50 protein-coding genes (2 of these 50 cut by a window edge) are annotated in these 57,671 nt (G+C 65.0%); 29 read left to right on the top strand and 21 right to left on the bottom strand.

The window, feature by feature from the left end:
* Together EOD43_RS12140 and lon are read left to right on the top strand one after the other, a co-directional pair.
* Positions 1–1,528 carry the 3' portion of an N-acyl-D-amino-acid deacylase family protein gene (locus EOD43_RS12140; protein WP_127744118.1) on the top strand. 197 nt of this gene lie to the left of the window's left edge, so only the last 1,528 of its 1,725 coding nucleotides appear in the window; the start codon falls outside the window, past its left edge; it ends in the stop codon at positions 1,526–1,528.
* A 275-nt stretch (positions 1,529–1,803) separates the two neighbouring features.
* Entirely contained in the window at positions 1,804–4,245 is a 2,442-nt protein-coding gene (lon, locus tag EOD43_RS12135; RefSeq protein ID WP_127744117.1) for an endopeptidase La, read from the top strand.
* Positions 4,246–5,169: 924 nt separating this feature from the next.
* Here lon and EOD43_RS12130 read toward each other — a convergent pair.
* Entirely contained in the window at positions 5,170–5,436 is a 267-nt protein-coding gene (locus EOD43_RS12130; RefSeq protein ID WP_127744116.1) for a hypothetical protein, read from the bottom strand.
* 183 nt (positions 5,437–5,619) lie between these two features.
* Between EOD43_RS12130 and EOD43_RS12125 the strand changes: the two genes are divergently transcribed.
* Complete coding sequence (locus EOD43_RS12125) at positions 5,620–6,363, top strand: phosphocholine cytidylyltransferase family protein (protein WP_127744115.1); 744 nt, start codon at positions 5,620–5,622, stop codon at positions 6,361–6,363.
* 93 nt (positions 6,364–6,456) lie between these two features.
* Here the strand turns inward: EOD43_RS12125 and EOD43_RS12120 are convergent, their stop codons facing one another.
* Positions 6,457–6,888 (bottom strand): HIT family protein, encoded by a 432-nt coding sequence (locus tag EOD43_RS12120; RefSeq protein ID WP_127744114.1) that lies wholly within the window; start codon positions 6,886–6,888, stop codon positions 6,457–6,459.
* Positions 6,885–8,015 carry a CDP-alcohol phosphatidyltransferase family protein gene (locus tag EOD43_RS12115; protein WP_127744113.1) on the bottom strand — a complete coding sequence of 377 codons (1,131 nt, stop codon included), beginning with the start codon at positions 8,013–8,015 and terminating at the stop codon, positions 6,885–6,887. The genes EOD43_RS12120 and EOD43_RS12115 overlap by 4 nt, the downstream gene beginning before the upstream one ends.
* A gap of 67 nt (positions 8,016–8,082) precedes the next feature.
* Between EOD43_RS12115 and EOD43_RS12110 the strand changes: the two genes are divergently transcribed.
* Complete coding sequence (locus EOD43_RS12110; RefSeq protein ID WP_127744112.1) at positions 8,083–8,886, top strand: NTP transferase domain-containing protein; 804 nt, start codon at positions 8,083–8,085, stop codon at positions 8,884–8,886.
* Between the two features lie 108 nt (positions 8,887–8,994).
* On the opposite strand, the gene EOD43_RS12105 is transcribed toward EOD43_RS12110, so the two are convergent.
* Positions 8,995–10,512 carry a lipopolysaccharide biosynthesis protein gene (locus tag EOD43_RS12105; protein ID WP_127744111.1) on the bottom strand — a complete coding sequence of 506 codons (1,518 nt, stop codon included), beginning with the start codon at positions 10,510–10,512 and terminating at the stop codon, positions 8,995–8,997.
* 182 nt (positions 10,513–10,694) lie between these two features.
* Between EOD43_RS12105 and EOD43_RS12100 the strand changes: the two genes are divergently transcribed.
* The 11 genes from EOD43_RS12100 to EOD43_RS12050 all read left to right on the top strand — a co-directional run bounded on the left by EOD43_RS12100 (position 10,695) and on the right by EOD43_RS12050 (position 23,255).
* Complete coding sequence (locus EOD43_RS12100) at positions 10,695–11,474, top strand: succinate dehydrogenase iron-sulfur subunit (RefSeq protein ID WP_127744110.1); 780 nt, start codon at positions 10,695–10,697, stop codon at positions 11,472–11,474.
* Positions 11,475–11,476: 2 nt separating this feature from the next.
* Positions 11,477–11,884 carry a PaaI family thioesterase gene (locus tag EOD43_RS12095; protein ID WP_127744109.1) on the top strand — a complete coding sequence of 136 codons (408 nt, stop codon included), beginning with the start codon at positions 11,477–11,479 and terminating at the stop codon, positions 11,882–11,884.
* Complete coding sequence (locus EOD43_RS12090) at positions 11,884–12,378, top strand: PaaI family thioesterase (protein WP_127744108.1); 495 nt, start codon at positions 11,884–11,886, stop codon at positions 12,376–12,378. The genes EOD43_RS12095 and EOD43_RS12090 overlap by 1 nt, the downstream gene beginning before the upstream one ends.
* On the top strand, positions 12,375–13,484 hold the full coding sequence (gene zapE / locus EOD43_RS12085) for a cell division protein ZapE (protein WP_127744107.1): 1,110 nt from the start codon (positions 12,375–12,377) through the stop codon (positions 13,482–13,484). Before EOD43_RS12090 ends, zapE begins: the two co-directional genes overlap by 4 nt.
* A 304-nt stretch (positions 13,485–13,788) precedes the next feature.
* Positions 13,789–14,751 carry a malate dehydrogenase gene (mdh, locus tag EOD43_RS12080; protein ID WP_127744106.1) on the top strand — a complete coding sequence of 321 codons (963 nt, stop codon included), beginning with the start codon at positions 13,789–13,791 and terminating at the stop codon, positions 14,749–14,751.
* Between the two features lie 33 nt (positions 14,752–14,784).
* Positions 14,785–15,669, top strand: a complete 885-nt coding sequence (sucD, locus tag EOD43_RS12075) for a succinate--CoA ligase subunit alpha (protein WP_127744105.1) — start codon at positions 14,785–14,787, stop codon at positions 15,667–15,669.
* 355 nt (positions 15,670–16,024) lie between these two features.
* On the top strand, positions 16,025–18,937 hold the full coding sequence (locus EOD43_RS12070; RefSeq protein WP_127744104.1) for a 2-oxoglutarate dehydrogenase E1 component: 2,913 nt from the start codon (positions 16,025–16,027) through the stop codon (positions 18,935–18,937).
* Position 18,938: 1 nt separating this feature from the next.
* Positions 18,939–20,183, top strand: a complete 1,245-nt coding sequence (gene odhB / locus EOD43_RS12065) for a 2-oxoglutarate dehydrogenase complex dihydrolipoyllysine-residue succinyltransferase (RefSeq protein WP_127744103.1) — start codon at positions 18,939–18,941, stop codon at positions 20,181–20,183.
* A 77-nt stretch (positions 20,184–20,260) separates the two neighbouring features.
* A complete protein-coding gene (gene lpdA / locus EOD43_RS12060) occupies positions 20,261–21,652 on the top strand; it encodes a dihydrolipoyl dehydrogenase (protein ID WP_127744102.1) in 1,392 nt (463 codons plus the stop codon).
* A gap of 247 nt (positions 21,653–21,899) precedes the next feature.
* Positions 21,900–22,535, top strand: a complete 636-nt coding sequence (locus EOD43_RS12055; RefSeq protein WP_127744101.1) for a trimeric intracellular cation channel family protein — start codon at positions 21,900–21,902, stop codon at positions 22,533–22,535.
* A gap of 66 nt (positions 22,536–22,601) precedes the next feature.
* Complete coding sequence (locus EOD43_RS12050) at positions 22,602–23,255, top strand: hypothetical protein (RefSeq protein ID WP_127744100.1); 654 nt, start codon at positions 22,602–22,604, stop codon at positions 23,253–23,255.
* A gap of 6 nt (positions 23,256–23,261) precedes the next feature.
* Here the strand turns inward: EOD43_RS12050 and EOD43_RS12045 are convergent, their stop codons facing one another.
* From EOD43_RS12045 to sppA, 4 genes are read right to left on the bottom strand one after another with little or no spacing between them, the layout of a single operon-like run.
* Positions 23,262–23,978 (bottom strand): hypothetical protein, encoded by a 717-nt coding sequence (locus tag EOD43_RS12045; RefSeq protein ID WP_127744099.1) that lies wholly within the window; start codon positions 23,976–23,978, stop codon positions 23,262–23,264.
* A complete protein-coding gene (locus tag EOD43_RS12040; protein WP_127744098.1) occupies positions 23,975–24,397 on the bottom strand; it encodes a hypothetical protein in 423 nt (140 codons plus the stop codon). Before EOD43_RS12040 ends, EOD43_RS12045 begins: the two co-directional genes overlap by 4 nt.
* 54 nt (positions 24,398–24,451) lie before the next feature.
* The gene (locus EOD43_RS12035; protein ID WP_127744097.1) at positions 24,452–24,988 is read right to left on the bottom strand and encodes a GNAT family N-acetyltransferase; all 537 of its coding nucleotides are present in this window, start codon (positions 24,986–24,988) and stop codon (positions 24,452–24,454) included.
* Positions 24,973–26,856 (bottom strand): signal peptide peptidase SppA, encoded by a 1,884-nt coding sequence (gene sppA, locus EOD43_RS12030; RefSeq protein WP_127744096.1) that lies wholly within the window; start codon positions 26,854–26,856, stop codon positions 24,973–24,975. The genes EOD43_RS12035 and sppA overlap by 16 nt, the downstream gene beginning before the upstream one ends.
* A gap of 107 nt (positions 26,857–26,963) precedes the next feature.
* On the opposite strand from sppA, the gene EOD43_RS12025 reads away from it, so the two are divergent.
* Positions 26,964–28,619, top strand: coding sequence for a hypothetical protein (locus EOD43_RS12025; protein ID WP_127744095.1), 1,656 nt, complete (start codon positions 26,964–26,966; stop codon positions 28,617–28,619).
* Positions 28,620–28,731: 112 nt separating this feature from the next.
* Here the strand turns inward: EOD43_RS12025 and EOD43_RS12020 are convergent, their stop codons facing one another.
* The 4 genes from EOD43_RS12020 to EOD43_RS12005 form a co-directional block, all read right to left on the bottom strand.
* Positions 28,732–29,751, bottom strand: coding sequence for a FecR family protein (locus EOD43_RS12020; RefSeq protein ID WP_164857214.1), 1,020 nt, complete (start codon positions 29,749–29,751; stop codon positions 28,732–28,734).
* A gap of 163 nt (positions 29,752–29,914) precedes the next feature.
* Entirely contained in the window at positions 29,915–30,751 is an 837-nt protein-coding gene (locus EOD43_RS12015) for a transglutaminase family protein (protein ID WP_127744093.1), read from the bottom strand.
* Position 30,752: 1 nt separating this feature from the next.
* Positions 30,753–31,688: an alpha-E domain-containing protein gene (locus EOD43_RS12010; protein ID WP_127744091.1), complete on the bottom strand. Its 936-nt coding sequence runs from the start codon at positions 31,686–31,688 to the stop codon at positions 30,753–30,755.
* Positions 31,688–33,121: a circularly permuted type 2 ATP-grasp protein gene (locus EOD43_RS12005; RefSeq protein ID WP_127744089.1), complete on the bottom strand. Its 1,434-nt coding sequence runs from the start codon at positions 33,119–33,121 to the stop codon at positions 31,688–31,690. The genes EOD43_RS12010 and EOD43_RS12005 overlap by 1 nt, the downstream gene beginning before the upstream one ends.
* Before the next feature lie 161 nt (positions 33,122–33,282).
* Between EOD43_RS12005 and EOD43_RS12000 the strand changes: the two genes are divergently transcribed.
* Both EOD43_RS12000 and EOD43_RS11995 read left to right on the top strand, forming a co-directional pair.
* Entirely contained in the window at positions 33,283–34,620 is a 1,338-nt protein-coding gene (locus tag EOD43_RS12000) for an alginate export family protein (RefSeq protein WP_240653164.1), read from the top strand.
* A gap of 75 nt (positions 34,621–34,695) precedes the next feature.
* Positions 34,696–35,562: a TauD/TfdA dioxygenase family protein gene (locus EOD43_RS11995; RefSeq protein WP_127744087.1), complete on the top strand. Its 867-nt coding sequence runs from the start codon at positions 34,696–34,698 to the stop codon at positions 35,560–35,562.
* A 205-nt stretch (positions 35,563–35,767) separates the two neighbouring features.
* Here EOD43_RS11995 and ctrA read toward each other — a convergent pair whose 3' ends face one another.
* Together ctrA and EOD43_RS11985 are read right to left on the bottom strand one after the other, a co-directional pair.
* The gene (ctrA, locus tag EOD43_RS11990) at positions 35,768–36,469 is read right to left on the bottom strand and encodes a response regulator transcription factor CtrA (RefSeq protein ID WP_127744085.1); all 702 of its coding nucleotides are present in this window, start codon (positions 36,467–36,469) and stop codon (positions 35,768–35,770) included.
* 276 nt (positions 36,470–36,745) lie between these two features.
* Positions 36,746–37,228 (bottom strand): hypothetical protein, encoded by a 483-nt coding sequence (locus tag EOD43_RS11985; protein ID WP_127744083.1) that lies wholly within the window; start codon positions 37,226–37,228, stop codon positions 36,746–36,748.
* A 156-nt stretch (positions 37,229–37,384) separates the two neighbouring features.
* Between EOD43_RS11985 and dinB the strand changes: the two genes are divergently transcribed.
* Positions 37,385–38,500 (top strand): DNA polymerase IV, encoded by a 1,116-nt coding sequence (gene dinB / locus EOD43_RS11980; RefSeq protein WP_276318189.1) that lies wholly within the window; start codon positions 37,385–37,387, stop codon positions 38,498–38,500.
* A gap of 308 nt (positions 38,501–38,808) precedes the next feature.
* Entirely contained in the window at positions 38,809–39,654 is an 846-nt protein-coding gene (locus EOD43_RS11975; RefSeq protein ID WP_127744079.1) for an OmpA family protein, read from the top strand.
* Between the two features lie 679 nt (positions 39,655–40,333).
* On the opposite strand, the gene EOD43_RS11970 is transcribed toward EOD43_RS11975, so the two are convergent.
* The 3 genes from EOD43_RS11970 to EOD43_RS11960 form a co-directional block, all read right to left on the bottom strand.
* Positions 40,334–42,424: a RelA/SpoT family protein gene (locus EOD43_RS11970; RefSeq protein WP_127744077.1), complete on the bottom strand. Its 2,091-nt coding sequence runs from the start codon at positions 42,422–42,424 to the stop codon at positions 40,334–40,336.
* 186 nt (positions 42,425–42,610) lie between these two features.
* Positions 42,611–42,952: a DNA-directed RNA polymerase subunit omega gene (gene rpoZ / locus EOD43_RS11965; RefSeq protein ID WP_127744075.1), complete on the bottom strand. Its 342-nt coding sequence runs from the start codon at positions 42,950–42,952 to the stop codon at positions 42,611–42,613.
* An 80-nt stretch (positions 42,953–43,032) separates the two neighbouring features.
* Positions 43,033–43,686 (bottom strand): class I SAM-dependent methyltransferase, encoded by a 654-nt coding sequence (locus tag EOD43_RS11960; protein ID WP_127744073.1) that lies wholly within the window; start codon positions 43,684–43,686, stop codon positions 43,033–43,035.
* Positions 43,687–44,081: 395 nt separating this feature from the next.
* On the opposite strand from EOD43_RS11960, the gene EOD43_RS11955 reads away from it, so the two are divergent.
* Positions 44,082–44,969: a LysR substrate-binding domain-containing protein gene (locus tag EOD43_RS11955; protein WP_127744071.1), complete on the top strand. Its 888-nt coding sequence runs from the start codon at positions 44,082–44,084 to the stop codon at positions 44,967–44,969.
* 58 nt (positions 44,970–45,027) lie between these two features.
* On the opposite strand, the gene EOD43_RS11950 is transcribed toward EOD43_RS11955, so the two are convergent.
* Complete coding sequence (locus tag EOD43_RS11950; RefSeq protein ID WP_127744069.1) at positions 45,028–45,486, bottom strand: peptidylprolyl isomerase; 459 nt, start codon at positions 45,484–45,486, stop codon at positions 45,028–45,030.
* Positions 45,487–45,633: 147 nt separating this feature from the next.
* Between EOD43_RS11950 and EOD43_RS11945 the strand changes: the two genes are divergently transcribed.
* From EOD43_RS11945 to EOD43_RS11930, 4 genes are read left to right on the top strand one after another with little or no spacing between them, the layout of a single operon-like run.
* Entirely contained in the window at positions 45,634–47,187 is a 1,554-nt protein-coding gene (locus tag EOD43_RS11945) for a DHA2 family efflux MFS transporter permease subunit (protein ID WP_127744067.1), read from the top strand.
* 36 nt (positions 47,188–47,223) lie between these two features.
* Positions 47,224–48,633, top strand: coding sequence for a magnesium transporter (gene mgtE, locus EOD43_RS11940; RefSeq protein WP_127744065.1), 1,410 nt, complete (start codon positions 47,224–47,226; stop codon positions 48,631–48,633).
* A gap of 34 nt (positions 48,634–48,667) precedes the next feature.
* Positions 48,668–49,081 carry a DUF1489 domain-containing protein gene (locus EOD43_RS11935; protein ID WP_127744063.1) on the top strand — a complete coding sequence of 138 codons (414 nt, stop codon included), beginning with the start codon at positions 48,668–48,670 and terminating at the stop codon, positions 49,079–49,081.
* Between the two features lie 8 nt (positions 49,082–49,089).
* On the top strand, positions 49,090–49,518 hold the full coding sequence (locus EOD43_RS11930) for a DUF5990 family protein (RefSeq protein ID WP_127744061.1): 429 nt from the start codon (positions 49,090–49,092) through the stop codon (positions 49,516–49,518).
* 100 nt (positions 49,519–49,618) lie between these two features.
* Here EOD43_RS11930 and EOD43_RS11925 read toward each other — a convergent pair whose 3' ends face one another.
* Positions 49,619–49,924: a hypothetical protein gene (locus EOD43_RS11925; RefSeq protein ID WP_127744059.1), complete on the bottom strand. Its 306-nt coding sequence runs from the start codon at positions 49,922–49,924 to the stop codon at positions 49,619–49,621.
* Between the two features lie 6 nt (positions 49,925–49,930).
* Complete coding sequence (locus EOD43_RS11920) at positions 49,931–50,926, bottom strand: tetratricopeptide repeat protein (RefSeq protein WP_127744057.1); 996 nt, start codon at positions 50,924–50,926, stop codon at positions 49,931–49,933.
* A gap of 192 nt (positions 50,927–51,118) precedes the next feature.
* On the opposite strand from EOD43_RS11920, the gene EOD43_RS11915 reads away from it, so the two are divergent.
* The 4 genes from EOD43_RS11915 (at position 51,119) to EOD43_RS11900 (ending at position 57,359) form a co-directional block, all read left to right on the top strand.
* Positions 51,119–53,560, top strand: a complete 2,442-nt coding sequence (locus EOD43_RS11915; RefSeq protein ID WP_127744055.1) for a cyclic nucleotide-binding domain-containing protein — start codon at positions 51,119–51,121, stop codon at positions 53,558–53,560.
* A 3-nt stretch (positions 53,561–53,563) separates the two neighbouring features.
* Positions 53,564–54,445, top strand: coding sequence for a hypothetical protein (locus EOD43_RS11910; protein WP_127744053.1), 882 nt, complete (start codon positions 53,564–53,566; stop codon positions 54,443–54,445).
* A gap of 10 nt (positions 54,446–54,455) precedes the next feature.
* The gene (locus EOD43_RS11905; protein ID WP_127744051.1) at positions 54,456–56,291 is read left to right on the top strand and encodes a cytochrome c3 family protein; all 1,836 of its coding nucleotides are present in this window, start codon (positions 54,456–54,458) and stop codon (positions 56,289–56,291) included.
* 171 nt (positions 56,292–56,462) lie between these two features.
* Positions 56,463–57,359: a phosphodiesterase gene (locus EOD43_RS11900; protein WP_127744049.1), complete on the top strand. Its 897-nt coding sequence runs from the start codon at positions 56,463–56,465 to the stop codon at positions 57,357–57,359.
* A gap of 64 nt (positions 57,360–57,423) precedes the next feature.
* Here the strand turns inward: EOD43_RS11900 and EOD43_RS11895 are convergent, their stop codons facing one another.
* Positions 57,424–57,671: the 3' end of a class I SAM-dependent methyltransferase gene (locus tag EOD43_RS11895; protein ID WP_164857213.1), read on the bottom strand. Its footprint extends 523 nt past the window's final position; the window shows 248 of its 771 coding nt (coding positions 524–771); the start codon falls outside the window, past its right edge; its stop codon occupies positions 57,424–57,426.

Below are 57,671 nucleotides of genomic sequence, written 5' to 3'. Positions count from 1 at the left end.
TGGGCAGGCGATCTGGTCCGACCGGATGGAGCCTTCGTCCAACCACGGCGTGACGACGGTGGTGATGGGCAATTGCGGCGTCGGCTTCGCGCCGTGCCGTGCCGAGGATCACGACCTGCTGATCACCGTGATGGAGGGGGTCGAGGACATTCCCGGCGTGGTGATGAATGCGGGCCTTTCGTGGAACTGGGAAACCTTCCCCGAATATCTGAACGAGGTCGACAAGCGGCCGCGCGATATCGATGTAGCCGCCTATCTGCCGCACAGCCCGTTGCGCGTCTATGTGATGGGCAAGCGCGGGGCCGAGCGCGAGGAGGCGACCGCGGAGGATCTGGCGAAGATGCGCGCGATCGCCAAGGAAGCGATCGAGGCCGGGGCGCTGGGTTGCGCGACGTCGCGCGTGTTCATCCACCGCACGTCCGACGGCAAATATATCCCGACCTATCGTTCGTCCGAGGCGGAGCTGCAGAACCTGGCCGACGGCATGACCGACGCGGGCGGGGGGATCATGCAGATGGTCGGCAACACGCCCGAGGACGGGTGGGAGCATGACGTGCGCATGATGGAGCGGATCACGACGGCGTCGGGCCGCCCCTTCACCTTCACGATGGGCGCGCACACCGACAGCCACGACGTGATGAAGGTGCTGCGCGAGGCGAATGATGGCGGTGCGAAGCTGACCGGCCAGATCTTCCCGCGCCCGGTGGGGATGATCCTGGCGCACAATCTGTCGTGGAACCCGTTCACCTTCTGCCCGAGCTTCGCGCCGCTGGCGGCGCTTTCGGACGAGGACCGGCTGGTCGAATTGCGCAAGCCCGAAGTGCGCGCGCGGCTGGTGTCTGAGGAAGCCGACCTGCAGATTCCGCTGGCCAAGAGCACGCGCGACTTCACCCGCATGTTCCCGCTGGGCGATCCGCCGAACTACGAGCCGACCCCGGAGGACAGCGTCGCCGCACGCGCCGCGCGCGAGGGCGTGGACCCGTTCGAATGGGCTTATGACTATCTGCTCCAGAATGACGGCAAGGCGCAGTTGCTGCTGTCGCTGGGCAATTTCGTGAACGGATCGCTCGATCTGCTGCGCGAGATGATGGACCATCCCAACCTGATCTTCGGGCTGGGCGACGGTGGCGCGCATTACGGGCTGATCTGCGACGCGAGCTTCCCGACGCATATCCTGACGCATTGGGTGCGCGATCGCGGGCGCGGGCTGCTGCCGCTGAGCCAGGCGGTCGCGACGCTGACCCGGCGGCCGGCGGAGACGGTGGGGCTGTACGATCGCGGCGTGCTGGCGCCCGGATACAAGGCCGACGTCAACGTGATCGACACCGCGAAGCTGGCGCTCCACGCGCCGACGGCGGTGCGCGACCTGCCCGGCGGCGGACGGCGGCTGATGCAGAAGGCGAGCGGCTATCGCGCGTCGATCGTGTCGGGCCGGACGATCTCCCGCGATGGCGTGCCGACCGGCGACCTGCCCGGCCGGCTGGTGCGCGGCGCGCAGGCCGCGCCGGTGGCGATGGCGGCGGAGTAGGGCAATTCTCATCCTCCCCCGCCAGGGGGAGGTGTCAGCGCAGCTGACGGAGGGGGAGGGCGGCGGCCAACTGAAGGCTTCGTGTCCTCCCCCTCCGTCGCCTTCGGCGCCACCTCCCCCTGGCGGGGGAGGATGAATTGGGCGCACAAACCTCATCTGTTGGCGCGAAAAGACAAAGGTGCGGCGGGGAGGCGGCAGGTTCATTGATAGTGAACCAGTGCCCGCCCATATAGGTTGTCGAAACGGCGGACCCCGAGTCCGCCCCTGGAGACTAGATGACCGAAACACTGCCCCTGCTGCCGCTGCGCGACATCGTCGTGTTCCCGCACATGATCGTGCCCCTGTTCGTCGGCCGCGAAAAATCGGTGGCCGCTCTGGAAGCCGCGATGGCGGCGGACAAGTCGATCTTCCTGGTGGCGCAGCTCGATCCGGCTGAGGACGATCCCGATCGCGATGCGCTCTACGATCTGGGCGTTGTCGCCACGGTATTGCAGCTTCTGAAACTGCCCGACGGCACGGTCCGCGTGCTGGTCGAGGGCAAGCAGCGTGCGCGCCTGACCGAACTGGTCGCGGGCGAGACGCATCTGAACGCCGCGATCGAAACGCTGGAGCCCGCCACGTCGGATGACGAGGAAGCGGCCGAACCCGCCGAGCCGATGAGCCATGAGCTTTCGGCGCTGATGCGATCGGTGATCGACCAGTTCGAAAATTATGCGCGATTGAACAAGAAGCTGCCGGCCGAAACATCGGTCCAGCTGAGCCAGATCGAGGATCCGTCGAAGCTGGCCGACTCGGTCGCCGCCAACATCTCGATCAAGGTTGCCGAGAAGCAGGCGCTGCTGGTCGAACTCGACGCCGCCAAGCGGCTCGAAATGGCGTTTGCGCTGATGGAAGGCGAGCTGGGCGTCCTGCAGGTCGAAAAGAAGATCCGCAGCCGCGTGAAGCGGCAGATGGAGAAGACCCAGCGCGAATATTACCTCAACGAACAGTTGAAGGCGATCCAGCGCGAGCTGGGCAATGGCGGTGACGAAGGCGATGGCGGCGACGAGCTGGCCGAGCTGACGCAGAAGATCGCAGAACTCAAGCTGTCCAAGGAAGCGCGCGCCAAGGCCAATGCGGAGCTGAAGAAGCTGCGCACGATGGCGCCGATGTCGGCCGAAGCGACGGTGGTGCGCAACTATCTGGACGTGCTGCTGGGCCTGCCGTGGGGCAAGAAGTCCAAGCTGAAGAAGGATATTGCGGCGGCGCAGGCCGTGCTCGATGCCGATCATCACGGGCTGGAGAAGGTGAAGGACCGGATCGTCGAATATCTGGCGGTCCAGGCGCGCACCAACAAGCTGAAGGGTCCGATCCTGTGCCTCGTCGGCCCGCCGGGCGTGGGCAAGACCTCGCTCGGCCGTTCGATCGCCAAGGCGACCGGACGTCAGTTCGTGCGCCAGTCGCTGGGCGGCGTGCGCGACGAGGCCGAGATCCGTGGCCACCGCCGCACCTATATCGGTTCGCTGCCGGGCAAGATCGTGACGAACCTGAAGAAGGCCGGCACGTCCAACCCGCTGTTCCTGCTCGACGAGATCGACAAGCTGGGCCAGGATTTCCGCGGCGATCCGGCGTCGGCGCTGCTCGAGGTGCTCGATCCGGAACAGAACAACAAGTTCCAGGATCATTATCTGGAGATCGACGTCGATCTTTCGGACATCATGTTCGTGTGCACCGCGAACAGCCTGAACCTGCCGCAGCCGTTGCTCGATCGCATGGAGATCATCCGTCTGGAGGGTTATACCGAGGACGAGAAGGTCGCGATCGCGCAGGAGCATCTGCTCGACAAGCAGGTCGAGGCGCATGGCCTCAAGAAGGGCGAGTTCGAGCTGACCGAGGCCGCGCTGCGCGACCTGATCCGCTATTACACCCGCGAGGCGGGCGTCCGCACGCTGGAGCGCGAGATCGCCAAGGTCGCGCGCAAGGCGCTGCGCCGCATTCTGGAGGGCAAGGCCGAGAGCGTCGTCGTGACGCCCGAAAACCTGCACGAATTCTCCGGCGTCCGTAAGTTCCGGTACGGGATCGGCGAGGAAGAGGATCAGATCGGCGCGGTGACGGGGCTGGCGTGGACCGAGGTGGGCGGCGAATTGCTGTCGATCGAGGCGGTGACGGTGCCCGGCAAGGGCGGCGTCCACACGACCGGCAAGCTGGGCGACGTGATGAAGGAATCGGTCCAGGCAGCCTTCAGCTTCGTGCGCGCCCGCGCGCCGGGCTATGGCATCAAGCCCAGCCTGTTCGGCCGCAAGGACGTCCACATCCACCTGCCCGAAGGTGCTGTGCCCAAGGACGGGCCGTCGGCGGGCATCGGCATCGTCACCTGCATCGTCTCCGCGCTGACCGGCATTCCGGTGCGCCGCGAAGTCGCGATGACGGGTGAGGTTACGCTGCGCGGCCGCGTGCTGCCGATCGGTGGCCTCAAGGAGAAGCTGCTGGCGGCGCTGCGTGGCGGGATCACGACCGTTCTCATCCCCAAGGAGAATGAGAAGGATCTGGCCGAAATCCCGGCGAACGTGCGCGAGGGGCTGAAGATCATCCCCGTGTCGCATGTCGACGAGGTGCTCGAACTGGCGCTGTCGGCGCAGACGACCCCGATCGAATGGACCGAGGCCGACGACCTCGCCAGCCAGCCGGTCCCGCCCCCGGGCGCTCCCGGGCCGGCGACGGGGACGGTCCACCACTGATGACGAAGAGGCCGGGCGGAAACGTCCGGCCTTTTTGGTTTTGTGGTGTGTCGATCCTACACGCGACGTCACCCCGGACTTGATCCGGGGTCCCGCTTCTTCCTTCTGCTTCGGTGGGGAGGTGAGGCTGTAAATCCTCCCCGGTACGGGGAGGGGACCGCGAAGCGGTGGAGGGGGCTGGCCACAGGCGATGCGTCTGGCCTCCCGCCCCCTCCGTCAGCTGCGCTGACACCTCCCCGGATCGGGGAGGATCTTTGGTGGACGGATTCGTGGCGTAGAATCAGGACAGGTGAAGGTCGGCGCGTCCTGCCAAAAGGGCACCCGGACGTTGGGTAGTGCGAAGTAGTCGTGCGGGCATGGCTGGGGCCGACCGAACCGACATGCTTTACCTGCTGCGACAGGTCAGGGGATGCGGTCCTGCGATTGGCTGCTGCCATCCTTGCAGGGGATGGCCCCGGCGATTGGAAACGAGAAGTGGTCTGTCCGGTCGGGGCTACCCGCGATGCGGTTTCCCGCAGTGGATCGGCCCTGTCTTTCCTTCGAAACCGCAAATCGCCTCCGCCCACCGGCGGGTTCGTCCAGCACATGCCGGCGAGAAGCGATGCGCATCCGCTTCTTAAACCGGATGACTTCGCGCCGACCTGTCACGGCCCGGTTCGGAGCGAGCTCTGCTCCGGGCCGGTCCTGCATCCTCACGCTGATCATGCGAGAGGATGGTGGGGTGGTTAACCCAAATGGTTCGTTTTGTCAAGATGAGATTCGTGGTTTGTTCTCCATCTCGTCATTGCGAGCAGAGCGAAGCAATCCAGGCCCGCACTGGAGTAGGTCGTGAGCCTCTCAAGTGCGGGCCTGGATTGCTTCGTCGCCTGCGGCTCCTCGCAATGACGAGAAGGGGGACGAGTGGGGAGGAAAGGGCGGGGGCGCCTATTCCAGATCGAGCGCGGAGATCGAGAGCGCGTGGCCCGGATGGTCGTTGGCGGGGCGCAGGCTCATCAGGCGGGCGGCGGCGCGTTCGATCGAGTCGATCTGGTCGGGCGACAAAGCGAGCGCGCCTTCATAGGTGGTGTCGCCGCCGAAGCGCATGACCGCGCTGCTATCGAGGCTGATCGTGATGGGCACGTCGTTGCAATGGCCCGCGAAGGTCGGGGGCGCATGGCCGGTGCGTTGGGCGATGACGACTTTGGGCAACATATCGGCTGTCCTGCTTAACAAGCGGCAGCCTTAGCGTGACTGTCATTCGGCGCCGTGCCTGCGGGTCGGGGGCGCCAATGACGAATCCATACCACGGTTCGACCCGCCAACCTAATTGCACGGACGGCGGCGTAACGATTTGCTCCATCATCCTGCCGCATTTCCGGCCTAGCGGGCGACCCCATGAAGAAAGCCATCATCCTCGCGGCCGGACAGGGATCGCGCCTGTTGCCGCTTACGGCCGATCGGCCGAAATGCCTGATCGATTTTTCGGGCAAGACCCTGATCGCGTGGCAGGTCGCCTCGCTCGTCGCCAACGGGATCGAAGAGATCGCGGTCGTCACCGGATTTCAGGACGCCAAGCTGAATGCGGCGCTGGCGGAGATTGCGGCCGCGCATCCCGGCCTGACGATCCGTCCGCGCTTCAACCCGTTCTACAAGGTCGCTGACAATCTGGGCTCGTGCTGGATCGTGCGCGAGGAGATGGATCAGGACTTCATCATCCTGAACGGCGATACGCTGGTTTCGCCGGGGATCGTCGGCACGCTGATCGCGGGCGCGAAGGCGCCGATCAATGTGACGATCGACGTGAAGGACGATTACGACCTCGACGATATGAAGGTGCAGCGCGAGGGCGATCGGCTGTTGCAGATCGGCAAGACGCTGAAGCCGCATGAGACCAATGCGGAATCGATCGGCATGCTGGGCTTCAAGGGCGATGGCCCGCGCATCTTCCGCGATCAGGTGGAAGCGATGATGCGGACGCCCGAGGGGACTCTGAACTGGTATCTGAAGGCGATCCACGCGCTCGCGCCGACGGGCGTGGTGGGGACCGTTTCGATCGAGGGGCAGAACTGGGCCGAGGTCGACTTTCCCGAGGATCTGGCGATCGCCAAGGCGCTGACCGACGGGTGGGTTGCTGGCTGAAGCGTCATCCCGGCGGAGGCCGGGATCTCAGCAGAGTCGCGACAAGGTTGAGGCAAGAGCCTCCTGAGATCCCGGCCTCCGCCGGGATGACGACTATCTTGGCCAGTGGCCCTGGAGCCATTCGACCAGCGCGGCCTTTTGGGCATCGTCGAGCGTCACCGCTTCGCCCAAGGCGGGCACCTTCGGCCAGCCGGCGTCCGTCACCGAGGCGCCCGCCTGCTCGCGTGACCCCTCGTAGCGGGGGAGGACGTGGAAGTGGACGTGGGGGTCCACCATCATCAGCATCAGATAGTTGATCTTGGCATAGCCGACCGCCGCGGTGAGCGCGGCTTCGATATCGGCGGTGACGACCTTCAGTTCGGCATGCGCCTCTGCGGGGAGATCGCCGAAGGCCAGCGCATCGTCCTTCGCCGCCAGCACCAGCGCGCCCAAAGTCGGCTGCGCAGGGCGGAGCAGGACGACCCAGTGGGCATATTCATGCACCAGGGTCGCCGGATGCCCGAAGGCGCGGATCGTGTCGTTCATGCTGCCAGCCATGATGTGATCGCGTCTCCCTTCGCACGCCGCACCTCGGCCTGGATCAGGCGGACGAGGTGGAACAGGCACGAAAGGCCGGTCCAAACCGCGACCGCGATCAGGCCGATGTCGGGACGCTGAAACGCGGTGGCGACGAAAAGGATCACCATGTTCGGGTTGCGCCGTGCGGTTATCAGGCGGAAATCGCTGTCGATCTTTTGCCAGACATGGATGTGCATGCCGGCATTGCGATGCATGAAGATGCCCTCGATCGCGCGCTGCACCCAATAGCCGATCTGAATCACACCCTGCACCCACCAGAAGGTCGTGCTGTCGAGCGCGAGGCCCCAATGGACAAGGCCGGTCGCCCAGAACCACCACCAAAAGGGCGGATGGACCAGATCCATGCCGTGATCGAACACATTGCCCCAGGCGGACGAGGTGATCGTGCAGCGGGCGAGCTTTCCGTCGACGGTGTCGAGCACCATGAAGAACAGGCCCGCCGCCATGCCCAGCCAATAATGGCCGTAGGCGAACAGCACCGTGGCGACGACGCAGAAGATCGCGCCGATCGTGGTGATCATGTTGGGCGTGAGGCCGATGCGCGCCGCGATGCGGGTCAGCACCAAAGCCCATTCGGGCCACAGATATTTGGTGAGGATGTCGGTGACGCCCTTATAGGCGCCGAAATAGCTCATCCGTTCGATCGCGCGGACATTGCCGGGGGTCAGCGGCTCGAGCATCGGCTCCTCGCGCTTGCGCAGGGCCTCGTTATAGAAAACGCGATGATCCTCGGCGCGGACGATCTCGACCGGCAGGCCTTCGGGGAGCGGATGCCCCTCCGCCATCGCCTTGCGGATCAGATCGGCGGAGCGATTGCCGGTGAGGTGGGCGAGGACGGGCACGTCGCCGCTGGTCAGCACGCTGCCGGGCCGCGCGAGCATGAAGCCGATCCATTGATGATCGAACACATGGCTGGCCGCCGCGATCAGGACGGGGCCGTCGGGCTCGCCACGCGTGGTCGGCAGGCCGCGCGCGCGGGCGATGCGGTGCAGCCGTTCCTCGCTCGACATGCCCCAGATCGGGGTCGGATTGGTGCCGGCGATCAGGACGGCGGGGGCGGGGAGTTTGCTCATCGTCTTCTATATAGGTGTGGGCCGGCTTCCTTGCCGATACGAACTTCGTGACGCAAGAGTTTCGCCGATGAACGACACGCGACTCACCATCATCCTGCTGGCCGGGCAAAGGCCGGGGGTGGACCCGCTGGCCAGCCATTTCGGGATCGAGCGCAAGGCGCTGGTCCCCGTCGCGGGGCGGCCGATGCTCGATCGGGTGGCGCAGACTTTGCTGAAGCGCGACGATGTCGGCCGGCTGGTGATCGTGGGGCAGGCGCCGGAAGGGTTCTTCGAGCATCCGCAGACCCGCTGGTTGCGCGGCGATCCGCGCGTTGAAACGCATGACGGGCCGGGATCGATCGTCGAGGCGATATTGGGCGCGATTGCGGCGCGCGGGCTGCAATGGCCGATCCTCGTCACCACGGCCGACAATGTGCTGCTGAGCAATGCGATGGTCGACGCGTTCGTGGCGGGCGCGGCGGGCGCGGATATCGGCGTGGCGCTGGTCGAGCGGCGGACGCTGGAGGCCGCCTATCCGGGGAACAAGCGGACCTGGTTGCGCTTTCGCGGCGGGGCCTATTCGGGGGCGAACCTGTTCTGGCTGGGCGGGTCGGGCGCAGAAAAGGCGCTGGGCGTGTGGCGCGGGATCGAGCAGCAGCGCAAGAAGGCGCGCGCGGTGCTGGGGGCGTTCGGCTATGGTCTGGCGCTGCTGATTGGTCTCAGGATCGCTTCGCTCGATCAGGCGATCGCGATTGCGGGGCGGCGGCTGGGGATCCGGGCGAAGGCCGTGGTGCTGCCGCAGGCCGAAGCCTGTATCGACGTCGACAAATTGTCCGATCACGAACTGGTCGAGGCGATCTTCGCCGCGCGGACCTTGCTTCCTCCAAACTGATATCCGTCATCCCGGCGGAGGCCGGGATCTCAGCGAGCATCTAGGCGCAAGCTGGTCGCAAAAACCTCCTGAGATCCCGGCCTCCGCCGGGATGACGGCTTTTGGGCGTTAGATGAGGCGGAGCTTCCGCGCGGTCTTGCCCAGGGCCAGCTTGTCGCCTTCGGGGAGGCCGAAGCGGCCCGAGGCCCAGATGCCGGCGAGGATCAGGATGACGCCGCCGATCAGGCGCGGCGCATCGGGCAGCGGGGTGGCGGCGAAGGTGAGGCCGAGGATGACGAGGCTGATCAGGGTAGAGATCGTCGCGACGCGCAGGTAGGGCGCCTCGAACGGCTGGATATGATCGTGCCGCCACAGCATCCACACCGGCACGATATCCGACACGACAATCCCCGCCGCGACGGCGATGCCCATGCCGACGATCCCTTCTTCGGGCAGCAGGAAGGCGATCAGGATCAGCGAGGTTATGAGGCCCAGCGCCGCGCCGTAGAGCGGGTGGTGATAGCGGCTGATGACGTTCTGGATCGCGCCCGCCGCGCCCGTAATCGCCTCGATCAGCCGCGCGATCGTCAGCAAGGCGAGCGGCCACCATGCGGCCTGACCCGCCGGCCCGAACAGCCCCAGCACCGCGCTGCCCGTGCCGATCAGCCCGCACACGATCGGCAAGGCGACGATCGTGGTGAGGCGGGTGGCGAAGGCGTAGATTTCGGTGACGGCGCGCTTGTCATGCCGCACGGCTTCGGAGGCGAGCGGGGCCATGACGTAGGAGAAGGCCTGACGGATCAGCTGCACCGCGCTGGCGATCTTGCGCGCGATGGCGAACAGGCCCGATGCGCTGGCGCCCGCGGCGCCGGGAATCATCACGTTCAGGATCAGCGGCGGCGCATCGGCGAACAGGCGGCCGATGATGTTGCTGGGCAGCACCGAAATGCCCGCCACCAACGTCCTGTTGAACATATCCTGCCCGGCGGGAAGCAACGCGAGATCGAGCCGGTAATAGCGTTTGAGCAGCCGGGTCGAGAGGATGCAGGTGATCGCGAGCGAGGTGATGTGCGCGATCAGCAGGCCGAGCGCGCCGGCGCCCAGCGCCCAGAGCGCGGTCGCCGCGATCATCCGCATCACCTGTTCCCACAGGATGCGCAGGCGGATTTCGGGGCCGAACGCCTTGCGGGAACGCAGCGCCGAGGTCGCGATCTCGACATAGGCCCAGAAGGGGAGCGCCCAGGCGAAGATGTGGATGCCGGTGACGACGGCGTCCGCATCCTTGGCGGCGACATTGACGATCGGGGCGATCCACGGCGCCGCGAGCGACGCAAGCAGCGCGATGAGCAAACAGGGGCCGACCCCCGCGATCATGGCCGATCGAAGTGCTGCGGCGCGTTCGGCATCGTTCTTCGCCTGCGGCACGACGCGCTGCAGCGCGTTGGTCATGCCCATGTCGAAGATATTCTCGGTCAGGTTCACCGCCGCCCACAGCACGGTGTAGAGACCGTAGGTCGGCAGGCCGAACAGCAGGACGTACAGCGGCTGCGATATGATCTCGATCGCACCGCCCGCCCGCGCGAGCAATGCGGTGCCCGCGCCCTTGGCCACGTGGCGTGATGTCGGGGGCGTATCCGGTGCGTCCATTTCGAGCCCGCTTCTAGATTGTCCCTGCGCGTGCGCAAGCGAGCCGGTGTTCGTCATCATGTGCCCCATTACCCCACACGCAATGACGATACCGCGAAAGGAAACCCGTAAGCCGCATTGCACCATTGAGCCTTCGGGAAACACGCGCTATCGCGACCGCGAGAACAAAGGGGTTTCGATTCATGGCCGAATTCGCGCTTCCCAAGAACAGCGTCATCAAGAAGGGCAAGACGGTCCGGGCCGAAGGCGCGAAGAAGCCGCGCAACTTCAAGGTCTATCGCTACGATCCCGACAGCGGCGAGAATCCGCGCTACGACACGTTCCAGATCGATCTGGAAGAGTGCGGCCCGATGGTCCTCGACGCGCTGATCAAGATCAAGAGCGAGCAGGATCCGTCGCTGACCTTCCGCCGTTCGTGCCGCGAGGGCATTTGCGGTTCGTGCTCGATGAACATCGACGGCAAGAACGGTCTCGCCTGCACCACCGCGATCGAGGACGTGAAGGGCGAGGTGCGCATCACCCCGCTGCCGCACATGGACGTGATCAAGGATCTCGTCCCCGACTTCACCCACTTCTACGCGCAGTACGCGTCGATCCAGCCCTGGCTGAAGACGGTCACACCGACCCCGTCGGGCAAGGAGCGCCTGCAGTCGCCGGAAGACCGCGCGAAGCTGGACGGCCTGTACGAGTGCATCCTGTGCGCCTGCTGCTCGACCTCGTGCCCGAGCTATTGGTGGAACAGCGACAAGTTCCTGGGGCCGGCGATCCTGCTGCAGGCCTATCGCTGGCTCGCCGACAGCCGCGACGAGTTCACCGGTGAGCGCCTCGACGAGCTGGAAGATCCGTTCCGTCTCTATCGCTGCCACACCATCATGAACTGCGCGAACGTCTGCCCGAAGGGTCTGAGCCCGGCGAAGGCGATCGCGGAGATCAAGAAGATGGAAGTCGAGCGCCAGATCTGATCGTGCCGGATCCGATCGATAGCGACGGCTGGCATATCTGGGACATGAGCGAGGCGGGCACCTGGCCCGCCACCTGGGCGCCGATCCGCTATCGGCGCGAGGGCGCTCATATGGCGATCCGCGCCGAGGCGCCCGCCCATGCCGGCAATCTGCACGGGATGATCCACGGCGCCTTTCTGGCGGGTCTTGCCGAACATGCCGCCGGGGTCTTCCTGCGCGCGGCGGACGTGCCGTGCGTCACCATCTCGATCGCATTCGATTATCCGGCGGCGGCGTCGCTGGGGCGGACGCTGGAAGGGCGGGTCGAGCTGATCCGCGAGACTGGGCGGATGCAGTTTCTGCGCCTGCTGATCGGGCAGGGCGATGATGTCGCGATCCACGGCACCGCGACCCTGCGCAAGCTGAGCTGATGAGCGACGACACGGAAAACGGAGCGGTTCCGCATTATTGGGCGGACGAGGAAAGTCGCGGCTTCATCGACGATCCCGACCATCCCGGCTGGCTTTATCGCCCGGCGATGGAGGTTGGGCGGTTCGTCGATCTGTTCGGTGGCATCCGCTACACCGTCGAAGCACCCGATCGGGTGCGCTGCCGCTTCGAAGTCGAGCCGCGCCATCTGAACGGCAAGGGCACGGTGCATGGCGGCTATGTGATGGCGCTGGTCGATCAGGTGCTGTTCATCGGCCCGATCGCGATGGGGATAGAGCGCGTCGTCGGCGGATCGACCGTCGACAGTTCCACGCAATTCCTGGCACCGCTGCGCGCGGGCAAGCCGATCGACATCGTCGTCGAGTTGCTGCGCGAAACCTATCGCATGTATTTCGTGCGCGGGGTGATGGAGCAGGACGGACAAAGTTGTGCCGCCTTCACCGGCACGGTGAAAAAGGCATCCGCAGGCAAATGACCGACGTTCTCGCCCGATATGAGGCTCTGGTCGCGGCGGGCGAGCTTCGCCCTGATCCCGATCAGCGCGCGACCGTGGGGCGACTCGCCGAACTCGCGCGGCAGTTCGAGGCGCAGCCGAACAAGGGCAGCGTGCTGTGGCGGATGCTCAAGAAGCCGCCGCCGCCCCCGCGCGGCCTCTATATGTGGGGCGGGGTAGGCCGCGGCAAATCGATGATGATGGATCTGTTCTTCGACTGCGTGAATATGCCGTCGAAGCGCCGCGTCCACTTCCACGAATTCATGCTGGAGATCCACGATCGGCTGCGCGTCGAGCGGACCAAGGAGAAGGGCGATCCGATCCCGCCGGTGGTCGAGGCGGTGGCGGGCGAGGCGAAGCTGCTGTGCTTTGACGAGATGGTCGTCAACAATATGGCCGATGCGGCGATTCTCAGCCGGTTGTTCACCGGGCTGATCGACGCGGGCGTGACCGTGGTGACCACGTCGAACCGGCCGCCCGACGATCTGTACAAGGACGGGCTCAACCGCCAGTTGTTCCTGCCGTTCATCGCGCTGATCAAGGATCGGCTCGACGTGCTGTCGCTGAACGGGCCGGTCGATTACCGGCTGGAGCGGCTGGGCGGATTCCCGACCTGGTATTCGCCCAACGGCGCGAAGGCGACCGAGGCCGTGTCGCGCGCCTTCTTCCGCCTGACCGATTATCCGCCCGAGGATGCCGCCAACGTGCCCTCGGCCGAGCTTTCGGTGCCCGGCGGGCGGACGATGCACGTTCCCAAGAGCCTGAAGGGCGTCGCGGTCTTCTCGTTCAAGCGGCTGTGTGCCGAGGCGCGGGGTGCGGCCGATTATCTGGCGATCGCGCGCAATTATCACACCGTCATCATCGTCGGCATCCCGCTGATGGGCCCCGACAACCGCAACGAGGCCGCGCGCTTCAAGGTGCTGATCGACGCGCTGTACGAACATAAGGTCAAGCTGCTGGCGACAGCCGAGGCTGAGGCGGTGGCGCTCTATCCCGAGGGTGACGGCGCCTTCGAGTTCGAACGCACGGTGTCGCGCCTGATGGAGATGCAGAGCCAGGATTATCTGGCGGCGGGGCACGGGGAGTAGGGCGGGGCATCGCCGCCCTCTTTCTCTCGTCATTGCGAGCGTAGCGAAGCAATCCAGGCCCGCATGTGAGAGGCTCGCGACGATCTCCAGTGCGGGCCTGGATTGCTTCGTCGCCTTCGGCTCCTCGCAATGACGAGGAAAGGGTGGCGGTGCTCCTCCGATTGCTGCGCTGCATGAAAAATCGTCCTGTGATGCGAATCCGGTGGTTGCCCATGCCGGATCGCGAGGCTAAGCGGGCACCGTTCTACAGGCGGCCGTGTCCGCGCGGCCGCCTTAGTCATGCGATTTCTTTCGGGAGGGGCTGATGGCTCGTACTAAGATTGCGTTGATCGGCGCCGGCAATATCGGCGGCACGCTGGCTCACCTCGCGGCTCTCAAGGGCCTGGGCGACATCGTTCTGTTCGACGTGGTCGAGGGCGTTCCGCAGGGCAAGGCGCTCGATCTGTCGCAGTGCGGCCCGGTCGAGGGCTTCGACGCCAAGATCATCGGCTCGAACGATTATGCCGACATCAAGGGCGCCGACGTCATCATCGTCACCGCCGGCGTCGCCCGCAAGCCGGGCATGAGCCGCGACGACCTGCTCGGCATCAACCTGAAGGTGATGAAGGCCGTGGGTGAGGGCATCAAGGCCAACGCCCCCGACGCGTTCGTCATCTGCATCACCAACCCGCTCGACGCGATGGTCTGGGCTCTGCGCGAATTCTCGGGCCTGCCGCACAACAAGGTCGTCGGCATGGCCGGCGTGCTCGACTCGGCGCGCTTCAGCCACTTCCTCGCCGACGAGTTCAACGTCTCGGTCAAGGACGTGAACACGTTCGTGCTGGGCGGCCACGGCGACACGATGGTCCCCGTCCTCGAATATTCGACCGTTTCGGGCATCCCCGTCACCGATCTGATCAAGATGGGCATGTCGACCAAGGAGCGCATCGACGAGATCGTCAAGCGCACCCGTGGCGGCGGCGGCGAGATCGTCGCGCTGCTCAAGACCGGTTCGGCCTTCTATGCGCCCGCCACCTCGGCGATCGCGATGGCGGAAGCCTATCTGGGCGACCAGAAGCGCATCCTGCCGGCGGCGGCCTACCTGTCGGGCGAATATGGTGTGAACGACCTGTATGTCGGCGTGCCGGTGCTGTTCGGTGCGGGCGGCGTCGAAAAGATCATCGAAGTGAGCCTGGACGACGAAGCCAAGGCCAATCTTCAGGTCTCGGTCGACGCGGTCAAGGAACTGCTGGTCGCCTGTAAGGGCATCGACCCCTCGCTCGCTTAATCGACAACCTCTTCCCGGAAGGCTCAACAGTCCATGTCGATCCTCGTCAACAAGAACACCAAGGTCATCACCCAGGGCATGACCGGCAACACCGGCACGTTCCACACCGAACAGGCGCTTGCCTATGGCACGCAGATGGTCGGCGGCGTGACGCCGGGCAAGGGCGGCACGACCCACATCGGCCTGCCCAACTTCAACACCGTCCATGAGGCGGTTGCGGCCACCGGCGCCGATGCTTCGGTGATCTACGTTCCGCCGCCCTTCGCGGCCGACTCGATCCTGGAAGCGATCGACGCGGAAGTGCCGCTGATCGTCACGATCACCGAGGGTATCCCGGTCATCGACATGATCAAGGTGAAGCGCGCGCTGCAGGGTTCGAAGTCGCGCCTGATCGGCCCGAACTGCCCCGGCGTCCTGACCCCGAACGAGTGCAAGATCGGCATCATGCCGGGCAGCATCTTCAAGAAGGGTTCGGTCGGCGTCGTTTCGCGTTCGGGCACGCTGACCTATGAAGCGGTGTTCCAGACCTCGGCGATCGGCCTGGGCCAGACCACCGCGGTCGGCATCGGCGGCGATCCGGTCAACGGCACCAACTTCATCGACATGCTCGAGCTGTTCCTGGCGGACGACGAGACCAAGTCGATCATCATGATCGGCGAAATCGGCGGTTCGGCCGAAGAGGAAGCCGCTCAGTTCCTGATCGATGAGGCCAAGAAGGGCCGCAAGAAGCCGATGGCCGGCTTCATCGCGGGCCGCACGGCGCCTCCGGGCCGCCGAATGGGCCACGCCGGCGCAATCGTTTCGGGCGGCCAGGGCGGCGCCGAAGAGAAGATCGCGGCGATGGAAGCTGCCGGCATCAAGGTGGCGTCGAGCCCCTCGCTGCTCGGCGAAACGCTGGCCGAGGTGCTGAAGGGCTAAACCCTTCGCTATCGGTACGATTTGAAGCGGCGGTCGGGGCAACCCGGCCGCCGTTTTCGTTTTAGATCCTCTCCCGGAGGGAGAGGGGGACCGCGCCGAAGGCGTGGTGGAGAGGTATTTGCCGGCAGCGAGGCACTCCTTCTCCAGCTACCCCTCCACCGGCTGCGCCGGTCCCCCTCCCCCTCCGGGGGAGGATCAAAGGGGCGTTGAAATCAAAATATAGCCAGCCACGCATTTTCTACCTGATAGATGCAAATACCGTCTCGCCTTCGACGCAAGCCGCTCCTATATCGGCCCCGCCAATTGCTGCGCTTCGGACCTAAGCTCCGGGGTGGGTGCAGACCAGGAGGTGACATTGGGTATCGAAGGCGTGGCTTTCGACGGGCCAGAGGGCGTTTCGCCTTCATTCGTCGAGAATCTGTATCGTCAGTATCGCCAGGACAGATCGTCCGTTGAGCCGAGCTGGCAGGATTATTTCTCCAACATCGAAGCAAGCGTTTCGGGGCCTAGCTGGGCCAATCCGAACTGGCCGCTCAGCAGCACCGACTCGCTGACCGCCGGCCTCGATCCCACTCAGATGGAGCCTGCACCCAAGCCCGCCAAGGGCGGTGCGCCCAAGGCTGCTCCGGCCGCCGCTGCGGCGCCCGCCGTCAGCCAGGAAGAGATCGAGCAGCGCGCGCAGGATTCGATGCGCGCCCTGATGCTGATCCGCACCTATCGCGTGCGCGGCCATCTGCTCGCCAATCTCGACCCGCTGGGCCTGTCCAAGCGCGAGGAGCCGATCGACCTCAGCCCCGAATGGCACGGCTTCAAGGAAGCCGACATGGACCGTCAGGTCTTCGTGGCGGGTTTCCTGGGCCTGCAATATGCGACCCCGCGTGAGATCCTGGCGATCCTGCGCAAGAATTATTGCGGCAATATCGGCCTCGAATACATGCACATCCCCGACGTGGAGGAGCGCCGCTTCCTCCAGGAGCGGATGGAAGGCAAGGACGCCGAGATCCACTTCACGCCCGAGGGCAAGAAGGCGATCCTCAACAAGGTGATCGAAGCTGAGCAGTGGGAGAAGTTCCTCGGCCGCAAATATGTCGGCACGAAGCGCTTCGGCCTCGACGGCGGTGAATCGATGATCCCGGCTATGGAAGCCGTGATCAAATATTCGGGCGCTTACGGCGTCAACGAGATCATCTTCGGCATGGCCCATCGCGGCCGTCTGAACATGCTGACCAACGTGATGGCCAAGCCCTATCGCGCACTCTTCAACGAGTTTGCCGGTGGTTCGGCGAACCCGGAAGATGTCGGCGGTTCGGGCGACGTGAAGTACCACCTCGGCACCTCCACCGACCGCGAGTTCGACGGCAACAAGGTTCACATGAGCCTGGCGCCGAACCCGTCGCACCTCGAGTGCGTCGATCCGGTCGTGCTGGGCAAGGCGCGCGCCAAGCAGACCAAGCTCGACGATCTGGAGCGCGAGAAGGTTCTGCCGATCCTGCTGCACGGCGACGCCGCGTTCGCAGGGCAGGGCGTGATCATGGAGTGCTTCGGCTTTTCGGGCCTGCGCGGCTACAATACCGGCGGCACGATCCATTTCGTGATCAACAACCAGGTGGGCTTCACCACCAGCCCGCAGTTCGCGCGTTCGTCGCCCTATCCGTCGGATATCGCGAAGATGGTTGCGGCGCCGATCCTGCACGTCAACGGCGACGATCCCGAAGCCGTGACCTTCGCCTGCAAGATCGCGACCGAATATCGCCAGACCTTCAAGCGCGACGTCGTGATCGACATGTGGTGCTATCGCCGCTTCGGCCATAACGAAGGCGACGAGCCGGGCTTCACCCAGCCGCTGATGTACGACGTGATCCGCAAGCATCCGCCGGTGTCCGCGATCTACAATGCGCGGCTCGTTCAGGAAGGCGTGATCAACGACAATTGGACCTCGTCGCATGAGGCCGAGTTCGTCGAGAAGCTGGAAGGCGAGTTCGAAGCGGGCAAGACCTACAAGGTCAACAAGGCCGACTGGTTCGAAGGCGACTGGGCCGGCTTTGCCGAACCGCGCGAAGCGATCACCGAAAAACGCGCGGCAGATACCGGGCTGACCGAAGAGATCGTCGTGGATCTCGGCAAGCAGCTGACGACCGTTCCTGAAGGGATCACGATCCACAAGACGTTGGGTCGCATCCTGGAAGCCAAGAAGGAGATGTTCTCCTCGGGCGAGGGCTTCGACTGGGCGACCGGCGAGGCGCTGGCTTTCGGTTCGCTGCTCAAGGAAGGCTATGGCGTCCGCCTGTCGGGCCAGGATTCGGGCCGCGGCACGTTCAGCCAGCGGCACGCCGTCTGGGTCGATCAGAAGGATGGCCACAAGTACATCCCGCTGTCGGCGATGGACCGCCGTTTCCAGGTGCTCGACTCGCCGCTCAGCGAGTTCGGCGTGCTCGGCTTCGAATATGGCTATGCGTCGGCGGCGCCGAACACTTTGGTCATGTGGGAAGCCCAGTTCGGCGACTTCGCCAACGGTGCGCAGGTCATCATCGATCAGTTCATCTCGTCGGGCGAAGCCAAGTGGCTGCGCGTCAACGGTCTGGTGATGCTGCTGCCGCACGGTTACGAAGGGCAGGGGCCGGAACATAGCTCGGCGCGTCTGGAGCGTTATCTGCAGCTGTGCGCTGAAGATAATATGCAGGTCGCCAACTGCACGACCCCGGCCAACTACTTCCACATGCTGCGCCGTCAGATGATCCGGAAGTTCCGCAAGCCGCTGATCGTCATGACGCCGAAGTCGCTGCTGCGGCACAAGTCGGCCGTGTCGAAGCTGGAGGATTTCACCGGCGAGACCCGCTTCCAGCGCGTCCTTCCGGACAACAATCCGCCGGCGGACAAGGACGTGAAGCGCGTCGTTCTGGTGTCGGGCAAGCTCTATTACGAGCTGGCCGAGGCGCGCGACGCGGCGGGCGACCAGAACACCGCCATCCTGCGTCTGGAACAGCTCTATCCGTTCCCGTCCGATGCGCTGATCACGCGCCTTGGCCGGATGCCCAACCTCGAAACCGTGGTGTGGGCACAGGAAGAGCCGAAGAACCAGGGCGCCTGGACCTTCGTCGAGCCGTATATCGAGAAGGTTCTGGCCGATGTCGGCGGCAAGTCGCAGCGTCCGGTTTATGCCGGCCGCAAGGCGGCCGCCGCGACCGCGACCGGCCTCGCCCGCAATCATGCCGTGCAGCAGGCTGCACTGATCGCCGATGCGCTCGGCCACGAAGTAAAGGGTAAGTAAGATGGCAACCGATGTTGTGGTGCCGACGCTCGGCGAATCGATCACCGAAGCGACGCTGGGCCAGTGGCTCAAGAAGCCGGGCGAGGCCGTGAAGGTCGACGAACCCATTGCCAGCCTGGAGACCGACAAGGTCGCGGTCGAAGTGCCTTCGCCCGTCGCCGGCGTGATCGGCGAACTCGTCGTCAACGAAGGCGATACGGTGAACGTGGGCGCGGTGATCGCGCGCATCGAGGCGGGGGCGGCTGCTTCCACCTCGGCGACCCCGGCGGTCGAGGATCGCACTGCGGTGGGCAAGGCCGAAGCGGCTGCGCCCGCCGAGCCGGCTTCGGCGCCGGTCGAGGAATCGGGCGACGCGCTGACGCTGTCGCCGTCGGTTCGCCGCGCGGTTCTGGAATATGGGGTCGATCCGTCGAAGATCCGTGGCACCGGCAAGGATGGCCGCGTGACCAAGGATGACGTGATCGCCGCCGCCAAGTCGCAGCCCAAGACGGCCGCTCCGGCTGCTGCTCCGGCCGCCGCCGCACCGGTCGCTTCGGCCGCCGGCGAGCGCAAGGAAGAACGGGTCAAGATGACCCGCCTTCGCCAGACGGTCGCCAAGCGCCTGAAGGAAGCGCAGAACACCGCCGCGATGCTGACGACGTTCAACGACGTCGACATGACCGCCGTGATCGAGGCCCGGAACAAGTATAAGGATTTGTTCGAAAAGAAGCATGGCGTTCGCCTGGGCTTCATGGGCTTCTTCGTGAAGGCGGCCGTGATGGCGCTGAAGGACGTGCCCGCGGTCAACGCATCGATCGAAGGCGATGAGATCGTCTATCGCGACTATGTTGACGTGTCGGTCGCGGTTTCGGCGCCGAACGGCCTGGTCGTTCCGGTGATCCGCGACGCGCAGAACCTGTCGGTTTCGGGCATCGAAAAGACGATCGGCGATTTCGGCAAGCGCGCCAAGGAAGGCAAGCTGTCGATGGAAGACATGAAGGGCGGCACCTTCACCATCTCCAACGGCGGCGTCTTCGGCTCGCTGATGTCGACCCCGATCATCAATCCGCCGCAGTCGGGCGTTCTGGGCCTCCACCGCATCGAGGACCGCCCGGTCGTCCGCGACGGCCAGGTCGTCGTCCGCCCGATGATGTATCTGGCGCTCAGCTACGACCATCGCCTGATCGACGGTCGCGAAGCGGTGACCTTCCTCGTCGCGCTCAAGAACGCGATCGAGGATCCGACCCGTCTGCTGATCGACCTCTGATCGCACGCATTATCCGCCCATCCCGAGCAAGCTTGGGATGGGCGGCCTGTTTCATCCTCTGAATGAGGACCAAGACAATGTCTGATTATGATTTCGACGTGATCGTCATCGGCGCCGGCCCCGGCGGCTATGTCGCCGCGATCCGTGCGGCGCAGCTGGGGCTCAAGACCGCGTGCGTGGAAAGCCGCGAGACGCTGGGCGGCACCTGCCTGAACGTGGGCTGCATCCCTTCGAAGGCGATGCTTCACGCGTCCGAATATTATGACAAGGCCGTCAATGGCGAGATGGCCAAGATGGGCATCAAGGCGACGGTCGAACTCGACCTCGATACGATGCAGGGCCAGCGCAAGGACGCGGTGAAGGGCCTGACCGGCGGCATCGAATATCTGTTCAAGAAGAACAAGGTCGAATGGCTTAAGGGCCACGGCGCGTTCACCGGCAAGGACACGATCGACGTTGCGGGCAAGAGCTATCGCGCCAAGAACATCGTGATCGCGACGGGTTCGTCGGTGACGCCGCTTCCGGGTGTCGAGATCGACGAGAAGGTCGTCGTTTCGTCGACCGGCGCGCTGGAGTTCACCAAGGTTCCCAAGCACCTCGTCGTGATCGGCGGCGGCGTGATCGGCCTTGAGCTGGGTTCGGTGTGGAAGCGCCTGGGCGCCAAGGTGACCGTGGTCGAGTTCCTCGATCAGCTGCTGCCCGGCATGGACGGTGAAATCCGCAAGGAGGCCGCCAAGATCTTCAAGAAGCAGGGCATGGAGCTGAAGCTGGGCACCAAGGTGACCGGTGTGACCAGCAAGGGCGGCAAGGCGACCGTCACGGTCGAGCCGGCGGCCGGCGGTGCGGCGGAGACGCTGGAGGCCGATGCGGTGCTGGTGTCGATCGGGCGCCGTCCGAACACCGATGGCCTCGCGCTGGAGCGTGCGGGCCTGACCGTCAACAAGCGCGGCCAGATCGAGATCGGCCACGACTTCGACACCGCGACGCCCGGCATCTGGGCGATCGGCGACGTCGTCCCCGGCCCGATGCTTGCGCACAAGGCCGAGGATGAAGGCATTGCGGTGGCCGAGAATATCGCGGGCCTGACCGGCATCGTGAACCACGATGTGATCCCCGGCGTCGTCTATACGATGCCCGAGATCGCCGGCGTGGGCCTGACCGAGGAGCAGGCCAAGGAGCGTGGCGACGTCAAGGTCGGCAAGTTCCCGATGCTCGCCAATTCGCGCGCCAAGACCAACCATGAGCCCGAAGGCTTCGTGAAGGTGATCGCCGACGCCAAGACCGACAAGGTTCTGGGCGTCCATATCATCGCGTCGGTCGCCGGCACGATGATCGCGCAGGCCGCGCAGGCGATGGAGTTCGGCGCGACCAGCGAGGACATCGCCTATACCTGCCACGCGCATCCGACCCATTCGGAAGCGATCAAGGAAGCCGCGATGGCGGTGACCGGCAAGCCGATCCACATCTGATCGGGTTTGCGGGAGAGGGGGCACAACCTTCTCTCCCGCACCTTCGTCATTGCGAGCGTAGCGAAGCAATCCATTCCAACCCGGAGTGGATTGCTTCGTCGCTTTCAGGGGCTCGCAATGGCGAGACATGGCCTTAGCCGTCATCCCGGCGGAGGCCGGGATCTCTGGCGTCTCTTGCCGCTCGCTGGTCTCCCCATCTCCTGAGATCCCGGCCTCCGCCGGGATGACGGGGAGGGGAGGCGGCGCTATGACGCCAAGCATGCACCCCAATTTCGAACTCGTCCGCAGCGTGTTGCCGATGCTCGATACGGTCGGGATCGCCCTGTTCGCCGCGTCGGGCGCGCTGGCGGCGGCGAAGCTGCGGCAGACGCTCGTCACCTTCACCTTCTTCGCGGGCGTGACGGGAACCGGGGGCGGGACGGTGCGCGATCTGTTGATCGGCGCGCCGGTCTTCTGGCTGCACGACAATCGTCCGATCTTCGTGTGCCTGGCCGCCGCGATCCTGATCTATGCGACGCCGCGCCATTGGTGGCGGGAACGCGCGCTCGACTGGTTCGACGCGCTGGGGCTGGCGGCCTATGCGGTGTTCGGCGCTTGGAAGGCGCTGGCTTACGGCATCCCGCCGCTGCCGGCCTTTGCGATGGGGGTGGTGACGTCGTGCGTCGGCGGCATCATCCGCGATGTGCTGGCGGGCGAGCCGTCGATCCTGTTGCGACCGGAGATTTACGTGACCGCCGCGGCGCTTGCCGCCGGGCTGTTCGTGGCGCTCAGCCTGCTGGGCGTCGATCCGTTCGTGGCGGCGGGGGTGGGGGCGCTGGCCGGGTTCATCCTGCGCGCGCTGGCAATCGCCCGAGGTTTGGCACTGCCTGCCTACAGGCGCTGACGCCGGGGAACCGCGCGGGGCCGCAAACGTATCCTTCCCGTAATGTTCATCATTCGGGATGGTGTGATGCGTCGATTTCTGCCGATTCTTCTGACGCCCAGTCTGGTTGGCGCCCTGCTGGCAAGCTGCGGCCCCAAGCCGCTGGAGCTGCCCGCCGACCCGATCGACAAGGCGGCGACCTGCGCGGTGGTGAGCGCGGCGCGGGCGCGGGCGGCGCAGGCCGACATCAAGGCCGAACTGCCCTTCGCCGAACAATTGCGCATCACCCATTATGCGATGTTGGCGGGTTCCGAAGGCGACAGCTTCAACATCGATCGCGCCTCCGCCGTCGCCAAGAAGATGGGCGAATTGCAGGAGCAGATCACCGCCGGCGAATGGCAGAAGCTGGAGCCGGCGTGCGACGAAGCCTATCCGGCCACGATCAAGACGAGCGGGATCGAACTACCGGCGGGCAAGTTCGACGCGCAGCTCGGCTGCTACGCGATGGGCGATTTCCTGCGCCGCTCGGTCGCGACGGTGGATGAGAAGGGGCAGAGCGAGCTTGCCGGCTACGACAAGATGAAACGCGAACTTGATACGGCGGTGGGCGCGGGCATGAAGGCCAAGGGCGCCAACAACTTCGCCAAGACGCAGGCGATGAAGAACGAGGCGCTGAGCGGCATGGCGAAGCTGGGCGCGCCGGCCGAGACGATGAAGATGTGCACGGCGAAATTTGGCTAAGAACCGTCAGTCGGCCTTCGGCGTCGCGCCGTCGCGCAGGCGCGCATTGGCGCCTTCGATCCGGTTGACGAGCCGGCCCTGATAATTGCCGAACTTCTGATCCGGGGTGAAGGCGACGGCATAGGTCACGCCGGTAAGCGTCATCGGCACGGGAATGTCGCCCTCGTCGCGCGGACGGAAGCTGGCGCGCATCGGCGCGATGGCGGGCTGTTTGGCGAAGGGGCCGAGAAGCGCCATCTTCATCAGATCGCCGCTGTTCATCGCGCGATCCCCTTCGGCCCAGTCCTGCGCGCCTGTCACCACGCCTAGATCGGTGATTTTGCCCGCTTCCAGCCGGAAGCTATACGATCCGAGCGCGAAGGAGGTGTCGCCCCATCCCGCGATCACCCACAAACCCGGATCGGTTTCGATCAGGTGCAATCGCGCGCCTTCGACCCGAACGATCTCCCGGTTGCGGAACGCTTCGATCAGCGGGTGACCCTTGGCATCCTTTTTCAGGTCGTGCGCGGCATCGTCATAGGAACCGAACGAAAGGCCCGCGATCAGCGGCAGGGTTTTGCGTGAACCCGGCAAGTCTGCGAAGTTGTTGGCGATCAGGCGATATTCGACCAAGATATAGGCCTTGGTGGGATCGAGGCTGGTTGGAACCGCCTTCAGCGTTTCGGCCATGCCGGGGCCGGCGGTTGCAACGGCTATGGTCGCAGCCAGGAAGATGCGCTTCATTTCGTGGTCCCTTGAGCCGTTTGATCAGGCGCGGCGGCGAGTTCGAACAGCCGATCGATCTGCTTGTCCTGCGGCAATTTCTTCACTTCATCCCACAGCGCGTCGCTCGCGATATGCTGCCGATAGCCGCGATCGGCCATACAGACCTGCAGCACGTTGCCCTGCAGCCTGCGCGTCTCGCGCGATCCGAAGAAGCCGGCGAAGAAGGATCCGGCGGCTTCCTGATACGCATTGGTCGAATGGACGGTGTAGCGCACCGGCCGCACGCCTCCGGCCAGTGCGGCGCATTGGCCATAGTCGCTGACGAACGTGTCGCGATCCACCGCCGCTTTGTGGAAATAGCGCCGCTCGGCCGATGCCGGCGCGGCATAGGCCATTGCCATCATCGTCAGACAGGCGAAGCTAATCCTGATCGTCATGTGATGCGTCCCCCAACGCCGCTTTAGGCCGATTGCGATGCCCCTTCAATCGGCTCAGGGCCCGAACCGCGGCTCCATCGGCGGCATCTCGCGCGGGGCGAGGTCGAGTTGGAAGACGCCCATGTCCCACCAGGCGTCGAATTTCCAGCCGACCTTGTGGTGCGCGCCGACGAGGGTGAAGCCGAGCTTTTCGTGGAGGCCGACGCTTTCCGGATTGGGCAGGCTGATCTTGCCGGTCGCGGCGTTGAAGCCTCGCGCGCGCAGATCGTCGAGCAAGGCCGTGTAGAGGCGGCGACCTAGGCCGCGACCCTTGGCGGATGCGGCGAGGTAGATCGTCGTCTCCGTAACCCAGCGATAGGCGGCGCGATCGTTGAAGGCGCCCGCATAGGCATAGCCCTGCACAACTCCATCCTCCTCGATCACGAGATAGGGGTAGCGCGCGGCGATACCCGCCATCCGCCGCGCCATTTCTGCCTCGGACGGCGGCTCCAGTTCGAAGCTGATGACCGTATCTCGCACATAAGGCGCGTAGACTGCCGCAATGGCAGGGATGTCAGCGGGGGTGGCGGCGCGGATCAGCGCGTCGCCCACGCGATCAACCCTTCGTAGAGGCTCTGGTCACGCGACGCGCGGACCGGCGTGTCCGACGCGCATTCGAGGCAGCGGGCCTGGATCGCCGGGCCGGTCAAAACCTCGCGCGCATCGGCCAGCGCGCGCAGCATCAGCGCGTCGGGGCGGCCGGCAACGCGGGTCCATACGTCGACCGAACCATTCTCGCCGCTCTCCTCCTCGGGCCGGGTGAGCGACTTGAGCATTTCCTTCCAGCTGCTCGGCGCCTTTTCGATGTAGAGCGGGCGGACCGATTTGGGATCGAGCTTGGCGAGCTTCGCGGCCTCGGCCACCGCATCGTCGACGCCGCCGAACTGGTCGACGAGGCCCAGCCCCTTGGCGGTGCTGCCCGCCCAGACGCGGCCTTCGGCGATTTCGCGCACGCGCGCGACCGGCAGCTTGCGGCTTTCGGCGACGAGGCCGGTGAAGCGGCGGTAGATATCGTCGATCGATCCCTGCAACAGCGCGTCGAATTCGGGCGAGGTGCCGCGCAGCACGTCGGGCTCGCCCGACAGCGGGGTGGTCTTCACCCCGTCCGCCGACAGGCCGACCTTGGTGAGTGTGCCCTGGAAGGTGGGGAGGACGCCGAACACGCCGATCGATCCGGTGATGGTCGCGGGATCGGCGATGATCTTGTCCGCCGGTGTCGACACCCAATAGCCGCCGCTGGCCGCCAGCCCGCCCATCGAAACGACGATCGGCAGCTTGCGCGCCTTCGCCTGCAGGATCGCCGATCGGATCTGTTCGGACGCCATCACCGAACCGCCGGGGCTGTCGACGCGGACGACCAGCGCCTTGATGCGGTTCTTCTTCAGCTCATCGAGCAGCAGATCGGAAATGGTGGTGCCGCCGGCCGCGCCGGGCGCCGCGCGGCCATCGACGATCGTGCCTGCGATGGTCAGCACGCCGATCGGGGTGCCGCTGGATTTCTCCGGATGCGAATCGGCCCAGCGATCGAGCGGGATCGCCTTGAAATCATTGACCCCGCCGTCGCCCGCATCGCCCGCGATCGCGGAAACGCGCGCGTTGAAATCGTTGCGATCGCCCAGCCGATCGACCAGCTTCGCGGCGAGCGCGGCCTGCGCCATATCGCCCTTCGATGCGACGCTCGCGAGATCGGGATGCGCGATATAGTCGGTCAGCTTCGCCTTGGGCCGCGCCTTGCCGACATCGGCCTGCCAGCTGGCCCACAGGGCATCGGCCAGCGCCTGATTGGCGGCGCGCGCTTCGGGCGACTGATCGGTGCGGGTGTACGGCTCGACCGCCGATTTGAACATGCCGACGCGATAGACCTTGGTCGTCACGCCCAGCTTGTCGAGCAGCCCTTTATAATAGAGCCGCGCGCCGCCGGGGCCGGTGAGGATCACGGCGCCCAGCGGGTTAAGCCACACCTCGGTCGCGTGCGCGGCGAGCTGATAGCCGTCGTCGGTATAGCCGGTGGCATAGGCCAAGACGGGCTTGCCCGCGGCGCGCGCCTTGTCGATCGCGCGGGCGGCGGCGGCGATCGTCGCCTGGCTGCCGCCGGTGAAGCGATCGAGATCGAGGACGATCGCCTTGACGTTCGACGAGGTCGATGCGGCATCGAGCGCACGTTCGAGATCGCGCAGCCGCGTTTCGCGCGAAACCCCGCCGCCGCCCGACAGCAGGGCGATCGGATCGGTTTCGGCGGGCTGCTCGACCAGACTGCCGGTCAGATCGACGACGAGCGCGCCGGTCGACGGCGTCGCGGCGGTCGTCGGGCGGACCGAGAGCGCCACGAACAGGAAGCTGAAGAAGATCAGCATCGCCAGCAAAACGAGCGCATCCTTCACGCCCACCAGCAATGCCCACAGGCCCTTCAACAGCTTCATTCGCAAATGTCTTTCGGTCGATCGGATCGTTGCGGGTGAATCTAGGGCCGAAGCGATCCGGCGTCCATGCCATTGAGGGGGGCGGCCGCCTCTGCCATGCTCGCACGATGAGCGACGGTGGAGACGTGATGCAGCGGCAGATAAAAGCGGACACGATCTGGCTGGTCGCGATCTTCCTGATATCGGCGCTGCCTTATGTGTTCGGACTGGGCTTCTACACCGACGATTGGGACTTTTTCGCGCATTATCAGGCGGCGCTCGACGGCAGCACGTTCGATTTCGTGCGCGCGGGCCTCTTCTATCCGGCGCTTGCGCGGCCGCTGCAGGGGCTGGAGTTCGCCTGGCTCTACAAGATGTTCGGGCTCAATCCGCTGCCCTATCACCTGATCAATCTGGCGGTGCTGGCGGCGTGCATGGCGCTGCTCCACCGGCTGCTGATCCGCATCGGATTCGACCGCGCGATCGCCTTCGCGCTGACGCTCGCCTTCCTGCTGCTGCCCCAGCATTCGACGATGCGGGTGTGGATGTCGACCTTCCAGGTCGGGTTCAGCCTGTTGTTCACCCTGGTCGCGATCCTCGCCGATCTGCGCTGGGAACGGACGGGGCGGACGCGGTGGAAGATCGCGTCTTTGGTGTCGGGCGCGCTGGTGCTCGCCTTCTATGAGATTTTCGCGCCGATCATCTTGCTGGGGGCGGCGCTGGTCGGGTGGCGGCGCTGGCGCAGCGGCGTGCCGATGCTGCGCGCGGTGCTGCCACAGATCGCCAATGTCGTGGTGGTGGGCGCGGCGATCGTGCTGAAGGGGCAGGTTTCGGCGCGCGCGACCCCGCTGGACATGATGTTCTTCCGCACGCTCGTCGGCCACTTCATCGATCTGCACCACGATTGGCGGGTCGATCACGGCATCAACCTGATCGCTCTGTTCACCGTCCATTTCGGCGACACGGTCGCCGGGCCGTTCCGGTCGATCGCGACGATGGCGGGGGAGGGGCGGCTGATCGCGCCGCTCGCCGCCGCGCTGGCGATCGGGGGGCTGGCAGGGTGGCGGCTGTCGCGGACCGCGCCCGCATGGCCCGCGCGGCCGTGGATGTTCGCGCTGGGCGGCGTCGCATTGATGTTCGCGGGCTATGGCACCTTCCTGATGTCGGGCGCGGTCAACATCTCGCCCGCCGGCGTCGCGAACCGGACGGCGGGCGCGGCGGCGCTGGGTATCGCGCTGACGCTGGTGGCGGTGGCCGGGATGTTTGCGGAACGGGTGCCGGCGCAGCGGCGCGCGGCGGCCTTTGCGGGGCTGATCGCGATCATGGCGGTGCTGGCGACGATCCGCATCGCCGATATCGGCCATTATTGGACGACCGCCGCCGCGCGGCAGTGGCAGCTGCTCGACAAGGCGAAGGTGCAGCTGGCGGGTGTGCCGGCGGGCGATATGGTGATCATCGATGGCGTGTGCCCCTATATCGGGCCGGGGATCGTCTTTGAAACCTATTGGGACAGCAGCTCGGCGCTCGGCCTGACCCTCGGCCGGCCGATCAGGGCCGATGTCGTCACCGACCGGCTGACATGGGGCGACCGGCAGGTCGAAACGATCACCTACTCGCTGGCGAACGACATGCCCTATGGGCCGAAGCTGTCGGTGTGGAACCCGGATCGCGGGTGGCTGGTGCCGTTGCCCGATGCGGCGGCGGCGCGGGCCTATCGGTCACGCCCGGATCGTTACGTTGCGGCGTGTCCGGTGGGGTATCTCAACCACGGCGTGCCGATCTAAGTCTCTCACTCGTCATTGCGAGCGGAGCGAAGCAATCCATTCCGAACTGCGGAGTGGATTGCCACGTCGCCGCAAGCGGCTCCTCGCAATGACGAGTGGGGAGGAGAGGCGGTTAGCGCGAAGCGGGAAGCTGCCCGCTCAGCGAAAACGTGCCCGGAAGCCCCTCCAGCCCGTTCGCGTCGATCGCGGTCAGGCGGATGAAGAAGGTCGCGGTCGGCGGCAGGGTGAAGCTGGCCGAGGTCGTGTCGGTCAACTGCTCGTCCAGCACTTCGGTGAAGCGTGCGTCCGCCGCCAGCGCGATCCGATATTTCTGCGCGCCGTCGACCGGCTTCGCGCTGATCGTAGCGCCGTTCGCGGTCTTTTCGACGGCGGCGAGCTGCGGTGCGGGGAGGAGGGCGATCGGATCGCCGACGCCGGTGGGCGTCGCGATCACGCCGAAGCCGCGGCCGATCGCGGTGATCGGCTTGTCGACGTCGGGCGCCACTTCGACCTTGCCGCCGACCACTTCGGTCGCGGCCTTTTCACTGCCTTCGAAGGCGACGCGGAAATCGGTGCCGCGCACCGCCGTGACCGACAATGGCGTGGTGACGCGGAACTTGCTGCCCGGATCCTTGAACGGGGTGACGCTCATGCGCGCGCGGCCGGCCTCGAGCTTGAAATCGTCGTCGATCGCACCGGTCAGCGCGATGCGGCGCAGGCGGGTGACGAGGATGCGGCTCTGCGACGGCAGCGAGACCGAGCTGGCATCGGGCATGCGGATGGTGACGAAGGCGCCCGCGCCGGTTTCGACGCGCATCCCTTCATTCACCTTCGTGCCGACCACGACCTCCTTGCCGTTGACCGTCACGGCGCCGCGGAACGAGGCGATCTGCCCCGTCACCGGCTCGGTCCGCAGGATGGCGGGCGGGATGAGGAGGACGGTGCCGACCGGAATGCGGCGCGGATCGGCGATCCGGTTGAGCCGCTGCACGACCAGATAGTCGGCCTCCTTCGTCATATAATCGCGCGCGAGCGTGAGCAGGATGTCGCCCTGCTTCATCGTATAGGGCAGCGGCGGCTCCTCCGCCGCAAAGGCGCGCGTGGCGCCCAGCAGCAGCGCCCCCGCGATCACCAATTTCCCCCAATCGCGCATCGGCTTCATCGTCCCAAATCTGAAACGGGTCCAACATCGGACGCTTTGCAGCCCACCGCAACCCGCCCCGCCCGATTCGCACGGGCAGGCTCTCTTTGACGTGAATTACGCCACAACAATTGTGAACAATGGTTATAACGGCGCCGAAATTACGGGCGGCACGTCAGTTTTGGGTCTGGAGTTGCCCCACGGCCTCGGAAGAGACGTCGACGCCGACGCGCAGTACCTCATGTCCGCCGCCGATGCGGGCGCCCGAGATCGGGGCGGCGTCGCGATAGTCGAGGCCGATGGCGACGCGGACGTAATTTTCGTCGGGGCAGCGTTCGCAGGCGGGGTCGAAGCCGATCCAGCCATAATCGGGGACGTGAAGCTCGGCCCAGAAATGCGGCGCCTGGCGCTGCTGTGGGGCGGCTTCTTCATCGCACAGATAGCCGTTGACGAAGCGGGCGGGAAAGCCGGCGGCGCGGGCGGCGGCGATCATCACATGCGCCATATCCATGCTGCAGCCGGCGCCCGCCTCCAGGATTTCGGCGGCGGTGCGCATGTCGGTGCTGCGATCGGGGGTGCAGGCGATCCGTTCGTGGATTTCGCCGCACAGGGCATGTGCCGCGCCCAGCGGATCGTCGGCGGAGATGCCGTGCGCCGCGCCGATCAGGTCGATCGCCGCATTGGTGCGGGTGAGGTCGGTCGGGCGCAGGAAGACGCCAGCGGGGAGCAGGTTCGCCGCGCCGTTGACCACGCCGGCGCGATCCTCGGTCAGCACTTCGCCGGTGACGCTGAGGCCGATGCAGTCGATCGGCCCTTCCAGATAGAGCATCGAGACGATGTTGCCGAAGCCGTCGCGGCGGCTTTTGAGGCGCGCGTCGCAATCGACCTCGATCCGCCAGTCGACGACGCTTTGGCCCAGATGGCTGTCGGGCGTCATCCGCAGCAGTTGGACGACGCGCGCCTGCGGCTCGGTGAAGCGATATTCGGTGCGGTGGCTGATCAGGATGCGCATGTCAGCCGAACCGGAATTGCGCCCCGATCGCCTGATGGATGCGGGCATTTTCGTAAATGAAGCCGCTCAGCCATTCGTGGAGACCGTGGTTGAAGATGGTGTCGATGCTCGTCCGCTCGATCGCGCTCTGGCGCATGCGGGCGAGGCGATCGGCTTCGGACTGGAGGCCGGTGCGCTTGCCGATCGCGTTGAGATGGGTGACGACTTCTTCGGATGATGCGGCAAGACTGCGCGGCATCTCCTTGCGAAGGCTGAGAAGTTCGGCGACGAGCCACGGCTTCAGCCCCTCGCTGTAGAGCCAGCGATAGGCGGTGTTGGCGGAGACGGCGTGGAGGATCGTGGTCCACTGATCGCGGTCGATCGGCCCGCCCACCTTCTCGCCATCGGGCAGGAGCAGGTGATATTTGACGTCGATCAGCCGCGCGGTGTTGTCCGCGCGTTCGATCGCGGCGCCCAGGCTGATGAAGGCATAGGCTTCGTTGCGCAGCATCCGGTGGAGCGCGCCTTCGAAGCCGCGCGTCTCCGCGCGGATCGCCTCGACAATGCCCAGGGTCGACTGGTTGCCGCCGGTGGTCGCGCGGCCGCGCAGGTTGAGCCAGGCGCGGTTGATCGCCTCCCACGCATCGCGGCTCAAGGCGGTGCGGACCGACTTGGCATTGCTGCGCGCGGCATCGAGACAGGATCGGATCGACGAAGGATTGCTAGCCGACAGAGTGAGATAGCGGCTGATGTTGAGAGGCGATCGCGTCTCGCTCGTCAGCCCGAAATCATAATCGGCGGCGGCGACGAGCAGGGCGCTGTCCCACGCGCCCTGACCCGCGGGACGGGGTGAGAGCGCGTCGAGGCGGATCGTCGCCTCGATCAGCCGTGCGGTGAACTCGGCACGCTCGACATAGCGGCCGATCCAGTAGAGCGATCCGGCGGTGCGCGAGAGCATCAGGCGTCTCCCGCCAGGATCAGGCTGTCCTTGGTGCCGCCGCCCTGGCTGGAGTTGACGACGAGCGACCCCTCCCGGAGCGCGACGCGGGTCAGCCCGCCGGGGGTGATCGTCACGCCCTTCGAACCGGACAGGACGAAGGGGCGGAAATCGACGTGGCGCGGGGCGACGCCGCTTTCGGTGAGCGTCGGCACGGTCGAAAGCGCGAGCGTGGGCTGTGCGATGTAACGCTGCGGCTCCTTGAGCAAAGCGGCGCGGAATTCCTCGATCTGCGCCTTGGTCGCCGTCGGGCCGACGAGCATGCCGTAGCCGCCCGATCCGTCGACCAGCTTCACGACCAGCTTGTCGAGATTGTCGAGCGTGTACTTCAGCGCCTGCGGTTCGCGGCAGCGATAGGTTTCGACATTGGGCAGCTTCGCCTCACCGCCCGAATAATATTTCACGATCTCGGGCATGTAGCTGTAGATCGCCTTGTCGTCGGCGATGCCGGTGCCCGGCGCGTTCACCAGCGCGACATTGCCCGCCATATAGGCCGCGATCAGGCCGGGGACGCCCAGCAGCGAGTCCGGCTTGAACACCAACGGATCGATATAATCGTCGTCGATGCGGCGATAGATGACGTCGACCTTCACGCGCCCTTCGATCGTACGCATCCAGACCATGTCGTCGTCGACCTCGAGATCGGCGGCCTCGACCAACTCGATCCCCATCGAATCGGCCAGGAAGCTGTGCTCGTAAAAGGCCGAGTTGAAATGGCCGGGGGTGAGCAGCACGCAGACCGGCTTGCCGGCGGGGCGGGGCGCGACCGACTGGAGCGTTTCCAGCAGCGAGTCGGGATAGGAATCGATCGGCTGAACCGGGAACATCTCGAACAATTCGGGGCACAGGCGCAGCATCGCCTCCCGATTTTCGAGCATGTAGGAGACGCCGGATGGGGTGCGGGCATTATCCTCCAGCACCCAGAATTCGCCGGGGCCGGTGCGGACCAGATCGATGCCGCAGATATGCGCGAAGATGCCGTGCGGCGGCTTGGCGCCGTCGAGCATCGGCCGGAATTGCGGATTGCCGAGGATCAGCTCCTCAGGAACCACCTTGTCCTTCAATATCTTGCGGGGGCCATAGACGTCGGCAAGGAAGGCGTTGATCGCCTCGACCCGCTGGACGAGCCCTTCGGACAGATCGGCCCATTCGGTTTTCGTGAAGATGCGCGGAACGATATCGAAGGGAATGATGCGCTCGGCGCTTTCTTCCTCCCCATAGACCGCGAAGGTGATGCCGAGCTGGCGAAAGGCGGCCTCTGCGGCCTGTTGTCGCCGATCAAGCTCTGCGGGCGGGGTGGACGATATCCAGTCGGCGAGGGCGGTGAATTCGGGCCGGCCCTCCCTTGACGCGCTGGAGCCCCAGATCTCGTCGAAAGCGCGCTCGATCGCCATAAGCTCCTTGTGCTTCTTATTTTCGTCGGAGGAAAGACTGCAACGCTTCGCTGCGCTGCACAAGAGGGGAAGATGCGGCCTTGTGATGTTCCCGCTTAACCGTCCTGCACGATGCTTGTTCCGGTTGCGAAGCGTAACATTTCGTGGCTAGGGGCGGGGCCGTGGGGGCAGCATGGAAAATCGGGATCGGGCTATGCCTGTGCGCGGTCGGTGCGGCGCGTGCCGATGCGGCCGACGGGCTGACCCTGGGCGCCACGATGCGCGCGCGGATAGAGGGAATCGACAATCAGGTCCGCCCTGGATTTCGCAGCGACGACACCGTCTATAATCTGCGCACGACGATCCGCGCCGAATATCGCGACGGCCCGATCCGCCTGCTGGGCGAGCTTTGGGACAGCCGCGTCTATGGCAATGACCGGCGCAGCGCGATCACGTCGACCGAGGTGAACACGTTCGAACCGGTGCAGGCGTTTATCGAGGCGGATCTGGGCGATGCGCTGGGCACGGGCACGACGCTGAAGGCGACGGCGGGGCGGATGATGCTCAACCTCGGATCGCGCCGCCTGGTCGCCGCCGACGATTATCGCAACACGACGGCGGGCTATACCGGGCTGCGCGCCGATATCGGGGTGGGCCGGGACTGGCAGGCGGCGCTCGTCTATGTGCTGCCGCAGATGCGCCGGCCTGACGATATCGACTCGATTGTCGATAATAAGCGCGGGATCGACAAGGAGAGCTTCAATCTCGTCCTGTGGGGCGGGGTGGTGAGCCGTGCGAAGCTGATCGGCGGGGCGAGCGGCGAGCTGAGTTTCTTCCATCTGGGCGAATCGGACATTGTCGGGCGGCCGACGCGCGACCGTTCGCTCGACACCGTGGCGCTGCGGCTGATCCGCAAGCCGGCGGTCGACGCGGCCGATTTCGATCTGGAGGGCGGCTATCAGCGCGGAACGATCAGCGCGTCGGCGGCCGCGAACGCCCGGCGGCTCGACGTGCTGGCGTGGTTCGTCCACGGCGAGGCTGGCTATACGATGCCGGGCGGATGGAAACCGCGGCTGTCGCTGTTCGCCGATGTGGCGAGCGGCGATCGGCGCGGCGGACATTATGGCCGGTTCGACACGATCTTCGGCTTCCGGCGCGGCGAATATTCGCCGGCGGGGATGCTGGCGACGATCAGCCGCGCGAACATAATGTCGCCGGGCGTGCGGATCGATGCGGTGCCCGACAAAAGATCCGATCTCTATGCCAGCTATCGGCCGATGTGGCTGCATTCGCGGAGTGACGCCTTCTCGACCAGCAATGTGATCGATCCCACCGGGCGCTCGGGGCGCTTCGCAGGGCACCAGTTCGACGCGCGCGCGCGATACTGGATCGTGCCCGATCACCTGCAGTTCGAAGTCGATACGACCTACATCACCGCCGGCCGCTTCCTGCGCGAGGCGCCCAATGCGCGCGGGCGCGACGCCTTCTACTGGTCGCTGAACCTGCTCGCTATCCTCTGAGGCTCGGGCCTCTGAGACTCGACATCGCGCCCGCGAGGCATAAGCTCCCCTCAAAATAGACGAGAGGAGATAGGGATGCCGGGCTTCACGCCTATCGTGGGGGCGCCCTTTGGCGTCGAAAGTGCTTTCGATCTTTCGCAGCCGCTGGATGCCGTCGATGCCTATGCGATCCGCAAGGCCTTCGCCGAGCACAAGCTGCTCGTCTTCCGCAACCAGCATCTGAGCCAGGACGAGCAGGCGCGGGCGCTGGGCGCGCTGGGCAATGTCCTGCCGGTGGGGCGCGAAGTGGCGGAGGTTTCGGTCGATGGCACGCTGGGATCGACCGCTTTGGCCTTCCATTCGGACCTGAGCTTCACCGAGGAGCCGATCAAGGTGCTGTCGCTCCACGCGATCGACGTGGAGGAGGGGGAGACGGTGACGCGCTTCGCCCATGCGATCGCGGCTGCCCGCCACCTTTCGCCCGCCTTGCGCGATCGGCTGTCGCGCACGTCGGCGCTGGCGCTGATGGCGATCGTCCAGTCGCGGCGCGCGATCCCGGCCGTGATCCCCGACATATTGCCGCGCGCCGAGCGGCCCGCCGTAATCCCCCATCCGGTGACGGGCGAAGCGATCCTCTATGTCAGCGAGATGCAGACGGTGCGGCTCGACGGGATGAACGAGACCGACAGCGACGAACTGCTCCACCTGCTGTTCGGCCTGCTCTACGCGCCCGGCAATGTGTACGAGCATCGCTGGCGCAGCGGCGATCTGGTGATCTGGGACAATTATGCGCTCCAGCACGGGCGACCCGATCTGTCCGGCGTGGCGCGGCGGCGGCTCCAGCGCGCCTGCGTCGCCGACCATGATTTCGCCGAGCTGTGCCCCGACTTCAACAGCAGCGATCCGCGCGTGAAGGCGATCGGGCGGGGCGAGGATTATCTAGCGGATACAGCAGTTTACTGACCACTCTTAATCCTCCCCCGCCAAGGGGAGGTGGCGCCGAAGGCGACGGAGGGGGAGGACGACGGCCAACTCCTGATCATCGCATCCTCCCCCTCCGTCAGCGATGCTGACACCTCCCCCTGGCGGGGGAGGATTTTAGACAAGGAAAAGGCCGGAACCCCGTGGGGTCCGGCCTTCGCCTGTAACGATCGGGTGCGGTTGCGGGTTACGCGACCTGCGACACCTGACCATCTTCGGGATCGCGCAGCACATAGCCGCGGCCCCAGACGGTCTCGATATAATTTTCGCCACCGCAGGCCAGCGCCAGCTTCTTGCGCAGCTTGCAGATGAAGACGTCGATGATCTTGAGTTCGGGCTCGTCCATGCCGCCATAAAGGTGGTTCAGGAACATTTCCTTGGTGAGCGTGGTGCCCTTGCGGAGCGAGAGCAGCTCCAGCATCGCATATTCCTTGCCGGTCAGGTGGACGCGGGCGCCATCGACCTCGACGGTCTTGGCATCCAGGTTCACCGCCAGCTTGCCGGTCTTGATGACCGACTGGCTGTGGCCCTTCGAACGGCGGACGATCGCATGGATGCGGGCGACCAGTTCTTCGCGGTGGAAGGGCTTGGTGACGTAATCGTCGGCGCCGAAGCCGAGCGCGCGGACCTTCGAGTCCATCTCGGCATTGCCCGAAAGGATCATGACCGGGGTCTGGACCTTCGAGTTGCGCAGCTTCTTGAGCACGTCATAGCCGTGCATGTCGGGCAGGTTGAGGTCGAGCGCGATCAGATCGTAATCGTACAGCTTGCCCAGATCGAGGCCTTCTTCGCCGAGGTCGGTGGAATACACGTTGAAGCCTTCCGACCCGAGCATCAGCTCGATCGCCTTCGCCGTGGTGGGATCGTCCTCGATCAGCAAAACCCGCATTGGTCGTTCCTTGCCTATGTCGTCCCGAGAGCATCACGCCGCTCATCGGAACCCCGATGTTAACCATCGAAGATATGAAGGCAAAAGGTTAAAGCGGGATTAAGAGAGATTGCGGTCACTACTTAATAAGGGAACCATATCCCCAGAGCCGTTGCGTGGCGGTTAACGCCCGGAAAAAAAGAACGGCCGGGTCCGAAGGCCCGGCCGTTCCGGTTCCCGCCGCTCCCGATGGGTGCCGCGCGGTAACACTATAGTCGAAGGGTTAACGAGGAAGCGTTAACTCGCGAGCGCCGAGACGCTGACATCGGCCGACTCGCTGCTGGTCGAGCCGTTGGTCCGGCCGCGCAGGCGGTGGATATTGTCGCGGGCCTCGTCGATCCGGTCATGCGCCAGCTTGCTGACGTCGTCGGCGACCTTCTTGAGCGTGTCGCGGCTCTGTGCGGTAGCACCCGACAGCTTTTCGCGGCCCTGCGTGGCGAGCTGGCCGATACGCTCGCGGCCCAGATAGGCGGCGACGCCGGCGATCGCGGCGGCGGCGAGGGCGCCCAGGCCGATCGAGATCGTCTTGCGGTTCACAGGAACCGACTGGATCGCCTTTTGCGCACGGCTGCTGATGTCGCTGACCGTGGTGGTCGATTTCTTACGGGTCGACGCGCTCTTCGCGCTCGCCGAACGGGTCGCCCCGGTTGCAGAGGTGCTGCGACGACGCGGCGTCGTGGAACGCTTGGGCGTCGAGCGGGTGCGGGTCGTGGTAGCCATCACTCACTCCTTACAAATCAGTTCGGAGGCAGAACCCTTGGAACTTCGGAACGGTTCCGATTTTCGCACTTTCATGCGACGAACCGCATGGCGACGCGCGATGCAATGATTGCCGCTATGGATTGAGCCGCGCTGCTGCTGTATCGGCTTTGTTCCGTGGACGCCCCTGAAGACAGCGCGCATCGGCCCGACAGCGATGGCCGCAAGATCATCCATATCGACATGGACGCTTTCTACGCCTCGGTCGAACAGCGCGACGATCCGTCGCTGCGCGGCAAGCCGGTGGCGGTGGGCGGCACGCGCGAGCGCGGCGTGGTCGCGGCGGCAAGCTATGAGGCGCGCGCCTACGGGGTGCGATCGGCGATGGCGTCGTCGCAGGCACGGCGCATGTGCCCCGATCTGGTGTTCGTGAAGCCGCGCTTCGACGCCTACAAGGCGGTGTCGCGTCAGATCCACGAGATATTCGCCGATTTCACCCCGTTGATCGAGCCGCTGTCGCTCGACGAAGCCTATCTGGACGTCAGCGCGGGCCATCCCGAATTTGGCTCCGCGACCGCGATCGCGCAGGAGATCAGGCGGCGGATCAAGGCGGAGACGGGGCTGACCGCGTCGGCGGGGGTTTCGTACAACAAGTTCATCGCCAAGATCGCGTCGGACCAGAACAAGCCCAACGGCATCTGCGTGGTGCGGCCCGATGCGGGGCCGGATTTCGTGGGAAAGCTGCCGATCGGGCGCTTCCACGGGATCGGGCCGGTCACGGCGAAGCGGATGGAAAAGCTGGGCATCCACACCGGCGCCGACCTGCGCCGCGCGAGCCGCGAACTGCTCGACCGGCATTTCGGCAAGTCGGGCAATTATTATTACCTCGCCGCGCGGGGGATCGATCATCGGCAGGTGAAGCCCGATCGGGTGCGCAAATCGATCGGGCACGAGACGACCTTCTTTCAGGACGTGTTCGCGCATGACGAGATGGCGGCCTTCTTCCGCGACGCGAGCGAAACGGTCGCGCGCCACGCGGCGCGCAGCGGCAAGGCAGGGCGCACCGTATCGATCAAATTGCGCTACGCCGATTTCCGCACGATCACGCGGGCGAAGACCCTGCCGGTGCCGATCGACGATGCCGGCACGGTGGCCGAAGTCGCGCTGGCCCTGCTCGCCCCGCTGGAGCCGGTGGAGCAGGGGGTGCGCCTGCTGGGCGTCACCCTGTCGGGCTTCGACGTGCCCGAGGTGGAGGTCGAGCAGCTCGAACTGGAGCTGATCGCCTTTCCGTAGAGGCTCCACTCCCCACCTCGTCATTGCGAGAAGCCGAAGGCGACGAAGCAATCCAGGCCCGCACTGGAGTTAGGTCGCGAGCCACTGTCATACGGGCCTGGATTGCTTCGCTACGCTCGCAATGACGAGTTTGGGGCGGAGTCGGCAGTCACTCAAAGCGACGCTCCGGACACATTTTGCATCAATTCGCCGCACGCCACGCTCGCGTCATCGGCAACATGAACGCTCTTACGGACAGCGTTCATCCAGCAGAAAGGTCGTTCTGGACACGCAATGTCAGCCGGGGGACAGGATAGAGGAGTCGCTATATGCGTGTCATTGCCAACAGGCCAAGTCTTTATGCCCTTCTTGCTATCGTCGCTCTGCCCGTCGCAGGCAGCTTGTCTGCGCAACAGCAGGACGCGAACGATCCCAATATTATCGTCAACGGCGTGCCGACCGCAGAGCCGGTTGAGATGACTAAGGGCCCTGAAATCAAGGGCGTTATCTCCGCACGCGAAGGCGACAAGATGAAGGTGACGACCGCCGACGGCGGCAGCACGATCGTCGCCGTCAATTCGGCCACCAAGATCAAGGGCAAAAGGTCTTCGGACTCGCTGCTCAACGGCCTGCCGGTGAAGGTGAAGACGATGCAGGGCGGCGGCCAGCTCGTCGCCAGCCAGATCACGTTCGAGACCCGCGACCTCAAGACCGCGACGATGATCCGCAACGCCACCGAGCAGCGTTTCGTCGAGCAGGCGGCGGCCACCGAGGCGCTGCGCGGCCGCGTGGGCGACATCGACAAGTATAACATCAAGCACACGACCAACGTCCATTTCGACACCGGCAAGTCGAACCTGTCGGAAGCGGACAAGGAACAGCTCTGCTCGACCGCGACGCAGGCCAATGCGACCGAAAACGCGCTGCTGCTGGTCATCGGCTATACCGACTCGACGGGCAGCGAGGACGTGAACCAGGCGCTCAGCGAAAAGCGCGCGAGCCGCGTGATCAACTATCTGCAGCAGGCGTGCGGCTGGAAGCCTTATCGCATGCTGACCCCGACCGGCATGGCCACCGCCGATCCGCTGGCCAGCAACGACACCGAAGAAGGCAAGGCGCAGAACCGCCGCGTCGCGGTGAACGTGATGGTCAGCAAGAGCGTCGACAATATGTGATGCGCGCGGGGCGGTCCTGCGGGCCCGCCCCGGCATGCTGTGCGAGTAGCGTATTCTCTTGTGTCACCCCGGACTCGGTTCGGGGTGACTTTTTGTGTGGGAGTTGCAGGCCTTCTGAGCCCATGCAAACCTAGCCTGATGAGATGTATCTGGGCATTTGGAGCGCTGGTTTTGTTGTCCGCCTGCTCCCGAACCGAGCCGTCGTCATGCACGAACGACTGTGGCGGTTATTATCGCGATCCCGCCCTTGCTCGGAAATTGGCGCGAGACACTGGTCTGCCCATTTGTCCTGAAGCCAGTATATTCCAGACAAGCTCGCCGGCTACGGCAAACGCGTCCGTCATGCCGGAATACGCTGTCCAAGTCGTCATGCAGGATTATTGCCCAGCGTCTTCCGTCGCTGCGATAGAGGCGCTCTTTCAGAACGCTGATAGCGCGACGTTTGAGACTCCTTCCGGCGGTCACGTCACGCTTCGAAAAAGCCCGTACTCGAAATATGTGATTTCGGTGTGGTGGCCGTCCAAAACGAACGGCAGCTAGCCACCTATTCTCGTCATTGCGAGCGGAGCGAAGCAATCCAGGCCTTCGCTACTCTCCTGTGCGGGCCTGGATTGCTTCTTCGCCTTCGGCTTCTCGCAATGACGAGTGGGGAGGAGGGCGCGCGCCCTGAACTCGCTCTCTAAACCCGCTCCGCCTGGCTGATCGCGTCGGCCGCACGTAGCGCCGCCAAAATCTTCATCAGGTGCGAGACGTCCTGAACCTCCACGGTCACGTCGTAGGTGTGGAAGCTGGCGTCGCGGTGCGAGAGGGACAGGTTGATGATGTTCGCCTGATGCGCGCCCAAAATGCCCGCCATCACGCCCAGCGAGCCGGGTTCGTTGCGGACGATTACGCGCAGGCGGGCGGCGCCGTGGTCGGTCTTGCCCCAGGCGAGGTCGACCCAGTCGGCGTCCTGGCTTTCGGCGAGGCGGCGGCAGTCGATCGCGTGGACCTCAACCGGCTGGTCGGGACGGCGCAGGCCGACGATGCGGTCGCCGGGGACGGGGTTGCAGCAGGTCGCGAGCTGGAACGCCACGCCGGGGGTGAGGCCGACGATCGAGATCGCCTCCTTCTGCCCCGACGGCAGGCTCGGCCCCATCTTCTCGACGATGCCGGGCATCAGCGCGTCCATCAGCGTGGTGTCGTCGATCAGCTTGCGCGCGATCGACTCCATCAGCGTATCCTCGTCGCCGATCTTGAGGCGTTTCAGCGCCTCGGCCAGCGCGCCGGGCTTGAGCTGGGCGGGGAGGCGGGCGACGATCTCGTCGTAGAACTTCCGGCCCAGCGCGACCGTCTCGTCACGCTCCTTGTCGCGGACGTAGCGGCGGATCGTCGAGCGCGCCTTGCCGGTGACGGCGAAGTTGAGCCATTCGGGCTGTGGCTCCTGCGCCTTGGAGCGCAGGATTTCGACCTGATCGCCATTTTCGAGCGGGGTGCGCAGCGGCACGACACGGCCGTTGACCTTCGCGCCGACGGTCTGATCGCCCAGATCGGTGTGGACCGCATAAGCGAAGTCGACCGGGGTCGATCCCTTGGGCAGCTGGATCAGCTCGCCGGTGGGGGAGAAGGCGAAGATGCGATCCTGATACATCGCCATCCGGGTATGTTCGAGCAGCTCCTCCGGATTTTCGGCATGTTCGAGGATGTCGACCAGATCGCGGATCCAACTGGCCTCGCCATCGTGATTGACGGGCTTGCCGGTCTTGTAGGCCCAGTGCGCCGCGAGGCCATATTCGGCCTGCGCGTGCATATCCTCGGTGCGGATCTGGATTTCGATACGCACCTTCTCGCTATGGATCACCGATGTGTGGAGCGAGCGATAGCCGTTGCGCTTGGGCGTCGAGACATAATCCTTGAAGCGGCCCGGAACCATCGGCCAGCGGCGGTGGATGATGCCCAGCGCGCGGTAACACGCCTCGACATCCTTCACGATCACGCGGAAGGCCATCACGTCCGACAATTGTTCGAAGCTGATGTGGCGTTCGGCCATCTTGCGCCAGATCGAATAGGGATGCTTTTCGCGGCCCTGAATCTCGGCATTGATGCCCGCACGGCCCAGCTGCAGGCGCAGGCCCGAGCTGATCCGCGCGATCAGATCGCCGCCGCCTTCCTTGAGCAGTTCGAGCCGCTTGACGATCGATTCATAGGCTTCGGGTTCGAGTTGCTGGAAGGCGAGCGTCTGCATCTCGCGCATGAACTCGTACATGCCGATCCGCTCGGCGAGCGGGGCGTAGATGTCCATCGTCTCCTTGGCGATCCGGCGGCGCTTCGCCTCGGACGGGATATGATGGAGCGTGCGCATATTGTGCAGCCGGTCCGCCAGCTTCACCAGCAGGACGCGGATGTCGTCCGACATCGCGAGCAGGAATTTGCGCAGATTTTCGGCGGCGCGCTCATTCTCGGTCTGTGCCTCGATCTTCGACAGCTTAGTGACGCCGTCGACGAGGCGGGCGACCGATCCGCCGAAAGTCTTTTCGATCTGTTCGGGGGTGGCGACCGTATCCTCGATCGTGTCGTGGAGGATCGCGGTGGCGATCGTCTCGGCATCGAGCTTCAGGTCGGTCAGGATGCCCGCCACCTCGATCGGGTGGCTGAAATAGGGATCGCCGCTGGCGCGCTTCTGCGATCCGTGGGCCTGCATGGAAAAGACGTAGGCGCGGTTCAGCAGCGCCTCGTCGGCGTCGGGGTCATAAGCGAGGACCCGGTCGACCAGTTCATATTGTCTCAGCACACCCTAACAATGGGGTGGCGAGGGGCATTTGCGCAACAGGCAAAGCGCGGGAATTGTGGCAGAAACGCAACAATTCCGACCGGATCGTCATCCCGGCGGAGGCCGGGATCTCAGGAGACTCTTGCGGCGAGCTGGCCTCACCACCTCCTGAGATCCCGGCCTCCGCCGGGATGACGGAATTAGGGGTTAGTCGTAATCGCCGCCGATATTCTGATTGCGGGGCGGGGCCGCCGCGGTCAGGCGCAGCGCTTCGGCCGAGGCCGAGAGCGAACCGATTTCATCGGGCGCATCCTCATCGTCCACCTGGACCTTCTGGAGCGAGCCGACGACCGAATCGTGCAGTTCGGCGGGCGTGATCGTCTGTTCGGCGATCTCGCGCAGCGCGACGACCGGGTTTTTATCGCGATCGCGATCGAGGGTCAGTTCGGCGCCGCCCGAAATCTGGCGCGCGCGCTGCGCGGCCAGCAGGACCAGATCGAACCGGTTGGGAATCTTGTCGACGCAATCCTCGACGGTAACGCGCGCCATACTTCAGGCTCCGAATACGGGAGATCAGGGAAAGCGGGGCGGCTATCAGGCCGGGCCGCCAAAGTAAAGGAAAATGGCCTTCAGGCCGCTTCGGCCACCGGCTCGGCCGCATCCTTGTGCGCCCAATAGAGGTGGCACGGCGGGATGTTGATCCATTCCAGCCCCTCATCGATCCGCGCGAAATGCGGGCTGAGCAGCTTCACGATCTTGGCGGCATATTGATAGACCAGGAACTGGCCGCCCGGCGCCAGCACGCGGTGCGTCGCCTCCGCAATCGCAGGCGCGACGCCCGGCGGCAGCGTGGAGAAGGGCAGGCCGGACAGGACATAGTCTGCCGCCTTGAACCCGTGCGAGGCGATGATCTCGTTCACGTCGGCGGCCGAGCCGTTGACCGCGATGAACCGCGGATCGGCGAAGCGGCGGCGCAGGTAATCGATGAACACCGGGTTGGTATCGATCACCAGCAATGTGCCGTCCGCCGGCAGTCGATCGAGGATCGCGCCGCAGAAGGTGCCGACACCCGGACCATATTCGACGAACAGCTTCGTATTCGCCCAGTCGACCCGCGACAGCATCTTGTCGATCGTGCGGCGCGACGACGGGATGATCGAACCGATCATCACCGGATGGCGCAGAAACTGGGTGAAGAAGAGCGCGAAGGGATTGGGGGCACCGCCGCGGCGCGAGAGGCGGGTGCGGCTCTTGAGTGCGATTTCCCCGGGGAGATTACCCATGATGCTCCTGGCGATCTTTCTTATGGATTCCGCATCCGTTGACGCAACATCGTCCCGAAGGCAAGCGGCGTACCGTCACCGAAACGTCGTCCGGGTGTAAAAAAGGATGAGGCGCCATGTGGTTGCGACGGAGAAGCACCGCAAGGGCAAAAAAAGGGCCGATCCCGAAGGACCGGCCTGGAAAGTTTTAGGAGAGGATGCCTGAAAGGCACGACCTTTGTGCGCCGCAGCATCATCTTGAGCAAGTGCGGAACATGATCGGATGGTTGCAATTGTTGCAATGATGCACTATCCCAGTTTTATCGGCTGAAAATAGCGGTATCCGAGGGGAGGTGCCGTGACCTTGCCGTGCTGCGATGCGGTGCGGAAACTGCCAATACGGGGCAAAAGGGACGATGCGCAGGCTTCCACCTCTCACGGCCATCGAGGCGTTCGTGCATGTCGCGCGCCTCGGATCAGTCAAAGCGGCAGCCGAGGAGCTGGCGCTGTCTTCGCCTGCGCTCAGCCGTCGCGTCCAGGCGCTCGAACGCTTTCTGGGGCGCAATCTGTTCGAACGGCGGCATCAGGCGATGGTGTTGTCGAGCGACGGCGAAATGCTGCTCAACCGGATCGCCCCCGCGCTCGACGCGCTGACGCTGGCGATCGACGCGACCTCGGGCGACACCGAAGTGCTGCGCCTGCGCCTGGGCGTGCTGCCATTGTTTGCGTCGCAGCGGCTGATCGGCCGATTGCCGGAATTGCGCGAAAAACATCCCGAACTGCACATCGATATCGACACCGCCGCGCACGCACTGTCGCGGCTGGGCGAGGGCGTCGATGCGGCGATCGTGCTGGCGCGCGACGTGGACGTCAGCCTCTATTCGCGCCGGATCGACCGCGACTTCGCCGCCGCGATCGGCAGCCGATCGATGCTGGAGGGGCGCTATCCGATCACGGGGCCGGAGGATCTGGCCCGCACGACGATCTTCCTCCACCGCGACATGCCCGAAGTCTTTTCGGCGTGGCGCGAGGCGATGGGACTCGAGGATCTGGAGCCGGCGGCAGTCGACCATTTCGACTCGGGGCAGCTGATGCTCGAGGCGGCGGCGCAGGGGCTGGGCATCGCCTTCATGCTCCAGGGGCATCTGGACGGCGCGCATGACACGCGGCTGGTGAACCTGTTCGACAGCCAGAAGATCGAGAGCCCGTACAGCTACTGGTTCGCCTGTCGCCGCCCGGCTTTGTCCAACCGCGCGGTGCGATTGTTCCACGACTGGCTGTTCAGCAGCCTCTCGACGATCTGATACGAAAAGGCCCGGCGGATCGCTCCGCCGGGCCTTTTCATTCGAACCGGTAATCGGATCAGGCGCCGACCGTCATCTTGACGATCTTGCCAGGGGTGCGCGGCGGCTCGCCCTTGGGGAGCGCGTCGACATGCTCCATGCCCGATTCGACCACGCCCCACACGGTGTACTGACCGTCGAGGAAGCGTGCGTCGTCGAAGCAGATGAAGAACTGGCTGTTCGCGCTGTTCGGGTTCGAGCTGCGCGCCATCGAGCAGACGCCGCGGACGTGCGGCTCGCGGCTGAACTCGGCCGGGATGTTGGGGAGGTGCGAACCGCCCATGCCGCTGCCGGTCGGATCGCCGCCCTGCGCCATGAAGCCGGGGATCACGCGGTGGAACACCACGCCGTCGTAAAAGCCTTCCTTGGCCAGCGTCGAAATCTGTTCGACATGCTTGGGCGCAAGATCGGGGCGCAGGGTGATGACGACATCGCCGGTTTCGAGCGTGATCGTCAGGGTGTTCTCGGGATCGGCCATCCGGGCTCTCCTTGATATGAAAACGAATCTGGCGCGCCCTCTATCGAGAGTTGATGACGTTAGCGAGCGGTGATTGCTCCGCACGCGCTCAGGTGACATGGGAGGGAGCCCGCCGGCCGGCGGCGTATCGAAGAAGCGGGTCCGCCGATGTCCAGTGCCGTTCAAAGCTCCGATCCCGCCAACATGCCGCCTGCGCAGCGCTTCGGCGTCAGCGTTTTCGCGCTGCTTTCGACGTTGATGGTCGTGCTGGATCAGACGATCGCGAACGTCGCGCTGCCGCATATGGAAGCCGCGCTGGGCGCGTCGCGCGATTCGGTTTCGTGGGTGCTGACCTCGTACATCCTCGCCTCGGCGGTCGCGACGCCGATGACCGGCTGGCTGTCCGGACGGGTGGGGCGCAAGCAATTGTTCGTGATCGCGATCATCGGCTTCACGGTCAGTTCGGCCTTCTGCGGCTTTTCCGTCTCACTGCCGATGATGATCGCGTCGCGCGTGGCGCAGGGGATTTTCGGCGCCTTCCTGACGCCGATGTCGCAGGCGATCATGTACGACATCAACCCACCCGAAACCCGCGTGACCGCGATGACCTATTGGGGGCTGGGCGTGATGGTCGGCCCCGTGCTGGGGCCGGTGCTGGGCGGGTTCCTGACCGATGCGTTCGATTGGCGTTGGGTGTTCTTCATCAACGTGCCGGTCGGCATTTTGGCGGCGGCGGGCATGTGGGCCTTTTCGCCGATGTTCCCCGCCGATCGCCGCCGATTCGATGCGATCGGTTTCTGTCTCGTCCTGATCGCGGTCGCCGGGTTCCAGCTCGTGCTCGATCGCGGCACGCAGGAGGACTGGTTCGAATCGTGGGAGATCATCATCGAGGCGGGCCTGGCGATGTCGGCCTTCTGGATCCTGTGCTTCTACCTGCGGTCGGCGAAGGAGCCGATTTTCTCGATCGAGCCGCTGAAGAATTCGAGTTTCGTCGCGGCGCTCTCGCTCGTCTTCCTGATCGGGGCGATCGCATCGGCGGGTTCGGTGCTGCTGTCGCCGATGCTGCAGAGCCTGATGGGCTACACCGTCACCGATGCGGGGCTGATGTCGATGCCGCGCGGGCTGGGCGCGATGGCGGCGATGCTCGTGACCGGGAAATTGATGTCCTACATCGACGCCCGGCTGCTGATCTTCACCGGCATGGCGATCATGGCGGTGTCGCTGTGGATGATGACCGGCTTCACGCTGCAGATGGGCAAGTCTTTGATCATCTGGTCGGGTATCTTGCAGGGGATCGGCATGGGCATGTCGATGGTGCCGATCAACATCATGTCGCTCGCCACGCTCGATCCGCGGTTCCGCACCGATGCGACATCGATCTATTCGCTGGCGCGCAGCCTGGGCGGTTCGGTGATCATCGCGGCGGTCAACGCGATCCTCGCGCGCAACATGCAGGTCAATCATGAGGAGCTGGCCGGATCGGTCCACGCCAGCACGATGCCTTATCTGATGGACAGCATCCTGACCGGGCTGGGCGACAGGGCGGCGAGTGTCGTCGCGATGCTGGACGCCGAAATCACCCGCCAGTCGCTGATGATCTCCTATATCGACGATTATTGGGTGCTGATGGTCGCCACGATCGTGCTGCTGCCCGTGCCGCTGCTCGTCAAAAAGGTTGCGCCGCCCGGAAAGGGCGAGGCGGCGATGGCGGTCAGCGAGTAGGTTTCGCTGCGGCGCAAAAGTGACTAGAGCCGCCAAATGAGCGAGCGCGAGCCCGAAATCGAGATCGACGACGCGGAGGTCGAAACCCTCCACGACGAAGACGATCGCATGAAATCGAGCTTCGTCGATGCCGTGGTCGAATGTGTCGAGCAGGGCGACGACGAAGGTGCGCGTGCGCTCGTGCGCCCGCTCCACCCGGCCGACATCGCCGATCTGTTCGAACTGGCGCCGCAGGATATGCGGCGTCCCATTGCGAAGGCCATTGCGGAACTGCTCGACGGCGACGTGCTGGCCGAGATGAACGAGTGGGTGCGCGACGAACTGATCGACGCACTCGACGCGCATCAGGTCGCCGAAATCGCCACCCAGCTCGACACCGACGACGCCGTCGCGATCATCGAGGAGCTGGAGGAGGAGGAGCAGCGCGCCGTCCTGCGCGCGATGGAGCCGGACGATCGCGCCGCGATCGAAGAGGCGCTCTCCTATCCGGAGGAATCGGCCGGCCGTTTGATGCAGCGCGATCTGATCGCGGTGCCCGAACATTGGACCGTCGGCGACGTACTCGATTATCTGCGCCGCAACGAGGATCTGACGACCGATTTCTGGGAAATCTTCGTCGTCGATCATTTCCACCACCCGGTCGGCACCTGCAAGCTGAGCTGGGTGATGCGCACGCCGCGATCGATCGCGATCGCCGATGTGATGCAGCGCGAACAGACTTTGATCCCGGTCGACATGGATCAGGAAGAAGTCGCGCTCCGCTTCCAGAAATATGCGCTTATCTCGGCCGCCGTGGTCGATCCGGCGGGCCGCCTCGTCGGCATGATCACCGTCGACGACATCGTCCACATCATTCAGGAAGAAGCCGGCGAGGATATCCTGAAGCTGTCCGGCGCGGGCGACGGCGACATCAACGAACCGATCCTGCAGACGGTGAAGGTCCGCCTGTCATGGCTAATCGTGAACCTCGGCACTGCGATGCTCGCCGCGTCGGTGGTGGGCTTCTTCCAGGGCACCATTTCGCGCCTCGTCGTGCTGGCGGTGCTGATGCCGATCGTATCGGGGATGGGCGGCAATGCCGGCACCCAGACGATGGCGGTGGCGGTGCGCGCGCTGGCGCTCAACCAGCTGACCAGTTCGAACACGCAGCGCATGATCCTGCGCGAGTTCCGGATCGCGCTGACCAACGGATTGTGCCTGGGTCTGCTGATCGGGACGGCAGTGTCGCTCCTCTACGGCAATACGCATCTGGGCATCGTCATCTGCCTTGCGATGCTGATCAACAACATCACCGCCGGGCTGGTCGGCATCCTCGTGCCGGTGACGCTGGACAAGGTCGGCGCCGATCCGGCGGTGTCGTCGGCGGTGTTCGTGACCACCGCGACCGACGTGATGGGCTTCTTCTCCTTCCTCGGCCTCGCTGCCTTGTGGGGCCTGCACGGTTGAACCCGCGCCCGCGCCGTCCGATATGGCGGCTCGTATGACAGAGACCAGCGGGCTTCACCTGACCAAGATCGCCTTCGGCTGCGCCGACTTCGACGATTTGCGCCGCCGGATGGAGGCGCGCGCCGAACGTGGCGAGCCGATCCTGCTCCACACCCGCTACCGCCCCAAGCGCGAGGCGGAGATGGAGGGGGCGTCGCTCTACTGGATATCGCAGCACAAATTCGGGCTGCGACAGCCGATCCTTGGCTTCGAGGAGGGTGAGAATGGCCACACCCTGATCCGCCTGTCGCCCGAAATGATCATGGTCGAGCCGCGCCCCAAGCGCGCGCATCAGGGCTGGCGCTATCTCGCCGGCAAGGATGCGCCGCGCGATCTGACCGATCTTGGCGGCGGCGAAGGGATACCGGCGGCGATGCAGGCCGAACTGGCGGCGCTGGGGCTGCTTTAGGGGGCGATATGGCGAAGGCGGATCAGGTCGAGGTCGCGTTTCGTATCGTGATCGAACGCCCAGTGATCGGCGTGCCGCATAGTCTGCAGCAGGATGACGCACCGCTCGATCCGAAGGCGTCGAAAGATGGCGAGGCGCTGGTGTTCGATTTCCCCGTGCGCATCGGGCCGGGGCCGAAATTCTTTGGCGATCAGGTGCGCCGCGAAGGGCCGGAGCGGCGCTTCGTCTATATCCGCATCGGAGATCTGGCGGGCGATCCGGCCTCGCCCTGGTCGCGGCGGATGAAGATCGACATCCACAATATCGGTGCCGACCTGATCGACCGCGCGATTGCGGGCGGCGGCGTGATCGAAACGGTGATCGACGGCACCGGCAAGGACGGGACGCCCGCCTGCGCGACGGTGAAGCCGCTGCGGCGTGCCGTGGTGCCCAGCTAGTCCGTCATCCCGGCGGAGGCCGGGATCTCAGGAGGCTCTTGCGGCTAACTCGCGCCTAGATACTCGCTGAGATCCCGGCCTCCGCCGGGATGACGAGTTTTTATCGCCAGATTTGCCACCATCGACGCTGCGGCGGCAGGGGATGGGCCGCCGCCCATTCGGCGGCGTCCCTGGCATCCTGTTCCAGCCATGCGGCGTCGCGCTCGAAACGTTCGGCAATCGCCTCGCGCCATTCGGTCGACGCATCCCAGCGATCGAGATATTCGGCCTTTTCCTCTGTAGAGAGGCTTCGCCAGTCCGATAACCATATATCGATGCACGCTTCCTCCGCGCCCTGGGTCGCCGGATTGTCGGCGGTCAGGCCGGGCAGGGCGATCCAGGGCGGAGGGAAGGCGTACCGATCCACTGGGGTCTATTGCACCCCCAGCGCCTTCGCGGCTTCGTCGAGCCGCGCCAGTTCGGCCTTGTCGCCCGCAAATGCCGCCTTGCCGTCGGCCAGCGCCTGACGCGCGGCGGCCGGATCGTTGAGGACCATGCGGGCGCGCATCAGGCGGATCCAGCCGTCGCCATCCTTGGGGTTGGCCTTCAGCCGCGCGGCGAGGCGGCCGACCATGCCGGCGATCATCTCGTTCTGCTGTCCGGTCGTCATGCCGGCGGCCGCCTGCATGTCGCCCGCGCTCGGCCCCGGAATGCCGTCGGTCGCGACCTGCGCGCCGGACCCGGTGACGGGCATGCCGCCCATGCCGCCGCCCACATCGGCCATCGGCGCGACGCGCTTGGGCGGCACGCGGCCGGCGACGTCGATCTTATGCTCCTTCGACGCCTTGTCGATCAGGTCGCGGACGGCATCCTCCCACGGCGCGCCGGCGGGCGCCTCCTGAACCAGCGCGATCCAGTCGTCGATGGCTTCCTGATGCTTGCCGTCCTGATCCTTCTTCACGCCCATGAAGTAACGCGCACGAAAATCCTTGGGATCGATCGCCAGCGCCTTGCCGAACGCTTCGGTCGCCTTGGGGGTGATACCGCCGGGGCCGGACAGCACCTCGACTTCGCCCAGCGCCGACCAATAGGTCGCATTCTTGGGATCGATGTCGATCGCGTGACGATAAGCCGCAGCAGAATCGGCGTAACGGCCGGTCGAATAATAGGACCAGCCGAGCATGTTCCATCCCTCGGCATCATTGGGATTCGACTGGAGTCGTTTCTCCAGAGACGCGATCATGGTCGCGACGTCAGCAACCGGGCCGGCGGGCGCCGAAGAATCGGTCGAGGTCTCCGGATCGGCGGATTTATACTTGCGATATTGCGTGATTCCGACCGCAACGACCGCGATCAGCGCCGCCAACAGCAGTGCTACGCGCCCAAAAGACAGGGTGAAGCGCGGTTTTGCCGGCTCGCTGTTGTTCAAGGCGATTCTCCAAATTATAGGAACGTCAGGCTTCGTCTTCGCAAGCGCAATCAAAGTCTAGCGCAACGTAGCGAAGCTGATAAAGTGATGTCAGGGCTCGCTTAATAGTGAATCGTCGATCGGGGACGGATCGATGACGAACTGAGTGGGTCGGATGCCGGGCAGGGCGTCCGCGAACAGGCAGGGGGGACAGTGAGCGACATCTTCCGCATCGCTATCGTGGGCTCGGGTCCGGCTGGCCTGAGTGCTGCGGCCCATGCCGCGAAGCTCGGCATTTCCCATATCCTTCTCGAAAAGACGGATCACCTTTCCGATACGATCTACAAGTATCAGAAGGGCAAGCACGTCATGGCGACGCCCAACCAGCTCGTCTTGCGCGCCGACATCGATTTCGATGCGGGCAAGCGCGAGACTATCCTGGGCATCTGGGATACGCAGACCGCCGAACAGAAGATCAACGTCCGCCTGAACGGCGAGGTCAAGGCGATCGAGGGTGAGAAGGGCAACTTCACCATCACCCTGACTGACAAGAGCCAGATCCGCGCCGAGAACGTCATTCTGGCGATCGGCACGCAGGGCAACCCCAATCTGGTCCGCTGCCCCGGCGGCGACATGGATCATGTCCAGTATCAGCTCGACGATCCCGGCGAATATGTCGACGAACATATCACCGTCATCGGATCGGGCGACGCGGGCATCGAAAATGCGCTGGGCCTCGCGGCCGATGCGGCGCAGGGCAATGTCGTCACCATCCTCAATCGCGGTACCGATTTTTCGAAGGCGAAGGGCGCGAACGTCAAGCTGCTGATGGCGGCGGCGGACGAAGGCCGGGTCAACGTGATGACCGAAACCTCGCCCAACCGGATCGAGCGCGGCTTCCTGGTCCTCGACACGCGCGACGGCGAAGCGAAGATTGCGTGCGACCGCGTCATCGCGCGCATGGGGTCGGCCGCGCCGCGCAAGTTCATTGAAAGCTGCGGCATCCAGTTCACCAGCGAGGATCGCGAAGCCTTCCCGAAGCTGTCGCCGTCGTTCGAAACGACCAATGCCGGCATCTTCGTGATCGGCGCGCTGGCCGGCTATCCGCTGATCAAGCACTGCATGAACCAGGGCTATGACGCGGTCGAGTTCATCAACGGCAATACGGGCCTGAAGCCCGCCGACGAACCGATCCTGGCCGCCAAGTTCGCCAATCTGCCGATCAAGAAGTCGGTCGACGAATGGCTCGAGTTCATCCGCAACAACGTGTTGATCCTCAGCGACCTTTCGCCGCTGCAGATGCGCGAGTTCATGCTCGATTCCGAAGTGCGCTTCTACAAGACGAACGACATCGTCTTCGAAAAGAACGCGCCGGGATCGTCGCTGTTCGGCATTGCGCAGGGCAAGGTCGACATTCCGCTGCCCGACGGCCGTTCGACCGGCATCGTCATTCCGGGCGGGTCGATCTTCGGTGAAGTCGGCCTGGTTTCGGGCCGCCGCCGCGGTTCGACGATCCGTGCGATCGCCGACACGGTGGTCGTCGAAATCCCGCGCAACGCGATCCTCAAGCTCATGGGCTCGGTGCCGGCGGTGAAGCGCGCCGTGACGCGCATCTCGACCGAGCGTCAGCTGCTCCAGATGTTCCAGTCGGGCATCACGCCGAGCGATCTGGCCGAAGTGCTGGAGACGGCGGAGATCCAGTCGGTCCGCGCAGGGCAGGCGATCTTCAAGCAGGGCGAGCCGGGCGACGACGTGTTCGTCATCCGCTCCGGCTCGATGGTTGTCGAGAAGACGATAGGCGGCAAGCCGGTCTTCCTGTCCTACCTTCCCGCCGGCAATTATGTCGGCGAACTCGAACTGTTCGACAACGGCATCCGCAAGCAGACGGTGCGTGCGGCGGTGAAGTCCGAAGTCATCAAGCTGAACGGTCAGGCGTTCCGCCGCCTGCTCGAAAAGAAGCCCGATTTCGGCACCAAGGCCCGCAACGCGATGGGCGAGCGGATCGATCTCGCTTCCTATATCGAGGCGAAGAAGGACAGCTTCTCCAGCGTCGTCGACATGTATTCGAACGTCGCGAACTTCCTGGTCGACAATGGCGTCGGCGAGGCGACCGACGTGCTGTTGATCGACGAGAATCTGTGCGTCGGCTGCGACAATTGCGAAAAGGCGTGCGCGGACAGCCATGACGGCATTTCGCGGCTCGATCGCGAGGCGGGGCGCACCTTCGCGCACCTCCATGTGCCGACGAGCTGCCGTCACTGCGAAAACCCGCACTGCATGGCCGATTGCCCGCCCACCGCGATCCACCGCGGCCAGGACGGTGAGGTCTATATCGACGAGACCTGCATCGGCTGCGGCAATTGCCAGCGCAACTGCCCCTACGGCGTGATCCGTATGGAGAAGGAGCCGCCCAAGAAGCCGAGCCTGTGGACATGGTTCCTGTTCGGCAAGGGGCCGGGGCCGGGCGAGCCGAGCCACGAATGGGCGTATAAGAACGCCAAGGGCGAAAAGGCCAAGCGCGCGGTGAAGTGCGACATGTGTTCGGGGATCGAGGGCGGGCCGAGCTGCGTGCGCGCCTGCCCGACCGGCGCCGCGATCCGCGTCGCCCCCGAGGAGTTCCTGACGGTCGCCCGTCTCGAACGCGGCGAGGCTTAAGTCATGGCGAGCAAGGCTGACCGGCAGAAGACCACGGGTCGCACCCGCCATTCGGACCACGAAAGCTTCCTGCGTTATCGCGGTTTCCTGTGGCTCAAGATCGCGTTCGCGGCGTCTTTCCTCGCGATCCTGATCTACGGTTTCAACCATGTGGAGCCGCGCCCGAACGGGGGCAGCGCCTATGGTTATATCATGGGCACGATCGGTGCGGGCCTGATCCTGTGGCTGACGATGCTGGGCGCGCGCAAGCGCACGATCACGCCGGGGCGCTGGTCGCTCAAGGCGTGGACGTCGGCGCACGTCTATCTGGGCCTCGCCCTGATCGTCATCGCGACGCTGCACACCGGCTTCCAGTTCGGCTGGAACGTCCACACGCTCGCTTATGCGCTGATGATGTTCGTGATCATCTCGGGCATTTTCGGCATCACCGCTTACTCGCTCGTCCCGCAGGAGCTTTCGGCGAACCGCGGTGAGACGACGCAGGTGCAGATGCTCGACAATCTGCGCATGCTCGATCGCCAGATCCACGACGCTGCCCAGCCGCTGAACCATGACGAAGCGGAAATGGTGCAATATTCGCTGAACGACGATCCGTTCGCGGGCGGGCTGATCGCGCGGCTTTCGGGCCATTATCCGAAGTGCGGGACGAAGAAGGCGCTCGATCTGATCCGCAGCGCGCCGGGCCGCGAAAGCGGTTACGGCAATGACGCGCTCGACCAGGTCGAAACCCTGCTCGAACGCAAGCGATCCTCGCTATCGCGAATACGAAAGCATTTGCGATTGAAGGCGTTGCTGGAGGTGTGGCTGTACATTCATGTGCCGCTGACCTTCGCGCTGATCTCGGCGCTGTTCGTCCATATCTTCGCCGTCTTCTTCTACTGGTGAGCGCGAGATCATGAGCTTCATCGTCCGCAAGCTTGCGCGCACCGCCGACGGCCGGGAAATCGTCCGTTCCAAGAGCTTCAACCGTCCGCAGCTGACCGTCGGTCGCGGGACCGAGAGCGACATTCACCTGCCCGATCTGGCGGTGACGCTGCATCACGCGATGATCCGGCTGGTCGGCAACGGCCAGGTCGAGATTTCGGCGACCGCTGGGCTGCCCATCGTCGTCGACGGCAACCAGACCGAACATGTCACCGTCAACGCGATCAGCGGCGCCGACGTCCGTATCGGTTCGCACGACATCCGCGTGTCGGCGGGCGAGGGGGATGAGGCCGGTCAGGTCATCCTGACGGTCGAGCGCGTCGGCGCGATTTCCAATTCGTCCGAGGCGAAGGAGGAGGCGAAGGTCTTCTCGCTGGCCTCGGTGATCCCCGGCAAGCGCCCGCTGGCGTGGACCTTCGTGATCGCGATCCTCGCGATCTTCCTCGCCTGGCCGCTGGTCGCCAGCTTCTCGCGCGCCGAACCCGAAGCCGGCGCCGCGCGCGCCAAGAGCTTCCACGCCGATCAGATGTGGTCTTCGGGCGCGCTGTCGCAGGTCCACAAGGGCCTCGAAAATGATTGCCGCGCCTGCCACGTCAACGGCGGTAGCTCGGTGAAGGACGAGGCGTGCGCGGCCTGTCACACGGCGGTCCACGATCATGCCGATCCGGCGCGCCTGCAAGTCGCGATGGGCAAGGGCGGGATCGAAACCCGTTTCAAGCGCGTCGCCAACGGGCTGTTCAACCGTCCGCCGGGCCGCTGCGTCGAATGCCATACCGAGCATGAGGGCGCGACGGCGATGCCGGCGACCGACGAACGCTTCTGCACCAATTGCCACAAGGACATGAAGGGCCGGCTGACCGACACCAAGCTGGCCGATGCGGCCGACTTCGGGGATGATCACCCGCAATTCATGCCGACGCTGCGCATGGTGAGCGCGGCGGGCGTGCCCAGCGCGGCGCGCGTCTCGCTCGACGGCAAGCCGACCGAGAATAACGGCCTGAAATTCCCGCACGACATCCACCTGTCGGCCACCAATGGCGTCGCGCAGATGGCCAAGATGCTGGGCAAGGGCGAAGGCTATGGTCAGCCGCTGGCCTGCGCCAACTGCCACCGCCGCGACGCGACGGGCAGCAGCTTCGTCGCGGTCGACATGGAGGCCGATTGCCAGGCGTGCCACTCGCTCGATTTCGATGCGGTCGGCGGCACGATCCGCACGCTGCGGCATGGCGATCCGGCGCAGGTCGTCGCCGATATCCGCGCCTTCTATTCGTCGGGCGGCCAGTATCGCGCCGCGGCGACGCAGGGCATGGATCGCCGCCGTCCGGGCGCGTTCGCGAACCGGGCCGTCGCGGTCAATTATGCGCAGGGCCAGGTCGCGCGCGGCGGGACGGCGGACAGCGCGATCCGCGCGGTATTCTCGCCCGGCGGCGCCTGTTTCGACTGCCACGTCATCAAGCCGACGGGCGATGCGCGCACGCCCTTCGCGGTGGCGCCGGTGGTGCTGACCAAGCGGTACATGATGAAGGGCTGGTTCGATCACGCCGCGCATGACACCGAAAAGTGCGAAAGCTGCCACGCGGTGAAAACGTCGAAGCTGTCGAGCGACGTCAACCTGCCGAAGATCGCGCGTTGCCAGGATTGTCATGGCGGTCAGGACGCGCACAAGCAGGTGCCCTCGTCTTGCGCGATGTGCCATGATTATCACCGGAACGATTTCGCCCCGCTGATGGTTCGGAGCGGCAAGGTGCGCGGCAAAGCCGCGCAGCGGCTGGACGACAAGAGCAATGAAAAGGCTTCGGGCAGTTGAAACCAGATCGTTTCGGCGGACGTATTGGTTCAAATCGACGTTAAGTCTTACGAAGTGTGTTGTGTGTCACAGCGGGCGTGATGGGGAAGTGATGATCTTCCCATGCGTCCTGAAGGGGGGACGTAAAGGACCGCCGGACCGTCAGCCGGCCGCAGATATGGGATCGACGCGATGCTGATTGCCCAGCTGACCGACCTCCATCTCGGCTTCGAGATCGATTCGCCTGACGAGCTGAACCGCCATCGCCTCGACCAGGCGATCGCCTGGCTCGGCAAGCTGACGGTGAAGCCCGACATGCTGTTCCTGACCGGCGATCTGGTCGATCGCGGCGATGTGGCGAGCTACGAACGGCTGCGCGAGGCGATCGAGCCGTGCGACTTCCCCGTCTATCTGTGCGTGGGCAACCATGACGATCGCGCCGCGATGGCGCATGTCTTCCCCCACATTCCGCGCCCCGACGGCTTCGTCCAATATGTGATCGATAGTGATGCGGTGCGCTTCATCGTGATCGATACGCTGGGCGAGGACGGCCATCATGGCGGCGTCTTCTGCGAAACGCGCGCGGCGTGGCTGCGCGCGCGGCTGGCGGAAACGGGCACCAAGCCGGTGATGATCGTGCTGCACCATCCCCCGGTCGAAACCGGCATTCCGTGGATGTCGCCGGAACCCGATGCACGCTGGATCCAGACCCTCGACGCCGCGATCGGCGATCATCCCAACGTCACGATGATCTGCGGCCATATCCACCGCTCGATTTCGACCCGCTGGAAGGGCCGCCAACTCGCCATCTCGCCGTCGACGGCGCCGCAGGTCGCGCTCGATATGGCGCCGATCGATCCCGATTTGCCTGACGATCGCGCGATGATCGTCGCGGAGGCGCCCGGCGCAGCACTCCACCTGTGGACCGGCGACGCCTTTGCCACCCATCACAATGCGGTGGGCGAGCCGCTGGTCCTCGCGCGCTATGACGGCCGCTTCCAGCCGGTCGTCCGCCACATGTTCGACGAGCGCTTCGAAGATATGGGGGAGGGGCAACACGCCCCTTTCAGGATGGCGGCGGCCGAATAACGCCGGGGCAGGGATAGAAGCGGCGGACGAACCGAAGTCCGCCCGCCCGGTTTCCGCAACTGTATCAGCGCGCGACAGCCAGCATCAGCAGGTGTGACGACAGGGGCGCTGTCTCGGCGATGGCGAGCGGGCTGCGGAACAGATCGCGCAATTCTCCTTCAGCGAAGCGGTGCGAGACGAGCGCCAGATGCCGTCCGTCGGCCATCACGATGTCGATCCGGTCGCCAGGATCATCCTGCCGCATGGCACGCGCCCGGCCGATCGGCTGGACATAGATGGTCGGATGATCGTCGGCCGCGCGCACCGTCAGCA

The sequence above is a fragment of the Sphingomonas crocodyli genome (genome assembly GCF_004005865.1).
Taxonomy (GTDB): domain Bacteria; phylum Pseudomonadota; class Alphaproteobacteria; order Sphingomonadales; family Sphingomonadaceae; genus Rhizorhabdus; species Rhizorhabdus crocodyli.
The sequence above is the reverse complement of the archived record's forward strand: the minus strand, read 5'-3'. Positions and strand labels throughout refer to the sequence as shown.

Bases quoted from the DNA above. Each gene is read 5' to 3' on its own strand.
- EOD43_RS11960 (WP_127744073.1), bottom strand. From the start codon at position 43,686: ATGGGTAATCTCCCCGGGGAAATCGCACTCAAGAGCCGCACCCGCCTC.
- ctrA (WP_127744085.1), bottom strand. From the start codon at position 36,469: ATGCGGGTTTTGCTGATCGAGGACGATCCCACCACGGCGAAGGCGATC.
- EOD43_RS11950 (WP_127744069.1), bottom strand. From the start codon at position 45,486: ATGGCCGATCCCGAGAACACCCTGACGATCACGCTCGAAACCGGCGAT.
- EOD43_RS11985 (WP_127744083.1), bottom strand. From the start codon at position 37,228: ATGGCTACCACGACCCGCACCCGCTCGACGCCCAAGCGTTCCACGACG.
- EOD43_RS12125 (WP_127744115.1), top strand. From the start codon at position 5,620: ATGAAGAAAGCCATCATCCTCGCGGCCGGACAGGGATCGCGCCTGTTG.
- mgtE (WP_127744065.1), top strand. From the start codon at position 47,224: ATGAGCGAGCGCGAGCCCGAAATCGAGATCGACGACGCGGAGGTCGAA.
- EOD43_RS11905 (WP_127744051.1), top strand. From the start codon at position 54,456: ATGAGCTTCATCGTCCGCAAGCTTGCGCGCACCGCCGACGGCCGGGAA.
- EOD43_RS12115 (WP_127744113.1), bottom strand. From the start codon at position 8,015: ATGAGCAAACTCCCCGCCCCCGCCGTCCTGATCGCCGGCACCAATCCG.
- EOD43_RS12020 (WP_164857214.1), bottom strand. From the start codon at position 29,751: ATGCGCGATTGGGGGAAATTGGTGATCGCGGGGGCGCTGCTGCTGGGC.
- mdh (WP_127744106.1), top strand. From the start codon at position 13,789: ATGGCTCGTACTAAGATTGCGTTGATCGGCGCCGGCAATATCGGCGGC.
- EOD43_RS12055 (WP_127744101.1), top strand. From the start codon at position 21,900: ATGACGCCAAGCATGCACCCCAATTTCGAACTCGTCCGCAGCGTGTTG.
- EOD43_RS12040 (WP_127744098.1), bottom strand. From the start codon at position 24,397: ATGACGATCAGGATTAGCTTCGCCTGTCTGACGATGATGGCAATGGCC.
- EOD43_RS12010 (WP_127744091.1), bottom strand. From the start codon at position 31,688: ATGCTCTCGCGCACCGCCGGATCGCTCTACTGGATCGGCCGCTATGTC.
- EOD43_RS12120 (WP_127744114.1), bottom strand. From the start codon at position 6,888: ATGAACGACACGATCCGCGCCTTCGGGCATCCGGCGACCCTGGTGCAT.
- zapE (WP_127744107.1), top strand. From the start codon at position 12,375: ATGACCGACGTTCTCGCCCGATATGAGGCTCTGGTCGCGGCGGGCGAG.
- EOD43_RS11900 (WP_127744049.1), top strand. From the start codon at position 56,463: ATGCTGATTGCCCAGCTGACCGACCTCCATCTCGGCTTCGAGATCGAT.
- rpoZ (WP_127744075.1), bottom strand. From the start codon at position 42,952: ATGGCGCGCGTTACCGTCGAGGATTGCGTCGACAAGATTCCCAACCGG.
- EOD43_RS12090 (WP_127744108.1), top strand. From the start codon at position 11,884: ATGAGCGACGACACGGAAAACGGAGCGGTTCCGCATTATTGGGCGGAC.
- EOD43_RS11975 (WP_127744079.1), top strand. From the start codon at position 38,809: ATGCGTGTCATTGCCAACAGGCCAAGTCTTTATGCCCTTCTTGCTATC.
- lpdA (WP_127744102.1), top strand. From the start codon at position 20,261: ATGTCTGATTATGATTTCGACGTGATCGTCATCGGCGCCGGCCCCGGC.
- EOD43_RS11910 (WP_127744053.1), top strand. From the start codon at position 53,564: ATGGCGAGCAAGGCTGACCGGCAGAAGACCACGGGTCGCACCCGCCAT.
- EOD43_RS12050 (WP_127744100.1), top strand. From the start codon at position 22,602: ATGCGTCGATTTCTGCCGATTCTTCTGACGCCCAGTCTGGTTGGCGCC.
- EOD43_RS11930 (WP_127744061.1), top strand. From the start codon at position 49,090: ATGGCGAAGGCGGATCAGGTCGAGGTCGCGTTTCGTATCGTGATCGAA.
- EOD43_RS12100 (WP_127744110.1), top strand. From the start codon at position 10,695: ATGGCCGAATTCGCGCTTCCCAAGAACAGCGTCATCAAGAAGGGCAAG.
- EOD43_RS11945 (WP_127744067.1), top strand. From the start codon at position 45,634: ATGTCCAGTGCCGTTCAAAGCTCCGATCCCGCCAACATGCCGCCTGCG.
- EOD43_RS12130 (WP_127744116.1), bottom strand. From the start codon at position 5,436: ATGTTGCCCAAAGTCGTCATCGCCCAACGCACCGGCCATGCGCCCCCG.
- EOD43_RS12015 (WP_127744093.1), bottom strand. From the start codon at position 30,751: ATGCGCATCCTGATCAGCCACCGCACCGAATATCGCTTCACCGAGCCG.
- sppA (WP_127744096.1), bottom strand. From the start codon at position 26,856: ATGAAGCTGTTGAAGGGCCTGTGGGCATTGCTGGTGGGCGTGAAGGAT.
- EOD43_RS12105 (WP_127744111.1), bottom strand. From the start codon at position 10,512: ATGGACGCACCGGATACGCCCCCGACATCACGCCACGTGGCCAAGGGC.
- EOD43_RS12005 (WP_127744089.1), bottom strand. From the start codon at position 33,121: ATGGCGATCGAGCGCGCTTTCGACGAGATCTGGGGCTCCAGCGCGTCA.
- lon (WP_127744117.1), top strand. From the start codon at position 1,804: ATGACCGAAACACTGCCCCTGCTGCCGCTGCGCGACATCGTCGTGTTC.
- EOD43_RS11995 (WP_127744087.1), top strand. From the start codon at position 34,696: ATGCCGGGCTTCACGCCTATCGTGGGGGCGCCCTTTGGCGTCGAAAGT.
- sucD (WP_127744105.1), top strand. From the start codon at position 14,785: ATGTCGATCCTCGTCAACAAGAACACCAAGGTCATCACCCAGGGCATG.
- EOD43_RS11935 (WP_127744063.1), top strand. From the start codon at position 48,668: ATGACAGAGACCAGCGGGCTTCACCTGACCAAGATCGCCTTCGGCTGC.
- odhB (WP_127744103.1), top strand. From the start codon at position 18,939: ATGGCAACCGATGTTGTGGTGCCGACGCTCGGCGAATCGATCACCGAA.
- EOD43_RS12110 (WP_127744112.1), top strand. From the start codon at position 8,083: ATGAACGACACGCGACTCACCATCATCCTGCTGGCCGGGCAAAGGCCG.
- EOD43_RS12025 (WP_127744095.1), top strand. From the start codon at position 26,964: ATGAGCGACGGTGGAGACGTGATGCAGCGGCAGATAAAAGCGGACACG.
- EOD43_RS11955 (WP_127744071.1), top strand. From the start codon at position 44,082: ATGCGCAGGCTTCCACCTCTCACGGCCATCGAGGCGTTCGTGCATGTC.
- EOD43_RS12045 (WP_127744099.1), bottom strand. From the start codon at position 23,978: ATGAAGCGCATCTTCCTGGCTGCGACCATAGCCGTTGCAACCGCCGGC.